Origin of the sequence: Streptomyces agglomeratus, assembly GCF_001746415.1 — a bacterium.
Classification (GTDB): domain Bacteria; phylum Actinomycetota; class Actinomycetes; order Streptomycetales; family Streptomycetaceae; genus Streptomyces; species Streptomyces agglomeratus.
In genome coordinates this window covers 54,789-111,503 of the sequence record NZ_MEHJ01000002.1, presented here as the reverse complement: position 1 = coordinate 111,503, position 56,715 = coordinate 54,789, and the positions used below count along the sequence as shown (strand labels likewise).

Annotated in this window: 49 protein-coding genes and 14 pseudogenes (1 of these 63 cut by a window edge); 34 read left to right on the top strand and 29 right to left on the bottom strand. The window is 68.4% G+C overall.

Annotated features, from left to right (window positions below; all coding sequences use genetic code 11):
* Positions 1-90 carry the 3' portion of a divalent-cation tolerance protein CutA gene (gene cutA, locus AS594_RS37195; protein ID WP_069931069.1) on the top strand. The gene continues 228 nt to the left of window position 1, outside the view, so the window shows 90 of its 318 coding nt (coding positions 229-318); the start codon falls outside the window, past its left edge; the stop codon is at positions 88-90.
* Here the strand turns inward: cutA and AS594_RS37190 are convergent.
* Positions 87-1,361 carry a helix-turn-helix domain-containing protein gene (locus tag AS594_RS37190; RefSeq protein ID WP_141747239.1) on the bottom strand — a complete coding sequence of 425 codons (1,275 nt, stop codon included), beginning with the start codon at positions 1,359-1,361 and terminating at the stop codon, positions 87-89. The two genes, cutA and AS594_RS37190, sit on opposite strands and share 4 nt — an antisense overlap.
* Before the next feature lie 242 nt (positions 1,362-1,603).
* Between AS594_RS37190 and AS594_RS37185 the strand changes: the two genes are divergently transcribed.
* The 6 genes from AS594_RS37185 to AS594_RS37170 all read left to right on the top strand — a co-directional run bounded on the left by AS594_RS37185 (position 1,604) and on the right by AS594_RS37170 (position 5,118).
* Positions 1,604-1,831 carry a hypothetical protein gene (locus AS594_RS37185; RefSeq protein WP_069931067.1) on the top strand — a complete coding sequence of 76 codons (228 nt, stop codon included), beginning with the start codon at positions 1,604-1,606 and terminating at the stop codon, positions 1,829-1,831.
* Entirely contained in the window at positions 1,792-1,941 is a 150-nt protein-coding gene (locus AS594_RS45130; RefSeq protein WP_167368138.1) for a hypothetical protein, read from the top strand. The genes AS594_RS37185 and AS594_RS45130 overlap by 40 nt, the downstream gene beginning before the upstream one ends.
* Before the next feature lie 113 nt (positions 1,942-2,054).
* Positions 2,055-2,186, top strand: coding sequence for a hypothetical protein (locus AS594_RS47390; RefSeq protein ID WP_256097117.1), 132 nt, complete (start codon positions 2,055-2,057; stop codon positions 2,184-2,186).
* Positions 2,187-2,205: 19 nt separating this feature from the next.
* Positions 2,206-3,390 carry a cupin domain-containing protein gene (locus tag AS594_RS37180; protein ID WP_069931066.1) on the top strand — a complete coding sequence of 395 codons (1,185 nt, stop codon included), beginning with the start codon at positions 2,206-2,208 and terminating at the stop codon, positions 3,388-3,390.
* A complete protein-coding gene (locus AS594_RS37175) occupies positions 3,387-4,280 on the top strand; it encodes an aldo/keto reductase (protein ID WP_069931065.1) in 894 nt (297 codons plus the stop codon). Before AS594_RS37180 ends, AS594_RS37175 begins: the two co-directional genes overlap by 4 nt.
* Positions 4,261-5,118, top strand: coding sequence for a hypothetical protein (locus tag AS594_RS37170; protein ID WP_069931064.1), 858 nt, complete (start codon positions 4,261-4,263; stop codon positions 5,116-5,118). The genes AS594_RS37175 and AS594_RS37170 overlap by 20 nt, the downstream gene beginning before the upstream one ends.
* Before the next feature lie 161 nt (positions 5,119-5,279).
* On the opposite strand, the gene AS594_RS44160 is transcribed toward AS594_RS37170, so the two are convergent.
* Positions 5,280-5,432, bottom strand: a complete 153-nt coding sequence (locus tag AS594_RS44160; protein ID WP_206281767.1) for a hypothetical protein — start codon at positions 5,430-5,432, stop codon at positions 5,280-5,282.
* An 8-nt stretch (positions 5,433-5,440) separates the two neighbouring features.
* On the opposite strand from AS594_RS44160, the pseudogene AS594_RS46890 reads away from it, so the two are divergent.
* Positions 5,441-5,794, top strand: a pseudogene (locus tag AS594_RS46890) (SPDY domain-containing protein); the annotation flags it as partial.
* On the opposite strand, the gene AS594_RS37165 reads toward AS594_RS46890, so the two are convergent.
* The 3 genes from AS594_RS37165 to AS594_RS37155 are packed head-to-tail and all read right to left on the bottom strand — an operon-like array spanning position 5,777 to position 8,231.
* Positions 5,777-6,367 (bottom strand): transposase, encoded by a 591-nt coding sequence (locus AS594_RS37165; protein WP_069931063.1) that lies wholly within the window; start codon positions 6,365-6,367, stop codon positions 5,777-5,779. The pseudogene AS594_RS46890 and the gene AS594_RS37165 sit on opposite strands and share 18 nt — an antisense overlap.
* A complete protein-coding gene (locus AS594_RS37160) occupies positions 6,364-6,690 on the bottom strand; it encodes a winged helix-turn-helix domain-containing protein (RefSeq protein ID WP_107358150.1) in 327 nt (108 codons plus the stop codon). The genes AS594_RS37165 and AS594_RS37160 overlap by 4 nt, the downstream gene beginning before the upstream one ends.
* A gap of 53 nt (positions 6,691-6,743) precedes the next feature.
* Entirely contained in the window at positions 6,744-8,231 is a 1,488-nt protein-coding gene (locus tag AS594_RS37155) for an ISL3 family transposase (protein ID WP_240509406.1), read from the bottom strand.
* On the opposite strand from AS594_RS37155, the gene AS594_RS46885 reads away from it, so the two are divergent.
* Positions 8,223-8,375 (top strand): hypothetical protein, encoded by a 153-nt coding sequence (locus tag AS594_RS46885; RefSeq protein WP_240509413.1) that lies wholly within the window; start codon positions 8,223-8,225, stop codon positions 8,373-8,375. The two genes, AS594_RS37155 and AS594_RS46885, sit on opposite strands and share 9 nt — an antisense overlap.
* On the opposite strand, the gene AS594_RS48195 is transcribed toward AS594_RS46885, so the two are convergent.
* Positions 8,354-8,611, bottom strand: coding sequence for a helix-turn-helix domain-containing protein (locus tag AS594_RS48195; RefSeq protein WP_176741129.1), 258 nt, complete (start codon positions 8,609-8,611; stop codon positions 8,354-8,356). The two genes, AS594_RS46885 and AS594_RS48195, sit on opposite strands and share 22 nt — an antisense overlap.
* 395 nt (positions 8,612-9,006) lie before the next feature.
* Between AS594_RS48195 and AS594_RS37150 the strand changes: the two genes are divergently transcribed.
* From AS594_RS37150 to AS594_RS46880, 5 genes are all read left to right on the top strand, one after another.
* Positions 9,007-10,338: a phospholipase D-like domain-containing protein gene (locus tag AS594_RS37150; protein WP_069934049.1), complete on the top strand. Its 1,332-nt coding sequence runs from the start codon at positions 9,007-9,009 to the stop codon at positions 10,336-10,338.
* Between the two features lie 191 nt (positions 10,339-10,529).
* A complete protein-coding gene (locus tag AS594_RS37145) occupies positions 10,530-11,483 on the top strand; it encodes an IS481 family transposase (RefSeq protein WP_069936308.1) in 954 nt (317 codons plus the stop codon).
* 154 nt (positions 11,484-11,637) lie between these two features.
* A complete protein-coding gene (locus tag AS594_RS37140; RefSeq protein WP_069931060.1) occupies positions 11,638-12,108 on the top strand; it encodes a DUF4328 domain-containing protein in 471 nt (156 codons plus the stop codon).
* Positions 12,098-12,235, top strand: coding sequence for a hypothetical protein (locus tag AS594_RS45120; protein WP_167368142.1), 138 nt, complete (start codon positions 12,098-12,100; stop codon positions 12,233-12,235). Before AS594_RS37140 ends, AS594_RS45120 begins: the two co-directional genes overlap by 11 nt.
* Positions 12,236-12,429: 194 nt before the next feature.
* Positions 12,430-12,594, top strand: a complete 165-nt coding sequence (locus tag AS594_RS46880) for a hypothetical protein (protein ID WP_240509343.1) — start codon at positions 12,430-12,432, stop codon at positions 12,592-12,594.
* 73 nt (positions 12,595-12,667) lie between these two features.
* Here the strand turns inward: AS594_RS46880 and AS594_RS47700 are convergent, their stop codons facing one another.
* Positions 12,668-13,114: a Ku protein gene (locus tag AS594_RS47700; protein ID WP_338120236.1), complete on the bottom strand. Its 447-nt coding sequence runs from the start codon at positions 13,112-13,114 to the stop codon at positions 12,668-12,670.
* Positions 13,115-13,887: 773 nt separating this feature from the next.
* Here AS594_RS47700 and AS594_RS37125 point away from each other — a divergent pair.
* Positions 13,888-14,451 carry a GNAT family N-acetyltransferase gene (locus tag AS594_RS37125; RefSeq protein WP_070343817.1) on the top strand — a complete coding sequence of 188 codons (564 nt, stop codon included), beginning with the start codon at positions 13,888-13,890 and terminating at the stop codon, positions 14,449-14,451.
* 180 nt (positions 14,452-14,631) lie between these two features.
* Here the strand turns inward: AS594_RS37125 and AS594_RS37120 are convergent.
* Positions 14,632-15,033, bottom strand: a pseudogene (locus tag AS594_RS37120) (IS110 family transposase); the annotation flags it as partial.
* Positions 15,034-15,280: 247 nt separating this feature from the next.
* Positions 15,281-16,358, bottom strand: a pseudogene (locus tag AS594_RS48190) (IS630 family transposase).
* A 97-nt stretch (positions 16,359-16,455) separates the two neighbouring features.
* Between AS594_RS48190 and AS594_RS37105 the strand changes: the two are divergent.
* Together AS594_RS37105 and AS594_RS37100 are read left to right on the top strand one after the other, a co-directional pair.
* Positions 16,456-16,863, top strand: coding sequence for a DUF6300 family protein (locus AS594_RS37105; protein ID WP_069931054.1), 408 nt, complete (start codon positions 16,456-16,458; stop codon positions 16,861-16,863).
* 297 nt (positions 16,864-17,160) lie between these two features.
* Positions 17,161-18,288 (top strand): hypothetical protein, encoded by a 1,128-nt coding sequence (locus tag AS594_RS37100; protein WP_069931053.1) that lies wholly within the window; start codon positions 17,161-17,163, stop codon positions 18,286-18,288.
* A 656-nt stretch (positions 18,289-18,944) separates the two neighbouring features.
* Here the strand turns inward: AS594_RS37100 and AS594_RS45115 are convergent.
* On the bottom strand, positions 18,945-19,154 hold the full coding sequence (locus AS594_RS45115) for a hypothetical protein (RefSeq protein WP_069934044.1): 210 nt from the start codon (positions 19,152-19,154) through the stop codon (positions 18,945-18,947).
* 60 nt (positions 19,155-19,214) lie between these two features.
* Here AS594_RS45115 and AS594_RS46875 point away from each other — a divergent pair.
* Positions 19,215-19,332, top strand: a pseudogene (locus AS594_RS46875) (IS5/IS1182 family transposase); the annotation flags it as partial.
* A gap of 84 nt (positions 19,333-19,416) precedes the next feature.
* Here AS594_RS46875 and AS594_RS37085 read toward each other — a convergent pair.
* Positions 19,417-20,451 carry a helix-turn-helix domain-containing protein gene (locus AS594_RS37085; RefSeq protein ID WP_069931767.1) on the bottom strand — a complete coding sequence of 345 codons (1,035 nt, stop codon included), beginning with the start codon at positions 20,449-20,451 and terminating at the stop codon, positions 19,417-19,419.
* A gap of 107 nt (positions 20,452-20,558) precedes the next feature.
* Between AS594_RS37085 and AS594_RS37080 the strand changes: the two genes are divergently transcribed.
* The 4 genes from AS594_RS37080 (at position 20,559) to AS594_RS37065 (ending at position 23,654) form a co-directional block, all read left to right on the top strand.
* Positions 20,559-21,455, top strand: a complete 897-nt coding sequence (locus tag AS594_RS37080) for an alpha/beta hydrolase (protein WP_069934084.1) — start codon at positions 20,559-20,561, stop codon at positions 21,453-21,455.
* A 223-nt stretch (positions 21,456-21,678) separates the two neighbouring features.
* Complete coding sequence (locus AS594_RS37075; protein ID WP_069934083.1) at positions 21,679-22,770, top strand: serine hydrolase domain-containing protein; 1,092 nt, start codon at positions 21,679-21,681, stop codon at positions 22,768-22,770.
* 169 nt (positions 22,771-22,939) lie between these two features.
* Positions 22,940-23,131, top strand: a complete 192-nt coding sequence (locus AS594_RS42005) for a hypothetical protein (protein ID WP_069931051.1) — start codon at positions 22,940-22,942, stop codon at positions 23,129-23,131.
* Positions 23,132-23,201: 70 nt separating this feature from the next.
* Positions 23,202-23,654 (top strand): cupin domain-containing protein, encoded by a 453-nt coding sequence (locus AS594_RS37065; RefSeq protein WP_069931050.1) that lies wholly within the window; start codon positions 23,202-23,204, stop codon positions 23,652-23,654.
* A 56-nt stretch (positions 23,655-23,710) separates the two neighbouring features.
* On the opposite strand, the pseudogene AS594_RS46870 reads toward AS594_RS37065, so the two are convergent.
* Positions 23,711-23,915 (bottom strand): annotated as a pseudogene (locus AS594_RS46870) (hypothetical protein); the annotation flags it as partial.
* Between the two features lie 341 nt (positions 23,916-24,256).
* On the opposite strand from AS594_RS46870, the gene AS594_RS44155 reads away from it, so the two are divergent.
* Positions 24,257-24,694: a hypothetical protein gene (locus tag AS594_RS44155; RefSeq protein ID WP_141746927.1), complete on the top strand. Its 438-nt coding sequence runs from the start codon at positions 24,257-24,259 to the stop codon at positions 24,692-24,694.
* 707 nt (positions 24,695-25,401) lie between these two features.
* Here the strand turns inward: AS594_RS44155 and AS594_RS37055 are convergent.
* The 6 genes and pseudogenes from AS594_RS37055 to AS594_RS37030 form a co-directional block, all read right to left on the bottom strand.
* Positions 25,402-25,800 carry a hypothetical protein gene (locus tag AS594_RS37055; protein WP_069931048.1) on the bottom strand — a complete coding sequence of 133 codons (399 nt, stop codon included), beginning with the start codon at positions 25,798-25,800 and terminating at the stop codon, positions 25,402-25,404.
* Positions 25,797-26,645: an IS5 family transposase gene (locus tag AS594_RS37050; RefSeq protein ID WP_069925183.1), complete on the bottom strand. Its 849-nt coding sequence runs from the start codon at positions 26,643-26,645 to the stop codon at positions 25,797-25,799. The genes AS594_RS37055 and AS594_RS37050 overlap by 4 nt, the downstream gene beginning before the upstream one ends.
* Positions 26,646-26,962: 317 nt before the next feature.
* Positions 26,963-27,760, bottom strand: coding sequence for a hypothetical protein (locus AS594_RS37045; protein WP_069931047.1), 798 nt, complete (start codon positions 27,758-27,760; stop codon positions 26,963-26,965).
* A 147-nt stretch (positions 27,761-27,907) separates the two neighbouring features.
* The gene (locus tag AS594_RS37040) at positions 27,908-28,129 is read right to left on the bottom strand and encodes a hypothetical protein (protein WP_069931046.1); all 222 of its coding nucleotides are present in this window, start codon (positions 28,127-28,129) and stop codon (positions 27,908-27,910) included.
* A gap of 377 nt (positions 28,130-28,506) precedes the next feature.
* Positions 28,507-28,596 (bottom strand): annotated as a pseudogene (locus AS594_RS48185) (IS5/IS1182 family transposase); the annotation flags it as partial.
* Positions 28,597-28,928: 332 nt separating this feature from the next.
* On the bottom strand, positions 28,929-32,021 hold the full coding sequence (locus tag AS594_RS37030; RefSeq protein ID WP_141746926.1) for an AfsR/SARP family transcriptional regulator: 3,093 nt from the start codon (positions 32,019-32,021) through the stop codon (positions 28,929-28,931).
* 26 nt (positions 32,022-32,047) lie between these two features.
* On the opposite strand from AS594_RS37030, the gene AS594_RS37025 reads away from it, so the two are divergent.
* Positions 32,048-32,524 carry an RICIN domain-containing protein gene (locus tag AS594_RS37025; RefSeq protein WP_069931043.1) on the top strand — a complete coding sequence of 159 codons (477 nt, stop codon included), beginning with the start codon at positions 32,048-32,050 and terminating at the stop codon, positions 32,522-32,524.
* 321 nt (positions 32,525-32,845) lie between these two features.
* On the opposite strand, the gene AS594_RS43495 is transcribed toward AS594_RS37025, so the two are convergent.
* From AS594_RS43495 to AS594_RS37015, 3 genes are all read right to left on the bottom strand, one after another.
* The gene (locus AS594_RS43495; RefSeq protein WP_010059700.1) at positions 32,846-33,001 is read right to left on the bottom strand and encodes a hypothetical protein; all 156 of its coding nucleotides are present in this window, start codon (positions 32,999-33,001) and stop codon (positions 32,846-32,848) included.
* A gap of 183 nt (positions 33,002-33,184) precedes the next feature.
* Positions 33,185-33,931, bottom strand: a complete 747-nt coding sequence (locus AS594_RS37020) for an IS5/IS1182 family transposase (protein ID WP_069931042.1) — start codon at positions 33,929-33,931, stop codon at positions 33,185-33,187.
* Between the two features lie 113 nt (positions 33,932-34,044).
* On the bottom strand, positions 34,045-34,539 hold the full coding sequence (locus tag AS594_RS37015; RefSeq protein WP_240509342.1) for a hypothetical protein: 495 nt from the start codon (positions 34,537-34,539) through the stop codon (positions 34,045-34,047).
* Positions 34,540-34,755: 216 nt separating this feature from the next.
* Here AS594_RS37015 and AS594_RS37010 point away from each other — a divergent pair, with 216 nt between their 5' ends.
* Positions 34,756-38,190, top strand: coding sequence for a DNA polymerase III subunit alpha (locus AS594_RS37010; RefSeq protein WP_176741127.1), 3,435 nt, complete (start codon positions 34,756-34,758; stop codon positions 38,188-38,190).
* Positions 38,191-38,369: 179 nt separating this feature from the next.
* On the opposite strand, the gene AS594_RS47385 is transcribed toward AS594_RS37010, so the two are convergent.
* Complete coding sequence (locus AS594_RS47385) at positions 38,370-38,684, bottom strand: DUF4158 domain-containing protein (protein WP_256097115.1); 315 nt, start codon at positions 38,682-38,684, stop codon at positions 38,370-38,372.
* A gap of 408 nt (positions 38,685-39,092) precedes the next feature.
* On the opposite strand from AS594_RS47385, the pseudogene AS594_RS37005 reads away from it, so the two are divergent.
* A pseudogene (locus tag AS594_RS37005) lies at positions 39,093-40,645 on the top strand (ISL3 family transposase).
* A 281-nt stretch (positions 40,646-40,926) separates the two neighbouring features.
* Here AS594_RS37005 and AS594_RS37000 read toward each other — a convergent pair.
* Positions 40,927-41,589, bottom strand: a complete 663-nt coding sequence (locus AS594_RS37000) for a hypothetical protein (protein WP_141746925.1) — start codon at positions 41,587-41,589, stop codon at positions 40,927-40,929.
* A gap of 310 nt (positions 41,590-41,899) precedes the next feature.
* Here AS594_RS37000 and AS594_RS36995 point away from each other — a divergent pair, with 310 nt between their 5' ends.
* The gene (locus tag AS594_RS36995) at positions 41,900-42,265 is read left to right on the top strand and encodes a hypothetical protein (RefSeq protein WP_069931745.1); all 366 of its coding nucleotides are present in this window, start codon (positions 41,900-41,902) and stop codon (positions 42,263-42,265) included.
* Positions 42,262-42,927 (top strand): nucleotidyl transferase AbiEii/AbiGii toxin family protein, encoded by a 666-nt coding sequence (locus AS594_RS36990; RefSeq protein WP_069931744.1) that lies wholly within the window; start codon positions 42,262-42,264, stop codon positions 42,925-42,927. The genes AS594_RS36995 and AS594_RS36990 overlap by 4 nt, the downstream gene beginning before the upstream one ends.
* Positions 42,928-42,987: 60 nt before the next feature.
* On the opposite strand, the pseudogene AS594_RS41995 reads toward AS594_RS36990, so the two are convergent.
* Positions 42,988-43,122 (bottom strand): annotated as a pseudogene (locus AS594_RS41995) (IS5/IS1182 family transposase); the annotation flags it as partial.
* A 177-nt stretch (positions 43,123-43,299) separates the two neighbouring features.
* On the opposite strand from AS594_RS41995, the gene AS594_RS36985 reads away from it, so the two are divergent.
* Positions 43,300-45,783 carry a DUF6185 family protein gene (locus AS594_RS36985; RefSeq protein WP_338120235.1) on the top strand — a complete coding sequence of 828 codons (2,484 nt, stop codon included), beginning with the start codon at positions 43,300-43,302 and terminating at the stop codon, positions 45,781-45,783.
* Between the two features lie 226 nt (positions 45,784-46,009).
* On the opposite strand, the pseudogene AS594_RS46865 reads toward AS594_RS36985, so the two are convergent.
* Positions 46,010-46,123, bottom strand: a pseudogene (locus AS594_RS46865) (fic family toxin-antitoxin system, toxin component); the annotation flags it as partial.
* A 3-nt stretch (positions 46,124-46,126) separates the two neighbouring features.
* Here AS594_RS46865 and AS594_RS36980 point away from each other — a divergent pair.
* From AS594_RS36980 to AS594_RS36965, 5 genes and pseudogenes are all read left to right on the top strand, one after another.
* Positions 46,127-46,331, top strand: a pseudogene (locus AS594_RS36980) (fic family toxin-antitoxin system, toxin component); the annotation flags it as partial.
* A gap of 162 nt (positions 46,332-46,493) precedes the next feature.
* On the top strand, positions 46,494-46,763 hold the full coding sequence (locus tag AS594_RS36975) for a hypothetical protein (protein ID WP_069931742.1): 270 nt from the start codon (positions 46,494-46,496) through the stop codon (positions 46,761-46,763).
* A 400-nt stretch (positions 46,764-47,163) separates the two neighbouring features.
* Positions 47,164-47,262 (top strand): annotated as a pseudogene (locus AS594_RS45590) (IS5/IS1182 family transposase); the annotation flags it as partial.
* 138 nt (positions 47,263-47,400) lie between these two features.
* Positions 47,401-48,604, top strand: a pseudogene (locus tag AS594_RS36970) (IS256 family transposase).
* Positions 48,605-49,196: 592 nt separating this feature from the next.
* Positions 49,197-49,647: pseudogene (locus tag AS594_RS36965) on the top strand (PucR family transcriptional regulator); the annotation flags it as partial.
* Between the two features lie 421 nt (positions 49,648-50,068).
* On the opposite strand, the gene AS594_RS36960 reads toward AS594_RS36965, so the two are convergent.
* From AS594_RS36960 to AS594_RS45585, 4 genes and pseudogenes are all read right to left on the bottom strand, one after another.
* Positions 50,069-53,446, bottom strand: a complete 3,378-nt coding sequence (locus AS594_RS36960; protein WP_069931741.1) for a pyruvate carboxylase — start codon at positions 53,444-53,446, stop codon at positions 50,069-50,071.
* Positions 53,447-53,983: 537 nt separating this feature from the next.
* Positions 53,984-54,827, bottom strand: a pseudogene (locus tag AS594_RS36955) (DNA-3-methyladenine glycosylase family protein).
* A complete protein-coding gene (locus AS594_RS41980) occupies positions 54,712-55,812 on the bottom strand; it encodes a DDE-type integrase/transposase/recombinase (RefSeq protein ID WP_079148907.1) in 1,101 nt (366 codons plus the stop codon). The pseudogene AS594_RS36955 and the gene AS594_RS41980 overlap by 116 nt, the downstream one beginning before the upstream one ends.
* A gap of 206 nt (positions 55,813-56,018) precedes the next feature.
* Entirely contained in the window at positions 56,019-56,402 is a 384-nt protein-coding gene (locus tag AS594_RS45585; RefSeq protein ID WP_069936076.1) for a transposase, read from the bottom strand.
* Between the last annotated feature and the right edge of the window lie 313 nt (positions 56,403-56,715).

The window sequence follows — 56,715 nt, the reverse complement described above, 5'->3', positions numbered from 1 at the left end:
CACCCCTACGACTCGCCGGAAGTCATCGCATTCACCATCGACGCTGGCCGCGCCGAGTACCTGGACTGGATCACCCGGGCCACCCGCTAGCCCTTCGCACGCTCCAGCAGCGCACCGACCGGGGCGAGAGACCGGTGGGGCTCCAGCCGCTTGACCATCACCCGGGCTCGTGCCATCGGTCTGATCGACGCGAGTCCCTCGGAGAGGTCGAACACCCGGGCCGTGATCGCGGTCGAGTGCTCGATCTCTCCTGCGTCCAGGTACGCCGACGCCAGCCATGACAGGTACAGGGCCTTGTCCCGGGCCCGGGTGTCGTCGTACCGGGCCAAAGCGTCCTCCAACGCCGGGATGGCCCGTAACGGTCGGTGCAGCTCCGCCCAGCAGCGTCCCGTCATGATCGCGATCTCGTCGGCGTCCACCCAGTACGCCCAGTCAGGGCCTGGCTCATCACCGTGTTCGTGGATGGCCTCTGCGGCAACACCCAGTGCATAGTCCGCCTCTGGGCCGTTCCCAGAGGTCGCGTGCTGCCACGCCAGCCGATCCGCCAGCAGCGCCCGTACCACGGGCGCCGTCCCCGAGCCGAGTGCCTCGTACGCGGCCGTGGCGAATCTGATCCCGGAGCCACCGCCCACCGTCCACTCCAGATACGCCATGAACGCCAGCGAGTTGCCTTCCAGCGCGGTGTTCTCTGCGGCCCGCGACGCGGCTAACGCCGTCATGTAGTGCCCGCGGGCCCCCTCGTAGTTCCCCGCGTCGTACGCCGCCCAGCCCGCAAGCTGAGCCTGTTCGGCGATGATTCCGCGCAGGCCCCGGCCTGTCGCCTCGCTGTAGACCCCTTCGTCCGCCAGACGGGTCGTGCCCTCCAGCTCCCGGACGTACATCCGGTAGGTGTCTCCGCCGCCCACAAAGTCGTCCAAGCGCCGGAGCCGAGCGGTGCGCTGGCTCAACTGCCGTGGGACGTCAGCCCCGATCCTCCGCCCCGACGAGAGCAGCGATGAAGGCTGAATGAGGGCGATCCCAGCAGCGGTCGAAGCCGTCATGAATCCGCGGCGGTCGAACACATCGTTCTCCTGGTCGGTCTGGTCCTTCTGCTCCTGACGGCGAAGTCGCCGCGCGAGGGTAACGGCCCGTCGCAACTCCTCCTTCGGCACGCCGAACTCCGCAGACAGCAGCGCCCGCGAAGCCGGGTCCGGAAGACGCTCGTGGGTCTCCCACCGCGACACCGCACCCTGCTCCAGCGGGTACCCCCGTCGCGCGGAGAGATCAGCCGCCAGTTCCTCCTGTGTACGCCCGCCGGCCATCCGCAGGCGCCGCAGCAGCGGCCCGATCGGTTCCACGCCGTCGTCCTCGTTCGTGGTCATCATCGCCATCCCTCGGCCGTCACGGAGCCCGGATCCCAGCCTGGCCATAAAACCTGGCCATGTCCCCGCAATGGCTATGCCTTCTGGCCCATCCGTCCAAAAGCCGACGGCAGTTGACTGGTCACAGCCGCCCGGAAAGGCGGCCTCCCCCTCGCGGCGGGCCGAAGGTCCGACCCCACGTCGCACCTGCGGCCCGCTGCATCCCCGGGGTGCAGTGCTCGCCCAGACCGAGGAGAGGTGCCGTGTCCCCCAAGAGACGCCTTCGCCAGCGCCAGAACATTCCGGGCTGGGTCAGTGAAGGCACCCGCATCCACGATCCGCTCAAACGCCGTACCGGCATCGTGCAGTTCATTGGCGAGTTCGAGGACCCGAAGACCCGGGTGGTCATCCAGAACGCGGTTTTCGCCCGGCCCGAGGGCGGTGGGGTGGAGTGGGTCGTCGAGGACCCATCCAGGCTGGAGCGCAGCTGAACGAGCGCGCTCCGTGGGGCTGGCGCCAACAACTCGCCGTCCTCGTCTACGTCGCCGCCGTCAGCGTCCTGGTGGTCGCCCTGGCCCTGGCGGGGGACCCCGGCCGCTGACCCACAGATCTCCGCCTCGCACTGTCTGAGCACGTCCCGGGGCGGATGCACCATCCGCAAGATCTCCCGCCGGGACCCCGGCGGGACCCGTCAAGGTCAGGAAGGAGTACGTGATGAACGAGAACGCTCCCACCGAGCAGAACAGCGGTCTGCTGATCGGTGTCCGCCGCATCACTGTGGCCCGCTCGCGTGCCGAGGAAGCCTCGGACAACACCGGCGGCAAGTCGGACATGAACGACACCTGATCGACCGAGGAGACCCACGGTGATTGATTCCGCATCGTGGGCGCAGCGTCTGGGCGGGGACACGTTCCTCGCCCAGACGTGTTTCCGCGCCCACAAAGTGATCCGCTCCAACGGCAACACCAGCCCGTCGCCGCTGACCTGGCACGACCTCAACGAGATCACCGCCGCGCACCGGCTCGAACCGCCCCGCATGCGGCTCTCCCGCTCTGGTGAAGCCGTCCCCGCCACGGCCTACTCCATCCTCCGCACGAACCGTCGCGGGGTGTCCTGGTACCAGCCCCAACCTGCCGAGTTCCACGCCCGGCTCGCCGAAGGCGCCTCACTCGTCATCGACGCGATCGACCAGATCCACCCGCCCGTCCGGGAAGCCGCCGCCGGCCTCGAACGGTTCTTTCGCACCCCCGTCCAGGTCAACGCCTACGCCTCGTGGACCGCCGAGGAAGGGTTCGGCACCCACTGGGACGACCACGATGTGGTGGTGCTCCAGCTCGAAGGCTCAAAGCGCTGGAAGATCTACGGGCCCACCCGTCAGACCCCTGCCTGGCGTGACGTCGAAGCTCCCGAGGCCCCGACAGGTGAGCCGATCGCGGACATCGTTCTGACGACCGGTGACATGCTCTATCTGCCGCGCGGCTGGTGGCACGCCGTGAGCGCCGACCAGGGCAGCGCCTCGCTTCACCTCACCTTCGGACTCGCCACACAGACCGGGGCTGAATTCCTCGGCTGGCTGTGCGACGACCTACGGGCCAGCACGACCGTCCGCGCCGACGTCCCCCGCTTCGGCACCTCCGAGGAACGGGCGGACTACCTGGACGCCGTACGGAAGGAGGTACTGGCTGCCCTGGGGGACCCGAGGGTTCTCGATCGCTGGGAGAGGTCGCTGGACACCACCCACCCGGGGCTTCCGCGCTTGTCCCTGCCGCACCTCACCGCCGTTCCGCCCCAGCCGGGGATCACTGTCCAGCTCACCGCTCCCCGCGCGCGCATCGACCAGGACGACGACGCGGTGACGTTGTCCGGCGCCGGGAACGAATGGACCTTCGCCCTACCCGTCGCCCCGGCGCTCCGCCTCCTGGCCGACGGGATGCCGATCACGCTCGGAGCGCTGGCAGTCGAATCCGGCCTCAGCATCGGGCAGGCGGCAGAAGTCATCACTGCCTTGGTCATGGGTCAGGCCGTCGCTGTCGTCGGGGGCTCCAGGTGACCGCTTCCCTCGGACTGGGGACGTACCGGGTGCGCGCCGTTGAGCAGGCTGCGCGCACCGCGTGTACCGACGGGTTGGTGTGGATCGATAGCGCCCCCAACTATGCGGACGCCCACCGGCTGCTCGGCCCTGTCATCTCCGACCACCCGCGCGCCATGGTCGCGACGAAGACGGGTTTCTTCACCAGGGCGGAGGGAGAAGCAGCGACACAAGCCGGGCTCCTCACCCCCCAGCAGGTGGCCGCTGGCCACAGCCTCCACCCTGCCTTCACCCGCTGGCAGACGGAACGCTCCCTGGCCGTACTCGGCCGGGCCGACATCGTGTTCGTCCACAATCCCGAGCACTCCCACCACGACCGCGCAGACCTGCACGAGCGGCTGCGTGACGTGTTCGCCGTCCTGGAAGAGTTCGCCACGGCGGGCAGGATCGGCGGATACGGCGTGGCCACCTGGTCGGGATTCCAGCACGGGGCCTTCACCGCCCCCGAACTCTTGGGCCTGGCGAAGGAAGCCTCCGGAACGGGTGAACATCATCTCCGGGCCGTCCAGCAGCCGGTCAGCCTCGTCATGGCTCGGCCGATCACTCTCGCCCTCGACGGTCGGGGCCCCCTGGTTCAGGCTCGTGCGGCGGGCCTGCTCACCTTCGGCTCGTCGCCCCTGCACGGTGGCGAGCTGGCCACCCTCGCCACACCCGAACTCGCCGAGTTCATTCGCCGTGGGGCCTCGCCGGCCGCCGCGTGCCTCCTCGCTGCGGCATCGTGCCCGAGCTTGGACGTGGTACTCCTGTCCGCTAGCACTGCACAGCACTGGAACGCCGCCAAGGACGCCATCGCCTCCCCGCTCGACCCGGGCCAGCTCAGGAAGGTTACCGATGTACTCGCCCAAGGATGAGACCACCAGGGTGCGCATGGAGGGTGCCCTGGCGCACGCAGCCGCCAGGCTCTCCACCACGACGACCGGAACACCGGCCTGGGGATGGCTGGGCCGCACCATTGGCAGCCGCACCGACGGCGGCAACTGGCTCCGCGTCCACTGCGGCGAGGCCGCCAAGACCCCTGCCGCCCAGAACGAGGGCATCGCGCTCGCTGAAGAACGGGTGTCGGACAAGGTGTCCCGCCCCCACCTCCACGAGCTGTTCCGCTGGGAGGACGGGGAGTACGTCTTCGAGGCCGAGCTGATCGACTACATCGCCCAGCCCGTCATCTCCCCGGAAACCCCCGACCTCACCGAGGACCCGGGCCTGCCGGATTCCTGGTGGGAGACGCTGCGGGAGAGCCTGGACGCCCTCAGCACCGCCGAGCCGCCCCGCGAAACCATCCGGCAGTCCTGGGCGGACCGGGTGTTCCCCGAGTTCCTCGGCATCCCCGCGCCAGCCATCACCGAACGCGTCACCGGCCACGCCGATCTCCAGTGGGCCAACCTCACGCATCACCCCCTCGTCATTCTGGACTGGGAACGCTGGGGCGCCGTCCCCATCGGATACGACCCCGCCATGCTCTACGTCAACAGCCTCCGCGTCCCCGCCGTCGCCGACCGCATCCGCGCCGAGTTCGCCCACGTCCTCGACACCCCCGCCGGCGAGATCGGCGAGCAAATCGCCCTTGCAGAGATGCTCCAGGCGGTCGGCCGCGGTTGGTACACCGAGCTGGCTCCGCTGTTGCGCAAACGTGCGGAAGAACTGACCCGGGTCCGACCCCCAGCCACGGCCCCCGCCGATGCGACTGCCTGACCCTGTACCTCCCCCTCCGGGCCCCGGGCGCGCGCCTCCTCCCGGCCGGTCATCCGGATCGCCCTCACAACGTCTCGACGCAAGTCAGAGCCGTACTCGTGTGGCTAGGCGGCGCGAGCCACTGGTCGCAATGTTGTCGACGACCGCCGTCGGCAAGCAGATCAGTCTCTCGCTTCGCGGACGTCCTTTCCCATCTCGGCGAACGACTTGAAGTCCTGCATGTGCTGTTGCGACTGCTTGCCGAAGGCACCGGGCATCAGGACCCCTACCAGCCGCATCAGCACGCCGCTGAACGGGTACTCGCTCTCGCTCACCCAGAGCGTCGGCCACCGGGCACGGTTGGCTCCGTGACGCCGACCAACCCCACGAGGCGGCGATGCACCCCACCTTCACCGCCCGCCTCAGCCTCAGCGAGGTGCCGTCCCTGTTCAGACGCCGACCCCAGCGCCCTGGCCGCCGAGGCGGAGGAGCAGGGAGCGATGGGCTGGCAGGCATGGGCTGAGCCTGCCATGAGGGCTCCGTATCTGTGGGCTGCCTCGTTCAGCGCAGCGTGCCGCACCGTCTCGTCGCCGCGTTCGCCTCCTCGCTCAGCTTTACGACGCCTGTAGCGTCCGGGTGCCCTGCAACCATTTTTCAGGCATTAGAAATTGGCAGCCAGTTACTGATCTTTTCGTAAGTTCGGTGGGTGTGGTGGGCGGATGGTCAGGCCGGTATGGGCGAGGAATGACCATGGCAGTCGGGGGTTGGCGTTGATGCGGTGGATGCCTCGCTCGGTGGCGTCGGCGACATCGGCGAGGTGGTCGCCGGCGAGGTTGGCGAGTTCACGCTTCTTGAGCGAGGACCACAGCAGCTCCACCGGGTTCAACTCGGGAGCGTAGGCGGGTAATCGTTCCAGGGTGAGCCAGTCCTGTTCGGCGACCCAAGCCCGCATGGCCCGGCTCCAGTGGGCGGACAGGCCGTCCCAGACCAGCACCACCCGCTCCCCGCGGTAGAACACCTTCATCTGCTCCAGGACCTCGATGAGGGCGGCGGTGTCGTAGCTGCCGGGCTTGAGGTGGAAACACAGGCGGGCCCCGCGATCGGGGTCGGTGGAGTGGTAGCCCAAAGCCCCGGCCATCGACGCGCGCTTCCAGTTCAGGCGGTGCCGCAGGAGCGGAGTCCGCCCTCGGGGCGAGTAGGTTCGGCGGATCTGAGGGAGTAGGGAGACGCCTGATTCGTCGAGGAAGACGATCCAGGCATGTGTGTTCACGGCCCCTTTGTGATGCGCGGCCACTCGTGCGCGATCCAGCGGGCGATCTCCGACTCGTCCCGCTCGACCGCCCGCCGCTCGGGCCGTTGCAGGCTCCATCCGAGCCGGCCGGTCAGCAGCCGCCACACCGATGCCCTCGACAGAACCACCCCCGTTGCCCGGGTGACGACCGCGCCGACTCGTTCCAGGGTCCACAGGTCGGCCTCGAAACCATGCGCCTGGGCACCTTGCTCCAACGCGGCCCGGACCTTCTCGACCTGGGTGTCGTCCAGCTTGGGTGGGCGTCCGGTGGCTGCCCGTCGCCGCAAGGTGACCGTGGCCACGACATACGGCTCTGATCAACATTTCGGGGAGGCGTCGCGGAGCGTGACCGTGGTCATGGGGTGAGAAGGATCCGGCGGCGGAGGAGATCGAAGTTCGCACGGCCAAATCCTTGCCGTTTGAGGAATTTGACCCGGTTAACGTGACCCTCGACCATGCCGCTGGAGTAGGGCAGGGTCAGCCCGGCGGTGACGGCGTCGAAGTCCTTGCGAAGGTTGCTCGCGAAGTTCTTCAGCGGTGCGAGGGCGACGGTTTCCGTGGTCTCGATCCAGGCAGGCAGACGGTGGCCCTCAAGGTTCTTCATCATCTTGGCGAAGTCCCGTACGCGTTCGTGGACGGTGGCCAGTTCGGGGCAACGGTTCAGGATGCGCTTGAGGTGGAGTTGCTGGCCGGAGGTGAGGGTGTCGGGGTGGCGGGTGAGCCAGCCGGTGACCTGGCGGACGGTGGGCGCCTCCGACCTCTTGGGCGCCGGGGCAGCCTGGTCCCGCAGCGGCTGGAGCCAGCGGCGGACGCTGCGGCTGCTTCCCTTGTAGCCGCGCTGCTGGATCTCCCTGAACAGGCGTCCGCTGTCGGTGCAGCCCTCGCTCCAGCGCATGTTGAGGTACTCGGCCCAGGGCTGGAGCATGCGCAAACTCTGCTGTGGCGGCACGAGCAGTTCATCCACGGTGACCGCGTGCGCGTACTTACGGACCGTCTTGCGGTCCATCCGCAGCTTCGCGGAGATCACCTGGATGGTGACGCCCTTGTCGTACATCTCGTGCACGGCCGCATGGTTACGCCGGATGTTCGCCGCGCGCTTGCCCTCCAGCAGCGGTGACCCTGCAGGGGACTCGACGACCTGGTCGTCTTCTTCGGCGGGCGCGAGCAGACAGGAGCGGTGGGCGACGACGCACTTCTCGACGGCCTCGCAGAGGTTCTTCCACAAGTGAAAGCGGTCTGCGATCTGCTGGGCGTCAGGGGCGGCGGTGCGGACCGCCTCGGCATACGCGCTGGCCCGGTCACGGCACACGATCTCCGCGCCGGGGTGCTGCTCGAGCCAGGTGGCGAAGGTTTCCGCAGTCCGATCGGGCAGCACGTCGACCGGGCGGCCGGTCTCGATGTCGATCAGGACAGTGCCGTAGACGTGACCGCGTTTGAGCGCGAAGTCGTCGACGCCCAGGACCCGCGGGCTCTTCTCCGGCGCCTCGGCGGGCAAGGACCGTAAGAGGTTGAGCAGGGTATTCGGGCTCACCGAGACACACAGCATCCGGGTGAGGCGGGCGCCGGCCCGCCCGGCGAGGAAGCGAGCGATCGCCTCCAACATCGCCCGCTGCAGAACACTGCGACGTCCGTACCGGAAGGTCAGACCGTCGACCTGCTCCGCGAAACTTCGGCGGCCGCACGGGGCCATGTCGCATCGGAAGCGACGGACCGTCAGGCGTATCGCCACCGGCCGGCCGCCCACCGCCGCGTCCGCTATCCGCCTCTCGTACCGGTCGTGCACTCGGGCCGAGCCCGTGCCGCAGTCAGGACAGACAGCAGAGCCTCCGCTGGCATGAGCCACGATTTCCACACCCGTCCCCACATCGACGACATCCTCGATGACGACGCCGGACAGCCGCGGGAAGAGCTTGACGAGTACCTGATCACATCGCATACCCAGTCAAAGATCGAGGTGACGGTCAGTCACGCCTCCCCGAAATGTTGATCAGAGCCGCACTTCAAGGCCATTGACAGCAAGGCCGAAGCACCGCCTTGCTCCCACACCCGCCGCCAACGCCGCACACTCTCGGCACACACCCCCACCGCCCTCGCGATCTCCGCGTTCGAGACGCCGCCCTCGAACAACTCGACTGCCCGAACACGACGCGCCTCCGCCAACTGAGGCCGCGACAGAGCAGGAAGGGAGGAGCCCGCAACCGAAGGGGAAGGTTGATATGCCACCCCGACAGCCTCCCACCCACACGGCCACCACACCCACCGAACTTACGAAAAGATCAGTAGGAGGCCACCCAGTCGTGCAGCGCCTGCAGCCCTCGCACGGGGTGTCGGTGAGGGACTCATACGTCTTGTCACCCACCCGCCCCCCCAGAAGAGAGCCTCGACCTGGATGACGACCGAGTCGGCCCGGTTGGCCTGGGTCACGGTGGGCCAGTCTGCATAGCGTTCAGCCCGTGGCTGTGCTCCGTTGAATTAGCAAGCCGGTTACCCACAGTTTGCCAATTGGCCGGCCAGGATTGCGGAGGCGGTGGCTTGGCTTGCTCAGCGCCTCGTACACCACTGGGGCTTCTCAGGGTCGGTGGCGGTCCATGAGCCGTGCCTGGGTAGGGTCACCGTTCATGACCAAGATCAAATTCGCCCGGATGGCGACCACGACAGCAGCCACCCTCGCCCTCCTCGGCGCCACAGCCCCGGCGCCCGCGCTCGCGGACGGCGGCACGCCCGCCCCTGCGGTGACGACCGGCGCCCTGTTCAACGATCCCACCAGCCCCGACCCCGCACGGACCGACGCGATACCCACGCACCTCGCCCGGCTCATCGACGGCGCGGTTCCCGGGTCCGACATCATGATCTCCACGTACGTGTTCGGTTCCAAATGGGTGGTGGAGCGGCTGAACGCGGCGCACCTGCGCGGGGTGAACGTTCAGGTGATCCTTGACAGCGAGACCCGCAGGCACTGGGAGGGCGGTCCGATGTACGACCTGCTCGCCGCCGGGCTCGCGAAGAAGCCAGCCGGCTCGGGTGACTCCTGGGTGCGGCTGTGCGCCGACAAGCAGGCGTGCCTGGCGAAGGACCCGACCCCGGCGGACGGCTGGCCCAGCGTCAACCACAATAAGTTCTACCTGTTCTCCCGGACCAAGGGCAGCGCCACCGCCACCGTGCCGGTGGACAACGTGGTCGTGCAGTCCTCCGCGAACATGACCACCTGGGACCGGAAGAAGTCCTGGAACGACGCCCTGACGGTGGCCGACAACCAGGCCCTGTACGGCGCCTACGCCGCCTACTTCAAACGTCAGGCCGAGGCCCAGGCGGACCCTTCCAAGCAAGTTTCCGACGTACTGATGGACACCCAGGCGGGCCGGGCCAAAGCCTACTTCTTCCCCCGGGCGACCACTGACGTCATCGTCAACATCCTCAGCACGGTGGACGACCCGGTAGACGGGAAGCCGGCCTGCTACGGCAACGACGCCGGCTACGGCACCACCGACGGCCGCACGGTGATCCGCGTCGCGATGCACGGGATCACCCGTCCCGAAGTCGCACAGAAACTGTGGGACCTGGACGACGCGGGCTGCTACGTGGACATCGTGTACCGCGACCTCGACGCGTCGGGGACCACGGTCGAGCAGATCCTCAACAAGCCCACCCGCTACGGCGGTATCGACCTGCACAAGCTGGACGACGCCGCAGGCGGCACGCACACCGCCACCCACACCAAGTATTTGCTCGTCGAGGGCACCTACAAGGGCAGGAACAACCAGAAGATCGTCTTCACCGGCAGCCACCCCTTCACCAAGTCGGGCCTGATCGGCAACGATGAAGCCCTCCTGAAGTGGGACGACTCCACCGACCCTGAACACCACACCGCCTCTGTGCACGACGCCTACCGGGAGAACTTCCGCGCCCAGCGCGCCGTCGCCGACGCGCAGAACACGCCACCGCAGCCGTAGTTGTGACGACGGGCCTACGGCGTCACGGAACGCGGTGACCAAGCGAAGGCCAGAGCGCCCCGGAAGCCTAGGTGTTCTGCCCCGGGAGGTTGTGGACGGGTGAGCCATGTCTCGGCTGAGGGATCTTGAAATGGGTGAGGGCCTTCCGGTTCGGTGTGGATTGCGACGTCTACACCTACAGAAAGGCCCTCGTGCCCCACCGTAATGCACCCCTGACCGAGACCGGACGGCTGCGTCTTGCCCGTTGCGTGGTCGAGGACGGCTGGCCCCTGCGCCGGGCCGCCGAACGCTTCCAGGTCTCGCCCACCACGGCCCAGCGCTGGGCCGACCGCTACCGCACACACGGCGAGGCCGGCATGAGGGATCTGTCCTCCCGCCCGCACACGAGCCCGCGCCGCACCCCGACCCGCACCGAACGGCGGATCATCAAGGTCCGCATCCTGCGCCGCTGGGGACCGGCCCGCATCGCAGGCCTGCTGCACCTGGTGCCCTCGACCGTGCACCGCGTCCTGACCCGCTACGGCCTGGCCCGCCTCACCCACCTGGACCGGGCCACCGGCCGCGTCATACGCCGCTACGAACGCGAGCGGCCCGGCGAACTGGTCCACGTCGACATCAAGAAACTCGGCAACATCCCCAACGGCGGCGGCCACAAGGTTCTCGGCAGACAAGAAGGCCGCAGCAAACGGCGCGGGGCCGGCTACAGCTATATCCACACGGCCGTCGACGACCACTCCCGCCTGGCCGACAGCGAGATCCTCACCGACGAGAGGAAGGAGACCGCCACAGCCTTCTGGACCCGTGCCCACGCGTTCTTCACCCAAGCCGGAATCACCGTGGAGCGGGTCCTGACCGACAACGGCTACTGCTACCGCTCACGAGACTGGCGCAACGTCCTCGCCGAGGCCGGGATCACCCACAAGCGCACCCGCCCCTACCGGCCCCAGACGAACGGCAAGGTCGAACGCCTGAACCGGACCCTGCTCGACGAATGGGCCTACGCCCGCCCCTACCGCTCCGAGCAGGAACGACGCGACGTCTTCCCCGAGTGGCTGCACACCTACAATCACCACCGCGGACACACCGCGCTGAAGGGCCAACCCCCCGCCAGCCGCGTCCCCAACCTCACAGGGCAATACACCTAGGGCGTGTCTGGCACTTTCCGTCGCGGGTCCGGCCGGGTCGTGTCCAAAGGGGCGTCACCCCTTTGGACGCCCCGTCGGAACGCACCTCCTATGCCGGCCATTACTGCCGCCGTGACGAACCAAGGCGGCGTCACCGTATCCCGGGGGGACATTCATGGACTCGTACAACGTGCCGGTCGGACCGGCCGCTGGGCGGGCGCCCCGCTACAGATTCCGCAAGCCGAACGGACCGGCGCTCGTCGTCCAGTCGCTGATCGCCACCTCTGCCATCACCGACGTCTACATCATCGCGACCGGCGGCAAAGACTCGCCCTGGCTGGCCGAGGACATGGTCCCGCTTCCGGCCGTGCTCCAGGTGTCGTGCTGGATCTCGTTTCTCGTCTGGTTCCACCGCGTCCGCCGCAACGCCGAGGTCCTCGCCCCAGGCAGCCACAAGTACACCCGGGGCTTCGCCGTCGGCGCCTGGATCATCCCGCTCGCCATGTGGTGGCTGCCGCGCCGCATCACCCTCGACATCCACCGGGCCGGCGGGCCCGCCCCGCGACGCCCGTCTGATCAACGCCTGGTGGTCCGTCTGGCTCCTCAACGGCCCGCTCTCGGTCGCCTTCCACCTCTTGGTCCTTGACCAGACGAACTACCGTAACCCGGTCGACGAGAGCCTCAACATCCTGTGCGCGATCCTCGCGATCGCGGTCATCCGCCGGGTGACCGCCCAGCCGGCCGGCCCCCTGCCGTACCTCAACATGACCTGAGCCCTCACGCGCGGGCATCGCCTTCTGGCATCGGGACGGAAAGGAACTGCCAAAACGCGCAGCTCACGGCCGGCCATGGCTCAGGGGCCTGGGCTGGGCTCTGTCCATCGTCGGACCATGTTTTTCATCAACGCCGAGGCTCTCATGAACGGCAACGCCGTCGAGTGCGACGGCAGCCCGATGAGACCCGGCCAGTGGTGCATGAGGCTGGCGGCAAATCCTTCAGCTACGACGAGGAGAAGAAGAACGAAGCCCGTGGAGCACTCGTCGGCTACGCCGGGGTGGGCCTCGGCACCCTCGGTATCGTCGTCTCCATCAGCGATGGGATCACCACGAGGCGAGAGAACCGAAAATGCTAGCTGTCAGTGTGGAGCGTGTTTCAGGGCCGTCTGAGCCGCGCCCGCCGGGATCCTCGGTTCCGCACTGGCAGCATTACACCGGGCGACTCGGCGTCCTGGCGGCGGGGCGCGGGAGCATCCTGACCTTGCGGTCACGGGCGGGCAGGGGGCGCAGGTTGGCCGGTGGCTCCGAGGTAGCAGGGGCGGTCCAGGGCCACCGGGTCGACGGCGTCGCCGGGGGCGAAGCCCAGACTTCAATGCTCTTGGCGGCGGGCACCGGGAGGTCGGCCAGGTCCTCGTCGGTGAGCACGACCATCCGGTCGTCCGGCGCCTCGTACCCGCGGGCCACTGCCTCGAACGGGACTTCGGCGCCCTCCATCTCGCAGTACCGCCGCTGCCGGATGCGGCCTCCGTCTTCGCGTGCACCTGCCTGAGTGGCACGGAATGTTGTTCGGTGGCGGCGTGCACAGTCACCGGCATGGAAACTAAGTTGTGGCGACGGTCTGTGGCTGACCGTTGACCGGTCAGCGCTGTGGCTTATGGGCCAACGGAGCGAGGCCTGGTGCGGGGGGTAGGGGAAGGCCGTGCTGGCTGCGCCAGCTGTAGTAGTAGGCCTCTCTGATCATCCGCTCTGCGGCAGCTGACGAGTAGCAGCTGACCAAGACCATCGCCTGCTACGGCCGAGTCGAACTTCTCTGCCTCGACGAGCTCGGCTGTGCGCCACGAGGCGCTGATGGATCTCGCGGGAGGAGGAGCCCGCCGCTGGTCATCGCAGTGACCGGTTGAAGCTGGAGGCAGGCGGATCCCGGGTTGGGGGTGAGGCCGGAAGCAGCCTCGACAACGTAGGGGCGGACCGACACCACCAGACGGTTCGTGCCCGCAAGCGAAGACGGAATGGGTGCAAGGAAACTGAACCAGTGGTTGACGTCCCGTGAGTCGTCAGCGGCCTGCCGAATCTGGTGGATGGGCCGCTTTGCAGTGCTGGAGAGCGCCGTAGCCGATGGACTCTCCTCTCCCGTCGCCTCTATCCGATGGGCGTGGGGAGGCCCGGACCAAGACTGCGATGTGCGGTCCGTGGCGATGCTGCCGGGATATAGCTGGGCGCCGAAGCCGTCACAGAGATCCTCAGTGAACGTGGGAAGCGATCTGGTATTTCCCTTCCCGTCCGGCAGCCGGCCGGGAGGCGGGCAGGCGCAATGCCCGCTGTTGATTCCAGATCGGGCCGGGGCTGTCGTGGGCGTCGTCTCGTACGCGCCCCGCGCAAGGGACGACACGGGACAGCTCCTGTGGCTCCACTGCCGCGAGGATGAGTCGATGGCCGATGCGTTGATCCGCCACGCGGTCACCGTGCTTTCTGCCCGGCGGGTCGAGGCGTTCCAGTTCGCTTCGGCCCTGTCACTCGGCCTGGAGGCTCTCCCGGTCGGCCACCGCGCCGCCACGGTCCGGGCGCTGGAACAAGCCGGTTTCACCGGTAAGCGACTCTGGCGGTACATGCGCGCTGATCTGCCCGCCCCCACACTGCCGCGCCTGCCACACGTTCACATCGGCCACGACCCCAGCGACAGGAGCGGGCGGCGACTGGAGGCCCGCCACGACGGCAGCACTGTCGCCGAGGCGGTGATCGGTCTCCCTTTCCAGGGGGTCGGCGTCTTGTGGTGGATCGAGGTGGCCGCCGACGCGCGGGGACGCGGTCTCGGCCGGGCCATGCTGGGCTCCGCTCTCGACGCACTGACCGGCCTCGGCGCGGAAGCGATCCTGTACGTCGATGACGACGCGCCCCCCGGCCACGAGCGGGACCGTTCCGCCGCCAACCGCCTCTACGAGCGCGCCGGGTTCACTGAAATCGACCGGCTCTACTCCTACACCGTTCCGTCCTGACCGCCGGCCCGGTCCACAAACGCCACCTCAGCCCCGGCCGCTCTCGGCCCGCATGCCGCGCCCCGGCGAGCGGCGATCGGTTGCCTGCAGACCCCTTGACGCTGATCAGCAAGCGGGCGGATCGTGGGCCTCCGCATCACGCTCCACCCCGAAAGGGGGGCTTACTGACTTCGGCTTGTCGCGAACGGCCTGGGCCTGGCCGCTGTCGCCTGCGATCGGCCGCAGCTGGTCGCGGTCGATGCGGACCATGTCCGCCAGCGCGTGCGCGTCACCGCGGTCGCTCTTCGCCCCGGAGGTTGCGTACCGCTCCTTGAACCGGGCCGCCTGCCTGGGGTTGACCGCGTAGACCAGGTAGCCGGCCGCGATCAGCGCCTGCACCCACGGTCCGCGGTCGGTCTCGATCCCGACCACCATCTGCCCGGGTTCGAGGTCCTCGCCGCCGTGCCGGGCCACGATGGCGTGCAGTTTCGCTATGCCCTCAACTCCCTCCGGCAGGCGGGCGGTTGCGAGCTTGCGGCCCTTCTCGTCCTGCACCTCGACATCGTGGTGATCCTCGGCCCAGTCGTCACCGATGAACAACACCAGCACCCGCCCCTTCGCCCTCGTCCAGTCATGATGCGCAGCCCGCGGAAGGCACGGCTCGCGCCCTAATGGATCCAGTGCTCACGCCCAACCACCCGGCGGGCACGCCATCCCATCAGAAGTCAGGCCTCCCGGCCGACCAGCAGGGGCACGGTCTGACAACAGAGCTCAAACGGCTCCGGTGAGAATAGTGCTCACCTGCTGGCGGCTACGGACCGTAGTCTCCCTCACGGCCCGTCGAGTCCCATTAGGGTGAGGCTGGTGTCTCGAGGGTCAGGCCGGTGCCGGCTATGAAGCCGTCGAGGGTATGGGGACGGTATTGCAGGCGTTTGAGGCGGTTGCGGACGAGGGCTTCGAGCTGGTCAAGGGCCATGACGGCGAGGTTGGTGAGGCTGCGCTTGACGTGGGCCCACATACCTTCGACGGGGTTCAGGTCGGGTGAGTAGGCGGGCAGCAGGAACACGGTCAGCCACTCACGCTCGGCCACGAGTTCTCGCATCCTGCGGGAGACGTGGGTGTTCAGGCGGTCCCAGACCAGCACGATCGGTGCCCGGACGAGCTGGTGGACTCCGTCGACCAGCGCGAGGAAGTCCCGCTCGCCCATGCTGCGACGTGCGCCTTTGCCGGCGGGGTGGGTGCGCAGGCGGTGGCACAGCCGGGTCCGGGAGCCTGGCCGCATTGCGATCAGGCCGGCCACCGACAGCCGTCCCGAGCGTCGTCCGCTGACGGTCACGACCGGGGTGCGGCCTCGTCGGCCCCAGGTCCGTCCACGGGGCGGCCTGCGGGTGAACCCGGCTTCGTCCTCAAAGCAGACGTAGCCCCCGCAGGCCGCCCGGGCCCTTTTACCTCCGCCCAGGTCACCTCCCGCCACACGCTCACGGCCCTCTCGTCGCGCTCGGCGACCCGCCGGGCGGGGACCTGCGGGCTGAAACCGAGCCGGTGCATCAACCGGGTGGCGCCCGAGACGCTGTACGAAACGTGGAACTTCCGGCCGATCAGCGTGGCCACCCTCGACGCGTCCACACCTGGTCCTCCACCCAGCCATGCGCAGCCGGACCCTGCTCCAGATACACGGCCAGCTTCTCCAGACACCGCGGGGACAAACGGCACCGCGACCCGCTCGGACCGCGGGAAGCCAGAGCCTCGACACCACCGTCCCGCCACAACTGATGCCATTGATAAGCCGACTTCACGCTCACCCGCAGCCGCCGTGCGACCTCCGACAGATTGATCTCCTGCTCGAACAGTTCAGCCGCCTGCAGCCGTACCGACTCCCGACGCCGACGTCCCGTAGGAGTCAGTCCGCCCCCATCCGCATATCTCACACACCACGGATACAGCCACCCACCCCCACTTATCAGGGACTTCGCAACAGTTCACCCCAAGAGCTGACGTCAGTATATGTCGTACACCTGGCGCTAGGTGGTGCGCCCCGACGGCTCTTTCGGTCGCGTCGGTAACCTCAACGGCAGCCTCGACCACGTCAGCGACGAAGAACTCGCCCGGCTGTATCCCGACCGGGACGAAGACGAACAGCCGGCCCGGCCCTGCTCCCGCTGCGAAGGCGAACTCCTGCTGCACTGGCACGGCCCGCTGATCACCGGCGTCTGGATGGAACTCTGCCCGGCCTGCGACACCCGCCGTCCAGCCGCCCGCGCCTTCCTCCAGTGGCACCGCGACCCGGACCGCGATCCGAAGGCACTGCCGAAGCTCTTCGAGGACTGGGAAACCGAGACCATGCACGCCCACGGCTGGGCCCGCGCCCCGCAGCCCGAAGCCCCGCCCAGCCCACAAGCCCACCTGAGCCTCGTACCCCGAGGGGAAGGCTGAGCAGGGGCTAGACGCTCGCCGAAGGGCCGTCATATGCGTCCAAGAGGTTGGTCGTCAGGAGCCGACTCGCTGACACTTGCGAGCCAGTGCATCAGCAGCCACTGCAATTGCCGACCGGCTGGTTCCAGCGGCAGCGCTCACGCGACGTCTTTCCGAGGGGGATCACGTGTGAGTCACCCCACCCTGGCCGGAGTTCGGCGTGCCCACCGTCCGCCAGAACCGCGCATTGCCCCGCCGCCGGACCTGCGTCTCTGCTACGACTTGGCCGGAGCGGAAGCGATCGAGGGGTCAAGGAGCATGTCGGAGTACCAGCACTACCAGTTCCTGGTGGAGGCGCCGCTGACCGACAGTCAGCTCGCGGAGATCCGCGCGCTGACGACGCGCGCCCGCCTCACCCGGCACCGCTTCGTGAACACCTACGGCTGGGGTGACTTCCGGGGTGACCCGCAGGCACTGGTGGAGACGCACTACGACGCCCACCTCTACTTCGCGAACTGGGGCACCCGGCAGGTGATCCTGCGCTGGCCCACCACCGCCCTGCCAGCCGGGGCCACCGAGCCCTACTGCACCGGCGACTCGGCGACCAGCCGCGAGAGCGGCGACCATGTCCTGATCACCCTGCAGTCCGATCCCGAGGACGCGGTGGAGGACTTCATCGACCTCTTCGATCCCGAGGACGACGGGGACAGGGACCAGCAGTGGCTGCCCTCCATCGCCCGCGCCCGTCAGCAGGTCGCCGAGGGCGACATGCGCCTCCTCTACCTCGCCTGGCTGCTGTGCCTACAACACGGCGAACTCGACGGTGACGACGTCGAGCCCCCGGTGCCGCCGGGCCTGGCCGACCTGCCCGAGCCTCTCGCCGACCTGGCCACGTTCCTGCGCATCGACCAAGACCTCGTCGCGGCCGCAGCAAGGTGCTCACCGCAGCCCGAACCAGGACCCTCGCTCCCCACCTACCGCGCCTGGATCGCCACCCTCGACGTCGGCGAAAAGGACACCGTCCTCGCCCACCTGCTCCACGACGGCGATGCCCACATGCTTTCCGGGCTACGCCGCCGATTCCTGGACGCCCAGCCGACTCCCTACCGTGCCCCGGCACGCCGAACAGGCTCTGAAATCCTTGCCGCAGCCACCGCCCAGACGGCGCTGCGGATCGCCGACGAGGAACGGCGGGAGGCCGAGGAGCGGGAACGAGCGGCTCGAGAGGAACGCCAGGCCCAGGACCGGCGACTGGTCGACCTCCGGCACGATCCCGAGGCCGCTTGGAAGCGCGCAACAGAGCTGCTCGCCGGACGGGGGACCCGCCCTTACGCAGAGGTCGTCCGCATCATGGGCGACCTGGCCGCCCTGGCTGGCCGGGAAGGCACCACCAGCACATTCACCGAACGGTACGCCCGGTTCATCACCATGCACCGGACGAAGTAGGCCTTGATACGCGACCTCAGGGCCCGAGGGCCGGTCTGCGCGGCCCTGATCGCCCTCACTCCGCCGACGCGTTGAGCACACTCGGGATTTGCCCGGCCGGTGCGGCGAGCGCGAGGGACCGAGCCGGTATTACAGGAGCCGTAACACCAGCCTCGGCCCCGGGCCAGGCGCGGGCCGATTCGGAGATCAGACCGCTGCCAGCCGGCTCGGCCCGTGGGCCACGCGCAGTGTGATCACGGCGTGTCCCACGACGAGGTCGGCGAACAGCTCCTTGTCCGTGGCCGCCCCTCCCCCTCGACGAAGGTGACCCCTGGAGGCGTTGGGCGGCCTCGGGCAGACGGTCGCCGGCCCACGCCGCGGTGCCAGCGAACCGGTTTTACTCCGCTGGAGCCGCGGCAGGCGAGCCGACGCCGCGCTACTCCTTTGGTGACGTGGCCGCGCCGGAGTCCTGACTGCTGCCTGCGGCGCACCCGGCGGAGCAGAATCGGGCGGGCACGTTTGCGAGCGGCGATAGGAAAAGCGCCCCGCCGCAGGAGACACAGGAGCCGCTGGCCAGCTTGTGGATGTGAGCCGCCGCAGACTGGGCCACCTTCTCCAGGCGGAGGAACTCGCGGTCCATCGCGTGCCGGACGGCCACGGCAATTTCGCCGAAGCCGTCACGGCGCATCCGGGTCGAGCACGGCATCGGTCATCTGAAGAACTGGCGAGCCCTCGCCCGACACCACGGCCGACGCGAGCACATGAGCGACATCATCCGAGCCGTCGCCGGGCTCCTCTCCCACCAACAAGCCGCCATCCTCGGAAGTAATCCGCACATGTGAACCCTGCAGCGAATCCGCAGCCTTCGACGCGCCACCGCCAACCATGCACGAGCTCGTTAGGGCAGCACCCTTGAACCCACAACGCGTATACGTGCAGCACCAGAGCTGAACTGGGCAATCTCGGTGGACTCGACGATTGTGCGCGCTCACCAGCACGCCGCCGGGCCCGGGAAACGGTGCCCCGGCCGGCGAACCGGACGACCACGCCATCGGTCGGTCCCGTTTTGTGCCGAGGTGTCAGAGAGGCAGATGACGGCGCCGAGCGCACCACCGTGTGCGGGCACCTCGGGTGACGGGGCGGATTTGCTCAGTCGTCGAGTAGCCGCCATGCGGTGAGAGCGAGCCTGACCCGCAGTAGTCCGGTGGGTTCAGTGAGTTCTATGCCCAGGGTCTTTGCGACCTGTTCGAGTCGGCGGGCGACGCTGCTGTGGTGCAGGTGGAGGAGGTCGGCGGCCCGGCGTAGGGAGCCGGTGGCGCAGTAGGTGTGCAGAGTCTCCATGTCTTCCGGGTTGCCGGAGATCCGGGCAATGGCGGCCACGTCGGCGTTGTCGCGCGAGGCGTCCTTGGGTATCTCGGCCAGGAGCGCCAGCGCGCCCAGGTCGGCGTAGCGGACGACCGGTTCGCGCGGGCCGGTGAAGCGGAGGGCGGTGCGGGCCTGCCGCCAGGAGCGGTCGGGGCTTTGCGCGGCGCCGATGCCCGCACGTACGCCCGCCGGAAACCTGGCCGGGTCGATGGCGGCGGCCAGGATGACGCCCACGTCGGCGAGAGGTGCCGCCTTCACCGGGCCGGCCGGGCACAACAGGCCGCCGAGCCGGCCGAGCGGGAGCCGAGACCGTACGGCGACGACGCGGACCGGAAGGTCGGCGGCGAAACCCAGCAGCCGTAGCGCCCGGGCTCTGGCCGCCTCGTCGCTGTCGGCGCTGATCGCCAGTTCGACCAGGGCGGGGTCGGCCATGGTGGTGCGGGCCGGGCCGTACTGCTCGGCGATGGCCGCGGCGGCGATAGCGAGCCGGTCGAGGAGCAATTCGTCGAGGGGATTCGGCGGGCTGGGGCGTTCCAGCCACACCGTGCCGATCTCCTCCTCATCCAGAGTGATCGGCACCGTTGTGGACGCGGGTACCGGCGGGGTGGATGTCTGACTGCCGTCGGGCGAGACGCGGGTCACCCGCCCCGTCCCGTGGAGCCGAATCCCTGCCACGCACTCGGCCAGGCCCGCCGAGGCCCGGGCGAGCGCCGGGAGGTCCACCCGTCGGCGCATCAGCGTGTCGTAGAACGCGACGATGCGCATCGCGCCGTCGACGTACGGATCCAGTCCCGACAGCCGAACGGCCAGTGCTTCCATGGCAGAAGGATAGAAGGACCAGGGCGCGCCGATTGGTGCGTGTTGGCGGTGGGATGCGCGACGGATGGCGGGTGACCCACCGGGTGACGACCGTGAGGATGGTCATCATGGATCCCGAACTCGAAGCATTCATCCCGTTTCTCCCGCAACTCGACATGAACGACCCGGTCACCTCGCGCAAGAACTTCTCCGAGCGTGCCGCCGCGGCGCCGGCACCGGACACCTCGAACATGGAGGTCGAGGACCGCACGGTGTCCGCCGACCCGGACGTGGCGGTGCGGGTCTACCGCCCGCACCAGGCGCAAGGCGCCATCGTCTGGCTGCACGGCGGCGGCGGAGTCTTCGGTGACCTGGACACCGAGCATCCCTGGGCCGCCCGGATCGCGGGCCTCTCCGGGGCGGCGGTGATCTCGGTGGGCTACCGCCTGGCGCCCGAACACCGCTTCCCGGCCGCCCTCGACGACGCCTATGCCGTACTGACCTGGACGGCCGAGCACGCGGACGAACTCGGCATCGACCCGGCGCGGATCGCGGTCGGAGGACACAGCGCCGGGGCGAACATCGCGGCCGCGGTGGCTTTGCGGGCGCGCGACGAGCAGGGACCGGCGATCCACTTCCAACTGCTCAACCAGCCGGGACTGGACGACCGGCAGGAGACGTGGTCGGCGCGGAACTTCACCGACACGCCCTGGTTCAACCGCGACAAGCTCGCCGCAGCATGGCGGCACTACCTGGGCTCCCGGCCCGCCACACCGTACGCCGCCCCGGCTCGGGCCGCCGATCTCTCCGGCCTACCACCGGCCTACATCGCCACTGCCGAGTTCTGCCCGAACCGCGACGAGGGCATCGCATACGCGCTGCGCCTGATGCAGGCGGGCGTGTCGGTCGAGCTCCACCAGTGGCCCGGCACCTTCCACGGCTCGCAGGCGCTCCTGTCCGCCGAGGTCTCGCAACGGCAGAACGCCGAACTCGGCGCCGCCCTGCGGCGCGCTCTGGCCAAGTGAACCGGGGATACCGAAAGGCATGGGGAGAGCCCCCGTTGCACTCATCGATCACGAAAGGACCGGTGTCTTGAAGATCCGACTGGCGATATGTGGAAGCGTGGCCGCGCTGAGCGTCTGTGCGGGCACGGTGGCGGCAGCTCCCGCGCCCGACGGGACAAGGGCCGCGCCGGTCGCCGGCACGAGCCCGGCGACCGGCCTCGATCCCGTAGAGCTGAAGTCCGCCATGGACGGTGTCCACCGCGCCGGCGTGCCGGGGGTGTACGCCGAGGTACGCGATGCCGGCCGGACATGGCGCGGCGCCTCCGGGGTCGCCGATGTCAGGACCGGCCGTCCCGTCACGCCCGACATGCGCCAGCGCGTCGGCAGCATCACCAAGACCTTCACCGCCGCCGCAGTCATGCAGCAGGTCGAGCAGGGCCGCATCCAGCTCGACGCACCGATCGGCGGCTACCTGCCGCAGCTGGTGCCGGGGGAGCGCGGCAAGAAGATCACGGTGCGCATGCTGCTCAACAACACCAGCGGCCTGCCCGACTACATCCGCTACGCGTTCCCTTCTCTGCAGGACATGTCGCCCAAGAGCCTGGACGACAACCGGTTCAGGCAATTCCGCCCGGCCGAGCTGATCAAGATGGGGGTCGACGCGCCTCCCGCCGGGGAGCCCGGAGCCACTCCGGGCGTGTACTCCAACACCAATTACCTGCTCCTCGGCCAGCTCCTGGAGCAGGTGACCGGTATCACGGCCGAGAAGTACATCACCCGGAATGTCATCGAGCGCGCCGGGCTCCGGCACACCGGGTTTCCGGCGGGGCCGCGTATCGAGGGACCGCATTCGCGGATGTACGAGTCTCTGTGGGGCCTGAACGACCCGCCGCGCGACTACAGCGTCTACAACATGTCCTGGACGGGAACGGGGGCCGCTCTCGTATCGACCATGGAGGATCTCAACCGCTTCTACGGCAAGCTGCTCGACGGCAAGATCGTCAACCAGGCGTCGCTGGCGCAGATGCAGCGCACGGTCCCGGTCGTCGCCCTGGACGGATCGATGATCGAATACGGCCTCGGTCTGCACAAGGTCGCCGTCCGGGATTGCGGCACCTTCTGGGGCCACGACGGCACGGTGTGGGGGGCCGGAACGATGTCCCTGACCCGGGCCGACGGCGAGCGCCAGATGTCCGTCGCGCTCAACCTTCAGAGGTGGAACAAGCCGGACTCCTCGGGGAAGCCGCAACACCACCCCATCGACGCCGCGCTGAAGTCGCTGTACCGGCAAGCGATGTGCGGTGACGCAAACGCCCAGGCCGAGAACGCCTCATAGGCGCCGGCATTAGTCCCATGGCCGGATTGCCCCACGCTCGCTGACAAGGGCGCTGGATGAAGGCCGCCGCGATGGGGCGGCGCTACCTGGGCTCCGCGCCGGCCTCGCCGTACGCCGCCCCGGCTCGGACCGCGGGCCTGTCCCGCCTGCCACCCCCTACATCACCACCATGGAGCTCTGCCCGAACCACGACGAGGACATCACCTACGCGCCGGGCCCGCCGCAGGCGGGCGTGCCGACCGAGCCGCACCAGTGGCCCGGCACCTTCCACGGCTCGCAGGCGCTCCTGTACGCCGAGGTATCGCAGCGCCAGATCGCCGAACTCGGCGCAGCCCTGCGCCGCGCGCCGGCCGACGAATGAGGTAGCCGCGCCGGCCCCTCCATGCCACAACCCATCAGAGGAAAGACCACCGTAGGAAGGACATCTCGGTATGACTGTCACCCCGATCGATCTCTTCGCTTCCTTTATCCGCCTTCACCAAGACGGCCAGGTGCACGCAGAACAGCCAGTGTTCGACCCCGGGTGGGACGGCTGGCAGCTGATGGCCTTCCACGTGGAGACCGACGCCGACGTCCACGCCGACTACTGGGAAGTCCACCCCGACGCGGAAGAACTCGTCTCCTGCCTCACCGGCGGAATACGGCTCTACCTCCGTCCGGAACAGCCGGAAGAAGAAGAGGAAGAGATCAGGCTTGCGGCCGGAAAGGCGGTCATCGTGCCGCGCGGGCGGTGGCACCGCATCGAACTGGACGCGCCCGGCGACATCGTGTCCATCACCCTGCCGCGTTGCAGCCGCCTGGAAAAGCGGACCGAGTCCGACGCCAGGGCCTCAGCCCCGGACCCTGTAGGCGCCCTTGACCGGCCGCCGGTGTCCGAACACTGATCGACCGGGGCAGCGAGAATCTTCTCCCAGGTTCCGTCGACGGCCCATCGGATTCAGCCGTTGTGAGCGGTGCGGAACAAGCCGAGTTCAGCAGGCAAGTCCCGCCATGGAGAGCAGATGCGGTATCTCCCCACTATGGCCTCCAGCGTGCGGGCGATGGTCGGCCCACCGCTTGCCGCGGAGCTGGTCGTGCGGCCCGCGGGGAAGGGCGGCTACTCCGAGGTCAGCCCGCCTGCGGCAGTTCCGGCGAACGTGCCCCAGTCGGCAGGTGAGCAGGAGCCCGACTGACTCCCCGGTACCGCGGGCGGCCGGATCTTCACCGGGGTCCGGCCCGCCCATGGAGAGTGCCCTCGTCATCTGCGGCGAGCGCAGCCACCTACGTCGGCCCGGACCGCAGGGCTGGCCCCCGCAGCAGACGCGGCGATCCCCAGCACCAGGCGCCCGCAGGCAGGCGATGCGCACGCTCATTCCGGGGCACCCGAGATCATCATCTGCTGCTCAAACTGGGCGGCATCCGCTGCCGCTGCTGTCGTGTGGTCGGCGAAGCAGAACGATTGCCTGGTGGTCGGCCGGGGCTGACGTCGGGGCGTCTGGCAGGGCGCTTGCCAGGACGTTCAGCAGGGCGTTCTCCAAGGCGTCTTGGGGGGTGTTTCACAGAGCGCCTCGTCTGGTGGCGCTACGGGCATTCCTCGTGGGAGACCCTCGAAGCGGCTCTGGACACCCCGGACGACTACCGGGCCTTCTCCGCCCGGGACGAGGAACGCCGCCTTGAGCGGCGCGCCCAGGAGGAGCGCGAGCGGGAAGAGGCCACGCGGCGGCAGAAGGCCGCCGCGTGGGCGTGTCCGACCTGCGGCCGTGACGTGTACCCGAACGACGACTGGCAGTCCGCAGCGCCGGGCAGCGACTGCTCCGTGTGCACCCACGCCAAGGAGCGTGAGCGCCAGGAGGCCGAGGAACGGGCGGCTGAAGAGGCTCAGATGAAGGCGGAAGCGGAGGCGTGGCGCAAGGAGAACGGAATGTTCGGCTTCCTCCGCCGCTGACACACCGGAGCCCGGCCGGGCAGGGGGTGGGAGAAGCGCATGCGCTGCCGGCCGGTATGGGGGTGGGGGCCCTGAGGGGTGGCAGGGCCCCCACGCAACGCGGACGGGTATGCACTCACGCGTCGGCACAACAACGACCACCAGGGCGTCACGGTCACTGCCTGTCCTGGGAGGTCCTGCCTGCGAGGGGCGTGGGGGCCCGGAGCCGATCCGAAATCTGCGCTATGTGCGCGCTTCGAGCGGCTCCACACCGCGTGCGGATCTTGGGTCACGGTCTGGTCGGGTGAAGTGCGGCGGGCGGTGCCGTTTCGGTCAGGTCAGGGCCGCTGGGGTGGGGCAGGCTGACGAGCAGGTGCCTCTGGCGCGGCGCCGTCAGGCCAGCGTGGTGCGGGGCGTCCATCCAAACCCTCGTTCCCGCACCACGCTGTACTGGCCGGCCTCAGTGGGTTCGGTTAACGACCGTGCCTTGGGGGCACCCGAGTGATGAGTGGAACTGGGCATGGCCTCCCTGGGCCCGATCGCAGTGTCGGTCGGGCCCCGAGTCGTGCGGTGAGTCGTACCTCATCCGCCCCGCCCCAGCGCCATCACGCTCGCCCAACGCCCGTCTGTTGAGCGTCGTGAGGCTCGGGTTGTTAGTGGGCGGTTCGTAAGACGATGTCCGTTTCTGGCTGAGGTGGGAGCAAGGCCGCTGGTGGAGGTTCTGTCGGCTATTGCTTCCTGGCGAAGTTGCCGGTGTCGGCCTCGGTGAGGATCCCGAGTTTGACCAGTCGTTTCAGCTTGGCGCGGGTGCCTTCGACGTTCTTCGGCAGCAGTTCGTGGCCAAGGGCTTCGCAGACGTCCTTGGCCCGTAGCGGCCCGGCTGCGTGGTTGAAGGCGTCGAGGATGCGGGGGTAGTCCGGGTGCTCGGGCAGATCCGGCGGGCCGGCCGGGAGCCGGTCGGCGAGGCCGATGACGGTCTTGCGGGTGATCGCGAGGTGCTCCAGGTGCGTCTCGGCCTCCCGCAACCGGGTCTGCAGGTCGTCCATCTGTGCGCGGAGGTCGTCGGCCAGGGCCTGGGCGGCGTCTTCCTGGAGGTCCAGGGCGTCGAGCAGGGGCCGGATGTTCACGCTGCCGCCGCCTGCGCCGTGCGCCAGGTGGGGGTGTTCGCGCCGGTGAGGCGTCGGGTCATGACGTGGGTCATCGCCCAGTAGACGCGGGAGGCGGAGGAGGAGGGGCGGTGCTCGTAGTCGCGGACCAGGCGCCGGTGCAGTATCAGGATCCCGTAGGTCTGCTCGACTCTCCACCGCTTCGGCTGCGGCACGAACCCCTTGTCCTGTGGGTTGCGTCGGACGATCTCGACGTCGATTCCCAGGCCGGCGCCGTGCATGACGACCTGGTTCTTGAAGCCCTGGTCGACCAGGGCTTTGCGGACGGTTTTGCCGGCGTGCTCGGCGACCTGGTCCAGCAGGACGATGCCCGCGGCGTTGTCGTGGGTGTTCGCGGCGAGGACGACGACCGCGATGACCAGGCCGAGGACGTCCACGGCCAGTCCGCGTTTGCGTCCGGGCACCCGCTTGGCCGGATCATGGCCGGTCGTGGCGGCGGGGACCCCGGCGGCCGCATGGACACTCTGGGTGTCCAGGACCACCAGGGACGGGTCCTCTAATCGGCGGGCTCGTTCACGGACCTGGCAGCGCAGGAGTTCATGGATGACCTGGTCGGTTCCGTCGTCCCGCCAGGCGGCGAAGTAGTAGTAGGTCGCGCTCTTGGGCGGCAGGTCGTGCGGGAGGTAGGCCCACTGGCAGCCGGTCCGCCCCTGGTAGAGGATCGCGTTCACGATCTCCCGCATGTCGTAGGCGCCCTGGTGGCCGCTGACCGAGCGGTGCCGGTCCTTCCACGCGGTGATCACCGGCTCGATCAACGACCACTGCTCGTCCGATAAGTCACTCGGATACCGCTTGCGTTCACTCACCCGATCACATCACCAGATCAACAACCGCGGACCGGCAGATTCCGCCCTGCCACCACACCATTAGGCGACAGCAGATCCACTTAAAGACTCACGAACCGCTCACTTAGAAGGGCCGCTGTGGGGGAACCCGGTTTGTGGTGAGTGAGACTGGTTCGGAGCAGAGCCACCTCCAGGGGCCGGCCGCAGCAGCGGCCGGCCCCGAGCCATGTACCCCGCGGCGTGCCGGGCGCTGAACCCCGGTTGGCGCTGCTCCGCCTATGCCCCAGCGAGCCGGGACGGTTTCCCGGTCCGCGACAGCCTAAACACACGTCTGTTTCTCAGGCGGTCCTGCGGGTGGTGAGCAGGGCGTACTGGCGGGCGTCGTAGGCGTTGCCTCGTTGGCGTTCGGCTGCGCCGCGGTGTTCGTCGGACAGGGACGGCTCGGCGGTCACCAGCTGGTCGTAGGCGGCGGCTTGGGCGTCGTGGTTGGCGGCTGTGGAGGTGAGCACCCCGGCCAGGCGAAGGAGACCGTCTTCGTCCTTCGCGTCCTTGAGCTCGTGGTACTGGCCATCGAGCGTCCTGGCTTGCTCGCGCAGCTCCACAAGCCGGGCGTGCAGGTGTGTGCCCCGCTTCCTCTGCGCGGCTTCGTAGGCGTCGGAGCCGGGGTGACGGGTGGCATCAAGCCCCGCGGTGACAGCCTCCGGCTCATTGGCCCACACCCGCTCGTACTGGCCGTCGAGCCAGCGCGCGGTGTCCATGGAATGCTCCGTTGATCCCGCCGACCGGGCCTGACGACCGAGAGTCGCCCACGCCTGTACTCGGGGAGCCCACTTCTCGTGCGCCGACTGCCGGGTCATCTGGGCGGCCTGGGCGATCTGCTCCCAGGTGCTCCCGCACTCCCGCTCCGCGATCACGGCGGCCTCGATCAGGTGGTCGAGCTTCCTGCGGAGCTCCAGCGCTCCGCTCAGGAAGTCGCCGGGCGACGTCTTGGACGCCGTCGGCATCAGGGCCAGGGCGTCACGGCTGAGAAGGCAGGCATGACGCGCGAAGACGATGCGCGCCTCATCCCGCGGCGAGAGGATCTCCGGGCCTTCCCCTGGCGCGGTCACAGGGCGGTCAACGTCCGTATCCGTCATGGCGTCAGGTATTCCTGACAGGTGGTCACCGTCAGACATTCCCCGACATTCCTTCACGCCGCCCAGCCCCAACTTCCAGTTGGCAGGCGCTGCCAGTCGCCGCCCGCCTTGCAACGCAAGCTCTGAACGGCATGCTTGTCGGCGCGCCTATGACCTGCCCTCGGTTAGCCCGCTGGCGATGTTCTCGATGTAGCGCAGGCTCCATTCGACTCCGGCCTGCCACCCCGTTCCCTCGCTGGCGTACCGGCCCTCCGCGTCTACCCGGATCCGGCCGGCCGGCCTGCGCAGGTCGAGTTGGAGTCCCTGCCGGTGGGCCGTTTCCAGGGCCTGGCGCATCTCGTCGGGGATCTCGATGGGGTAGTCGCTCACCGGCCCACCTTGCACGATCACCCCCGGCGATGGCCATACCGCGAGGTCACCAAGCTGGACGTCGTCGCTGAAGCTCTGGTCAGCCGGTGATCACCCGTGGCAGGCTCGTGCCCTCCAGGTGAGGGGAGCAACCTGATGAAGGGGTACGCGCAGACGCCAGGCGAACTGTGCCCGGACTGCAGTGCGACCGGAGAGGAGCTCGCCGCCTGAGCTCTCCGTACCAGAGGAACGCGGAGAACCCTGCTCAGTGGTCATGAAGAGCAGGCCCCCTACGTAGCATGCCGGAACAGTAATGGACCGGTGTGAAGCCTCCTGACACGAAGTCCCAAGAACCGACGGTGCCACCGCCGAGAACAGGGCAAGGGGGAGACCCGAGGCTTCTCCACCACCCACCGGCGCGGCAGAAGCACGAACCCCTGAGCATCCTCGGGCCTGCTCACCGTCTTGATCGTCAGGCGGAGGGTTTTGAACCGAAGCGCGTGCATGGCCGCAGTCGCGTGGGGGGCGACGCCCCCGCCTTCCAGGCGCCGCAGCATGTCGAGCCGGGCGGCGGTACCGAGAGGTTCGTCGTACATCTTCGCGTATTCCTGTGCGCGTACGGTCGCGAGGCCATCCATAGGGCCTCCGGCGTCGGGTGCGACTGGGTCTGGGGCGTGGTCGCTCCCAGGTCAGCCGTTGGCGACCCGTGGATCGACGCCGAGTGGCCGGTGTCCGACCAGGTGGTCGGAACTGGACTGACCAGACGTGCTGGCTGCCGAGCTCGCCGGCGTTCTCGCGCACAAGGGGTACGGCAGATCGATCAACGGTTGGAACTTTGGTCTGCGATGCCGCTGGCGGGAGGCGGGTCGGTGGGCAGGTGGTCTGCCGTTCGGATGTGGTGGTGCATCGTGGCGGCGTCGGCGTCTAGTCCTCGGTCGGTGTAGATCGCGGCGGCTTCTTGCCAGCAGGCGATGGCCTCGTTCACGCGTCCGAGGTGGTTCAGTGATGTGGCGAGGACGGCGAGGGGCCAGGCGAGTGTCTCGTCGTGGCTGCCGAGGGACGCGCGGCCGAGTGCGATCGCGCGTCGGCAATGAGTGATCGCCGTGTCGTGGTCGCCGAGGCCCTGCCAGCCCCTGGCGATGGCTGAGAGTGCGCATGCCTCTCCGTCGGTATCGCCGAGCTGGTGGCGCAGCGACGCGCTGCGTGTGCCGTGGTCGATGGCTTGCTGGTGATTGCCGAGATCAGCGTGGAGTTGGGCGATGTTGCCTTCCGCGACCGCTTCCCACCGTCCGGTGTCGAATCCTCGGCTGAGCTGGCGCACCTCTTCGAAGTGGTGCAGTGCTTCGGCGAACCGGGTTTGTCGGCGCAGTAGTTGGCCGAGTTCGGTGCGGGCGGCGATCTGGATGTGGATGTTGCCGGCGTCCTGGGCGAGTGTGGAGGCGCGGGTGAGGTCTGGCTCTGCGTCGGGATGTTGTAGGTGCGCCAGTGCTTCTCCGCGAGCGAGCAGGACGTTGGCTTCGTGCTCGGTCTGGCCGGACCGCTGCGCCGCGTGCAAGCCTGCGGTGGCGGTGTCGATGCGTTCCTCCCAGCCGCCCATGAGCACGAGGAAGCCGAGAGCGTCGACGAGGTGCAGGGCGTACTGGTCCATGGTGCGGTCGACGGCGTGGTGCAGGGCGGCGACCAGGTTGGCCCGTTCGGCGGTGAACCATGCCCAGGCGTGGTCACGGTCGGCTATGGGGTGGGGGTGGGCGGGCTTGGCGGGGTTTGCCACCAGGCGCGTGCAGGTTGGGTAGAGCTGGCGGTCGGCGATGTGAGCGGTGTGGCTGTACCACGTGAGCACTGCGTCGAGGGCGTGGCGGCGCTCGCCCTCGGTGTCGTGTTCACAGGCCAACTCGTCCGCGTAGGCGCGCAGTAGGTCGTGGAAGCGGTATCGGTCGCGTGCGACCGGCTCGATGAGGTGCGCGTCGGCCAGCGCGTCGAGCAGCTTTCGTGCCTCGCGTGGTGGCAGGCGTGCGAGGGCCGCTGCGGCGGGTGTCGAGATGTCTGGACCGGGGTGCAGGCCGAGGCGCCGGAACAGGCACGCCTGAGGCGCAGTCAGTTGTTCGTAGGACCACTCGAGTACATTGCGGACCGCGGCGTAAGGATCTTGGCCCCAGCTCAGTGCGTCGAGTTTGGAGTCCTCGTCGGCGAGCTCGGCGACAATGTCGGCGACCGAGACGTGCTCGTACGCGGCCGCGCGCCCGGCGGCGATCCGCAGCGCCAGCGGCAGCCGCGCGCACAGCCGGATGAGGTTTTCTACCGCAGCTGGTTCTGCTTGGGCTCGGGTGGGGCCGATGATGCCGACGACCAGGCTCAAGGCCTCGGCTGGGGAGAGCACGTCGAGGGTGAGTCGGTGCGCGGCTTCGGTGACTACTAGGCCAGTCAGGCTGTCGCGGCTGGTCACCAGCACCATGCACCCGGGCGCACCCGGCAGCAGCGGCCGGACTTGCTCGGCGCTGTTGGCGTTGTCCAGCACGATCAGCATTCGTCGCCCCGCCGCCAGCGTACGGAACAGTCCCGAGCGGGCGCCGGTCCCGGCGGGCACCGCCGCCGGATGTACGCCGAGCGCGACCAGGAAGTCGTCGAGTACCTCGTCCGGGCCCGCGGGCTTGCCGGGACCGTAACCGCGCAAGTTGGTGTGCAGTGTGCCGTCCGGGAACCGGTCCTGGACGCGGTGAGCCCAGTTCACCGCGAGCGTCGTTTTGCCTACTCCGCCTGATCCGTCGAGTGCGGAGATCACCACGGCCTGCCCGCTGGCAGGCGGTAACAGGGCGTCGAGCGCGGACAGGTGATCGGCGCGGCCGGTGAAGTCGCGGATCGTCTGTGGCAGTTGCCGAGGCACCGGTGACGCGACGGCCCAGGGCGACCTAGGGGCAGGCACGGCGCCGACGGCCGGGGCGCGATTGTCCCGGCGGGGTGGGGGTTCACCACGCAGGATCTGCTCGTGCAGCCGCTGTATATCGGCTCCGGGGCCGACTCCGAGGTCTTCGGCGAGGCAGGTCCTGAGGCGGTGGAAAACGTGCAGCGCGTCCGCGCGCCGGCCACAGTGGTCCAGCGCCGCCATCAGCTGCGCGTGCAGCCCTTCGCGCAGTGGATGGTCGTGCACGAGATCCGCGAGATCTTCGACGACCTCGTGGTGCTCGCCGAGTTCCAGCCGCCACCTGGCACACAGCTCCAGCGCGCTGAGCCGCTGCTCGTCCAACCGTGCGGCGGATCTGGTCAACGCCGCGCTGCCCAGCCCGTCGAGTGTGGGCCCACGCCACAGGCTCAACGCCGGCTGGATCACCCGGACTGCCCGATCCAGCCTTCCCTCAGCAGCGTGACGGCGGCTGTCGGCGACCCCGGCGGCGAATCGGAGCGAGTCGAGCCGCTTTTCACCGATGCAGATCCGGTAGCCGGATTCCTCGGTGAGGATGAGCCGCTGGTCGCTGTCGCCCAAACGTTCCCGCAGTGCCGAGACAGAGTTCTGCAGCTGCTTGATGGCGGTGGCGGGTGGCTCGTCATCCCAGGTCATCTCGACGAGCCTGGACAGCGGCACCACCGAGTTCGGTGCCAACAACAACGCAGCCAACACCCGCTGACGACGCGCTCCAGGCAGAAGCACCCGCTCACAGCCCGTCCAGACCTCAAGCGCGCCGAGTACTCGAAAATCCATCCTCCCGGCCACTCCCCTTGCCGACAGTAATTGGATCAAAGCATAGCGTTCACAGAAATGACCGCCTGGCGGCCGATGGTGACGTGGTGATGACGCCATGGGGATGGCATGCGCGACGGTGACGTCGTCCCAACCCATCCCCACAAACCGGTCGCCGAAGGCCTCCGTGCAGCGGCGAACAGGGGGAATGACCGGGCGCCGCCACAGGCGGCGCGCCAACCATCTGAACTCGAGGGGATCAATCAATGCAACTCAAGGGAAACTTCAGTCGACTCGCCGGTGCAGGCGCGGCGATCGCATTCGGCTCGACGCTGCTGGTCGGCGCCCCGACCTCGGCGCAGGCGGCGGCCCCGGTGTACTACCAGGTGATTAACGCCAACAGCCGCAACTCCTGCCTTCAGGTGGTGGACGTCCCGACAGGCAAGGGAAACCTCGTCCTCGGCAACTGTGACCGCAGCGCAAAGCAGGTCTGGACGATCACAGGAGGCATCTTCAGGAACCCGGTATCAGGCCACTGCCTCGACGGAAACGGCGCGGACGTCTACACCTTCCCGTGCAACGCCGGCGCGTATCAGAAGTGGAACACCACGTCCGGCAGCCCGAAGTCCATCAGCCACACCTGGAGCGGCAAGTACCTGCACGCGAACGGAACCGTAGGGTCCACGGTCGTCTTCCAACCCACCATCGGCACGGCGTCCCGTTGGGTGATCGACCAGGTGTGAACCGGCTGACCCGGTGAGCACGGCGGGCCGTCCCCACTGGCGGCCCGCCGTCCCGGCACGCTGACGACCTACCACCGCGACCGTGCGGCGTTGCCGAATCGGGTACTGCTTCTGCGAAACGTCGCGCATGATTGCTTAGAGGACACCGGTGACCATAGGCACTTGGGCAGCGGCGTCGAAGGTGGGGAGTCGGCCACGTTGGTCCATAGGGACCACCCTGCGCGAGCACGCCCCAGAAGCTCCTCACGGTGTGGACTTTCCGACGCGGAGGGAGTCATGGACACGTCACTCGTCGCAGAGAGTTGGTGAGGCGCCCTGACTTTAGAAGAAGTGCTTGCGTCCACCGACCGCGCGACCGGTCGCACCCAGGATCCACAGGATGGCGCCAACCAGAATGAGGATGCCACCGATCGTCGTCAGCAGACCCATGCCGACAAGCAGGCCGATGATCAGCAGAATAAGCCCAAGAATGATCATTTTAAACCCCATCGTCAATTCCGGCTCAGGCGCGTGTGCGTATGAGCTTCACAAGGGCCTGAGTTCGTCCCTTGGTGGGTAGATCCCGACCAGCTCCGAATGCCAGGACCTCGGTGTGATAGCCCTTGTGCCCGGCGACACGGTGTTCACGCCCTCCTTCGAAACTTCGTTCAGTGAGCCTTTTCAGCGTTGCCTCTCCAGGGTGAGGACCGCGGCGGCGATGTCCGTCATGCGGTTCGGGCTGCAGCGGCTCCGGCGGAAGATCCGCCAGGACTTCAGGCGGGCGACGCCTCGTTCGACAGGAGCGCGGGCCTGGGCGAGTGCCCGGTTCAGCGTCCGTTCGGTCGGTGACAGTTCGCCGTTGGGTGGGCGGCGGATGGCGGTGGTTACCTGGGAGCCGGCGCCGATGTAGGCGCGGTCGGCGACGATCGGGACACCCTGGCGTTCGCAGATTCGGATGATGCGGTGGGTGCGTGCGGCGGTCAGATCGTGAGCGCGGCCCGGCAAGGCCGGCGAGATCCACAGAAGCTGGCCTTCGGGATCGGTGACGACCTGCACGTTCACGCCGTGGCGCCGGTGCTTGTGGGAGTAATCGGCGCGTCCGTCGCCCAGGCGGTCGCACTCGCTGAGCGTGCCGTCCAGGAGCACGTAGTCCGGGGCGTGCTTGCGCAGGGTCTTGAGCAGGCCCGGCGCCCGGTCGGCGAGGAGCCGCACAACGGCGGTGGTGTAGGCGTGGGCGGTGCCTACGGATATGCCGAACCCGGCGGCGATCTGCGCGAGAGTGTCGTGCTTGCGCAGGTAGGCGAGAGCAACGAGGGCGCGCTTGTGCGGCAGGAGCTTGCAGCGGCGGTCACCCTCACAGGTGACGATCATCGTGACCCACTCGACCAGCGCATGAGGCAGGTCGAGTGCGGCAGGATAGGGAACCAACGGGGCTCCTGGACCGGCAGGTTGAGACTTCGAACACCTCACCCAACGGCACGGGAGCCCTGTCTGTTGCGGGCACCATGGTCATCACCCGATCGGTGGCCACGCTGAAAGGCTCAGTGGAACCAGACGACGAGGCGTACGTTCTCGGCTCCGTGAACTTCGCTGAGGATGCGCATGACGCTCCAGACCCGGACCCAGTCAGTGTCGATCCCTGCGGCTGAGGCGCGGGGTCGTGTGCCTGAGGCGTCGGTCTCCTGCCAGTCCGCGCTGTCCAGCTCGGCCCAGGTCAGCCAGGTGGTCCCGTGCACATTGTGGGGGCCTCCGTAGCCGGCGAACTCACCTCGCAGCCCATCCGAGGCGTCGTCTGGGAAGCCACGATCTTCCGCAAGGGGAAGGAAGCCAAAGGAGTTTCGGATTCCAAAGAGGCAGGCCAGGCCGTCGTAGGCGTTGCCCCTGTTGAGGAGGAAGAGATCGATGCCGACCTCCCATACGGAGTCCTCGTCGGCAGGGCCCCACAGGTGGGCCCCCGGACGGCATTCGATCATTCCGCTCACGTCGGTCGACATGGGGAGATCCTGCCTGCGCACGCCAGTAACCAGCATCTCCATTTCCCGCGCTCGCGCGTGACCCCGGAGCCTCTCGCACGGCCGGCTTTGCGTCGGCTCCGGCCAACTAGAACGCTCAGTGGCCAACTACGACGCTCAGTCACAACGTGCTCTGTCACAGCAGCTCCAGGCGCCGCCGACTGGCTCTGTTCGAATTTAGTTCGATACATTGGTTTCAGGTCATAGTGGCTGAAAAGTGGGGAGGGCTGGAGGTGAGCTGTGGGTACTGGAGTGCACCTCCATGTCGCCAGCGGCTACTCCGCCCGCTACGGCGCCTCCCATCCGCATGCTCTCGTGGCCCGGGCGGCCGAGCATGGCATCGGTACGCTGGCGCTCACCGACCGTGACACCGTCACCGGTGTGGTGAGGTTCGCGAAGGCTGCCATGGCCGCCGGTGTGCGCCCCGTCTTCGGGGTCGACCTGGCTGTCGCCGCCCACGCACCGACGACTGTTGGCCCCCGGCGCCGGACCCCAGTACGCGGTGGGGCTCACGTGGCGCAGGCGCCGCTTCGGGCAACGTTTCTCGCGCAGAGCGCTGCCGGGTGGGGGAGGTTGTGCCGGTTGGTGTCCGCCGCGCACGCCGACAGCTTTGCGGCCGGTGGGCCGCCTTCGGCGTCCTGGGAAGCGATCACCAGGTTCGGGGGAGAGGGGCTGACGGTCCTTCTCGGCCCCGCCTCGGAGCCGGTGAGGGCGCTGTCCGCCGGTCGGCCCGACGTCGCCGAGCGGCTGCTGGCTCCTTGGCGCGAGGTCGTCGGGGACGCGCTGCGGCTGGAGGTCGTGTGCTGGGGTCTGTCTGGTCTCGGTCCGGGATCGGTGCGCCTGGCCGCGCACACCCTCGCCCTCGCAGACCGGGTCGGTGTGACGGCGGTGCTGTCGAATGCGGTCCGTTACGCCGACCCTGCGCAGCACCGGATCGCGGACGTGCTGGACGCGGCCCGCCTGCTGAGGCCGATCGACCGACGCCGGCTGGACTGCGGCGAGCGCTGGCTCAAGGGCCCCACCGACATGATCACGATCGCCCAGCGGGTGACCGCGGCCGCCAGCCTGCCTCCGCGGCGGGCGCAGCGGCTGATCGCGGAGACGGTCGCGACGGCCGACGCATGCGTCGTGGACCCCGCACGCGACCTCGGGCTCGGAGTGCCGCACTTTCCCGAGGCCACTGTGGTGGGCGCGCAGTCCGGTCCAGGAGGGGGGATGCGGCTGCTGCGCCAGCGGTGCGAGGCCGGGATGGTCGCCCGCGGCCTGGACCTGGACGAGCGTGCGATGCACCAACTCGACTACGAGCTCGGCATCATCGGCCGCCTCGGGTTCGAGGCGTACTTCCTCGCCGTTGCTCAAGTCGTCGCTGACATCCGGGACATGGGCATTCGAGTCGCCGCCCGGGGCTCTGGCGCCGGTTCCATGGTCAACCACTCACTTTTCGTCGCTTCGGCCAACCCGCTCGAACACTCGCTGCTCTTCGAGAGGTTCCTCAGCGAGCGGCGCGCCTCCCTGCCGGACATCGACATCGATGTCGAGTCCGCCCGCCGGCTGGAGGTCTACGACCGCATCATCGAGCGCTTCGGGAAAGAGCGGGTCGCCGTCACCGGCATGCCCGAGACCTACCGTGCCCGCCACGCCCTGCGCGACACCGGCCTGGCCCTCGGTGTTGCCCCGCAGGTCGTCGACCGGATCGCGAAGTCGTTCCCGCACCTGCCCGCCTGCGACATCCGCGGCGCACTCGCCGAACTCCCCGAGCTGAAGCCGCTCGCCGCCGAGGCGGCCTCCTACGGGCCGCTGTGGGAGCTGGCGGAAGGACTGGACAGGCTGCCGCGCGGGATCGCGATGCACCCGTGCGGTGTCATCCTCTCCAACTCCACGCTGCTCGACCGGCTGCCGGTGCAGCCGACACCGGGCGGCCAGTACCCGATGGTCCAGGCGGACAAGGAGGACGTGGAGGACCTCGGCCTGCTCAAGCTCGATGTCCTCGGAGTGCGGATGCAGTCCGCGATGGCGCACGCCGTCGCAGAGATCCGGCGGACGGACGGGCGCCAGATCGACCTCGACGTCCCCCTCGACGACGTCTTCGCGTTCAAACTGATCCAGGACAGCGACACCGTCGGCATGTTCCAGCTCGAAAGCCCCGGCCAGCAGGACCTCGTCGGCCGGCTCCAGCCCCGAGGCCCCCAGGACGTCATCGCCGACATCTCCCTCTTCCGCCCCGGCCCGGTCAAAGGCGGCATGCCCGCCCTCTACATCGCCGCCCGCCACGGCGCCGCCCCCGCCTACCCCCACCCCGACCTCGAACCCGTCCTGCGCGACACCTACGGAGTGACCATCTGGCACGAACAGATCATCGACATCTTCTCCGTCATGACGGGATGCGACCGCGCCCTGGGAGAGATCGCCCGCCGCGCCCTCGCCGACGAGCAGCGCCTTGCCAAGATCGAAGACTGGTTCCGGACCAAGGCCGGCGCCCGCGGCTACAGCACGAAAGTCCTCGACGAGGTCTGGTCAGTCGTTTCCTCGTTCGGCGCGTACGGATTCTGCCGAGCACACGCCGTCGCCTTCGCCGTGCCAGCGCTCCAGTCCGCCTGGCTCAAAGCCCACCACCCCGCAGCCCTGTACGCAGGACTGCTGGAACACGACCCCGGCATGTGGCCGCCCTGTGTGATCGTCTCCGACGCCCGGCGCCACAACGTGCCCGTCCTGCCCGTTGACATCAATCACTCCAAGCCCGCCTACACGGTCGAGAAGACACCCACCGGCTGGGGCGTACGCATCTCACTCGCCACCGTGCGGGGCATCTCAGAAGACGAGGTCGCCCGGATCGCCGCCGGCCAGCCCTACACCTCCCTCCAAGACCTCTACGCCCGCGCCCACCCCAAGCTCCCCGTCATCGAGCGTCTCATCCAGATCGGCGCCCTCGACGGGTTGAAGGGGGAGGCGACCCGACGCGACCTCCTCCTCCAGGCCGCCGAAATCCACCGCCACGCCCGCACCCGCCCCGGCACCGAACAACTCCCCCTCGACGCGACCCTCGTGGCCGCCGGACCGGCCGGCCTGAAGGAAATGACCGCCCGCGAACAACTGGACGCCGAACTCGGCGTGCTGAAGATCGACGTGAGCCGCCACCTGATGGAAGACCACCACCGGCTCCTGCGCGAAATCGGCGCCACCGACGCAGCCCACCTGCGCGCCATGCACCCCGGCCAGCGCGTCCTCGTCGCCGGCGTCCGCGCCTCCACCCAAACCCCGCCAATCGCCTCCGGCCGCCGGATCGTCTTCCTCACCCTCGAAGACGGCTCCGGCCTGGTCGACGCCGCCTTCTTCGAAGACTCCCACGAAGCATGCGCCCACACGATCTTCCACAACGGCCTCCTGCTGATCCGGGGCACCGTAGAGGCCCGCGGACCTCGACGCACCGTCGTCGGCGAAATGGCCTGGAACCTCGACGAACTCGCCACCGCCCGCCGCACCCACGGCCCCCAGGCCGTCCTTGACATCCTCGGCCGCACCCCAGCACCCACCCCCGCCCAACCTCAGCCGTCCCGCACCCTCCCCGACGGCACCGCCGGCGCCCGCCTCCACCCCTACGCCGACCTCCAGCCCGCCGGCACTCGCTCCGCCGACCTCACCCGCCTCGGCCATACCAGCCCCGGTTCTCCAGGCTGAGGTATGTCTCATGAGACACCTGCGGAGGTAAGGGCGCTGGTGAGGAGCTTGCGGGAACAGTGCCACCGGTCCCTCGGCGTGCGTCCACGCCCGCCCGCACAGGAAGCTGTAGAACTCCCTGCCTCACTTCCCGACGGTGAAGTCCCGGTACTTGAACCGATTCTCGCTTGTGGACCTCGTCAGCGTGCTCGTACACGTCGAGTCCGCTCGGCGTACCGCTTCACGCACGAGGCGTCCACGATGCCGAGCTGTCCGGCCAGGTACTCCACGGCTTCCCAGGGCACCACGAGCGGGTCCTCGTCCATGAATCGGCCGACGTAGCGGTCCGTGCAGATTTGCACTGCCATGCCCAGCCGGTGTGTGTCCGTACGAGTGGGTTCGGCCTCCGGGTTCAGGCGAACACGCTGGGTGGGTGCCGAGCGGGCGCCGCCCCTGAGTGCCTTCCCTGGAACGTGCTGACACCGTAGTAGCCATGAGAGCAGCAGGAACGACACCAGAACCGGAAACCTTCAGTGCGCAACTGAAGCAGAGACTGCAGCCCTGGGGTAATAAACCGGATCGCAGGGAGTCGGCTTCTTGGCGCAACGCAGAGGATTGGCGGGGGCCCCGCCGGGCGATGCTAGACCGTCCGCCAGCTCATCGCCGCGCGTGGACTGCAAGTCGTGCGCACGCTTTCGGCGCAGCCGCCCCACCATGCCTTGGCTCCGCCGACGGACCGGACACGGGTCAGGGTCAGCAGGATCCACACGCCGAGGTAGACCTGGATCACCGGGGTCGGGAGACGTCGACGCGACAGCCACACCTGCGCCGTAAAACGGTAAAACCGGGCGCGCGGCCGTGAACGGGGCGGGTGTGTCAACTTAACGGCTCTGGCTCACATTCGGTGGTGACGGTGAGTCGTGATGGTCGTTGACATTCGCGTGAAGGATGTCAACGAGCTTGTGCAGACGGTGTTTTCGGGCCTGGCCCCGCTGGTCATCGAGGACGTGGCCGACGAGGGCGAGCGGATCGCGGTGCGGGCACGGACTCCCCAGGACACCGCGGCCTGTCCGGCGTGCGGGGCGTCGTCCGGGCGGGTGCACGGCTATCACTGGCGGATCGTGGCCGATGCGCCGGTCGATGACCGACGGGTGGTGGTCCGGGTGCGGGTACGGCGTCTGGTGTGTCCCACGCGCGGCTGCCGCCACACCTTCCGCGAGCAGGTGCCCGGGGTGCTGGAGCGTTACCAGCGCCGCACGACCCGTCTGGCCAGGCAAGTCAAGGCCGTGGTCAAGGAGTTAGCGGGCCGGGCTGGGGCACGCTTGCTGGCGATACTTGCGATGGGGCTGTCGCGTCACACGGCTCTGCGCGCCCTGTTGCGGATCCCGCTGCCCGCCGGGCGGGTGCCCCGCGTGATCGGCGTCGACGACTTCGCTCTGCGCCGGCGGCACCGCTATGCGACCGTGGTGATCGACGCCGAGACCCATGAGCGGATCGACGTACTGCCCGACCGCACGGCCGACACGCTGGAGGCGTGGCTGCGCGAGCACCCTGGCGTCGAGGTCGTATGCCGTGACGGCTCGGCGACCTATGCGAGGCCATCCGCCGCGCTCTGCCCGACGCGGTGCAGGTTGGTGATCGCTGGCATCTGTGGCACAACCTGTGCGAAGCCGTTTTGAGCGAGGTCAAGGCGCACAGCACCTGCTGGGCCACTGTGCTGGATGCGCCTATCTATGACGGACCCCGCGCCCAGACCACCCTGGAACGCTGGCACCAGGTCCACGGTCTGCTCGACCAGGGCGTGGGCCTGCTCGAATGCGCCCGCCGCCTGGAACTGGCCCTGAACACCGTCAAACGTTACGCCCGCGCCGACCGGCCCGAGCGCATACTCCGCGTCCCCAAGTACCGCGCCAGCCTGGTCGACCCCTACCGCGAGCACCTGCGCAAGCGCCGGGCCGAGGACCCTGGAGTCCCCGTCAAGCACCTCTTCGAAGAGATCAAAGGCCTTGGCTTCACGGGCTGCCTGAACCTCCTGCACAAGTACATCAACCAAGGCCGTGCGGACGCCGACCGCAGCCATATCTCCCCGCGGCGGCTCGCCCGGATGCTGCTGACCAGGCCCGACAACCTCAAGGCCGAGCAACACCAGCTCCTGTCCAAGCTCACCGCCGCCTGCCCTGAGATGACCCAACTGGCCACAGGTATCCGAGACTTCGCCCCGCTCCTTGTCCCTCACGCCGACAATGCCGACGCACTCTCGCGCTGGATCGTCCAGGTCCGCGGCGCCGACCTGCCCCACCTGCATGCCTTCGCCCGAGGTTTGGAACGAGACCGTGACGCCGTGAACGCCGCCCTCACGCTTCCGTACAGCAACGGCCCCACCGAGGGTGTCAACACCAAGACCAAGCGGATCGCGCGCCAGATGCACGGACGAGCAGGCTTCACCCTGCTTCGCCACCGCATCCTCCTCGGATAGCAGCACCCTCTGTCACCACCGAATGTGAGACAGGCGTTAAATTGACACACCCGCAAGCCTCAGTAGCAGGGTGGTGGGTGGCTGTCATGGGTTTGCGTATTCCTGTGTGCGTGGTTTCTGTCCTCGGGTGTGCTGGCGGGTATGGGCGCGGATGGTCGGCTGGCGCGAGGCGTTCCAGATTCCACACTGGACGTGGTGGGGCCCTGGCGCGGGGAGTAACGCCGTGCTCGGCCGGCTCGACTGGCCCGCCCAGGTGGAGAGCGGACTGTCAGACGGCAGGCTCAGGGTCTGGCGTACCAGCCGTTCTCGCCGCTGCCTTCGGACGGGTCGTACGACTGGTGGAGTCCAAGTAGCGCGGCGACCAGCCGGGGGTCCCAGCTCCCGTCGAGGACCTGGTACTCGTCCGCGACCCCCCGGAAGACGAGGCGCGCCCGGCGTGAGCTGTCGCGCCAGATCACCCTGCGCGGCTTGCCGAAGGCGTCGTCGCCCTCGCCGAGCAGGGACAGGATCAGCCACACCAGGCTCACGGGCAGGCCGACGGGCCACCACAGCGCCCACCAGAACAAGCGCCCACGGTAGCCGCGCACGCAGTGTCCGGTCACCGACTCGACGGTCCAACGCGCGCGGGCACCGCGCAGGGCGCGTCCGTGCCGGTAGGTGATCCGGCCCAGCCGAGCGCCGTACGGGTCGTCGACCCGGTACACGGCAGGGCGTCCACTCACGTGCGAGCCTGTCTCCTCCGTCGACACCCGGGCAATCGCGCCGGGGCCCTCACCGACGACGTCGAAGGTACGGGCGCAGGGGTGCGCGGCGCCTGCCTGGCCGTCGGGCACGCGGCAGAGCAGCCCGATAGCGTCATGCCCTGCGTGTCCCTCGCCGTGGCGGACCACGACCGGAAAGGACGTCCCGTACCGCACGTTGAACGTCATCCGCCCCTGGCCCACGCTCTGTCCTTCCCCCGCCTCGCCGCGCAGCGACGCTTCCCGCCCTCATGATCTTACTCGCCGTGCAAAGACACCCGGAGGGAAACCCTGGGGCCACAAAGAGCCACTTCACGCGACCCGGCGGGCACTCCCCAGGGCCTGCACCGGTTCTGTGTCCCCAAAGGGGCCGTCACATGGATGGGGACACGCCAACGGACGACGTGGGGCGCTTGATGTCGTCCCTCCCGGGCGGAGCGCGAACCGCCCATCGGGTGTGCTGCGCGCTCCTGTGTGGTTCCGGAGACGGGCGGGACGGGGGATAATCGGGACCATGGTCATGCTCTCCTCCACAGGCGCGGCGCCCTCGGCCGCCGAGGTGCTGCACGCCCGGTACGCGGCCCGGCTGCCCACCTCGCTGGACAAGCTCGCAGGCCCGAAGCACGGCCTGGTCGAGCTGCCGCTGCACGTCGCCTGGTCCGGACTGCGCGCCTACGACCTGGACCGCCCACGCCTTCGCATGGGCCTGTACCGCACCGTCCTGGCCGAGGGGCAGCACGAGGACATTGTGACCCTGCTGAACCGCGACCTCCTCCTGGCCCAGTGGCCCGTCCTGCGCACCCTGGTCAGCAGGCACCTGCGGGAGGTCTGGGAGGAAGCCTTCCCCGAGCTGACGACCGCGGGATCAGCCGCCGCGTGAAACTGAGCGACCTGCACCGCCGGCTCCTGGCCGCCGTCATCGACATCGGCTCCCCTTTCCCGCTCGTCCTTACCGGCGGGTACGCCGTCCAGGCGCACGGTCTCGTTGAGCGCCTGAGCCAGGATCTCGACGTCGCCACCGAAAACCCGGCTCCGATGGCTCAGATCATCGTCAGCCTGGAGCAGGGCCTAGTCTCGCGGGGCTGGCAGGTGCGCGTGATCGATGTAGACGCACTGTCGGCCCGCCTGATCGCCACGGACCCGGACACCGGCGAGGAGTGCGAGGTCGATGTCCTCAAAGAACACTTTTGGACACCTCCGGCCCAGACCGAGTACGGGCCGGTCCTCGCCTTCGACTCCGTCATCGGCACCAAGGTCCGCGCCCTGGCCGACCGCGGCGCCGTCCGCGACCTGATCGACGTACACGCAGCCTCCCGCCACCGCACCAGCAATGAGCTGGAACAGCTCGGCAGGCGGCACGGCCGCGACGAGTTTCGCCTGCACGACCTCCGCGACCGACTGACCGGTGCGGAGTGGGCCGACGACGACGAGTTCACGGCGTACGGCCTCACCGCACAAGAGACGGCCGAGCTGCGCGCGTGGGCCCAGCACTGGGCGAGCGACTTGGAGCAGCGCCTGTACGACCATGACGACGAGGCATGACGGTCGGTTCCCGCACAACTGGCGCTCAGGCGTCGCCGCCTCACGCATCTCGTTACGGCCGAACGGCTGGCCCTTGCGCACCGGATCCGCACCCTCGTGCCGGAGCGGGGTGATCAGCTTGCCGAACTGGCGCGGGCTTAACCCGCTGAACGGGGCTGTCCAAGAGGGCTGCCACGCCGTGATCACACCAGACACAGTCAAGATCATCTCACCGCTGACCAGTAGTCAGGGGACAGGACTTAGGTATCGGCCATAAGGGAGAGAACGAATCGTGAGGTTAGTTCTCTCGCAGCGAGGGGGAGGCTGCGGACATGTTGAGGCTGCTTGCGCTGTCGCTGGGGTTGCTGTTAGCAATCGCCTTGACCCCCCGGGATTGCGCTGGCGGTCCCGACGGACCCTTGCCGACCGGACCAACTCGCCGAGGCTACGGTCCGTGCTTCGTTGACTTTCAGGCATCGCGGTTCGGACTTCAGTAAATTATCCAGCAGCCTGGTAGTCACTGTTCCCACGAAGTGGGCCATGGCACCCGCCCTTTCGCTGGCGCCGAACACCGAGGCGTACCGATCGGCCATGCGCTGCCTTCTTGACAGCAATGAAGACAGCATGTGGTGGGTCCGGGGCCAGGAGTGGCGTACCACAGCGCCTGCCGTGACTAGTGACGCAGGACGGCTCCGCGTGGAGTACCGGGCTCACACATGGGCTGACCATCACGGCAGAACTGATGTGGGGCCCTGGAACTTGGACTTCGGTGCGGATAACTGGCGCGTGAGGTTGACTCCCCCTGCGGCTTTGTCCCGGGCTTTGTGGAGTGAGGTCTCCGTCGACCTCGACGGCCAGGCGCCGCAATGGGTGACCCCCCCGCCCGGGGAGATCGACAAAGGCAAGATGCTTCGATGGCGGGATGAGCAGAGTCAGAGCTGGCCGCACTTGGCCTTCGCAGCGCCTTTGCCGCAGCATCGGAACGCGGCCGCAGGTCGCTATCCATGGGTCCTGCTCGAGGGGTTTGCCTGGGACATCGCTGTCGCAGGCTTGATGCTGGTGGCCGCCCGCCGCTTGCAGCGGGCAGCGACTTCGGACCGGTGCCGTAAGGCGGCCTGGGGCTTGCAGGCTGCAGCCTGGATCGCCTTTCTGCTCGCGCTGCAAGGCGTATTGGTCAGGCCCGGATACATGATGGTCCAGGAGTTCGTAGACCACCCTGTGGTGGACCACTACCAGGACCGGGTGGTATGGCTCGTGGTTAGCCTTACGGGGCTGGCGCTGATCGCATTTGGTCGGCCGCGGCGCAGCATCACATGGGCCGCATTCGCCGCCGCGGTGCTGAGCGCATTGCCTGTGCTCTGGCCGCCATGGTTCGGACTGCCTTGGAAATTCCAGAACGCGGACTTCTGGCCGGAGCGTATTGGTTCGCTTTGGCTCGCCGCAGCGGCCGCTGCCTTGGTGTTCTTGTGGTTGCTGGGTGTCGCCGCCGCCCTGCAGCGCATTGCGGCCGCCTCGTGGGGAAGGTCCAATGACCACCGCATGCGGCTACATGGCATTGGTTTTGGGCTGGCAGAAGTGTCCGTCACCGCAGGGATATGGAGTCTGATAGCAGCGTACCGGTTCTGGGAGCGCCTCTCTTGGCTGAGCAGCACTAAGTTCGAGAACCCGCAGGGGGTCACATACGACGAGGGCGTCACCGACGAACTCATTGACTTTCTTGTATGGTTCGGCCTTGATTGGGCTACTTTGGTGTGGACTGCGAACTGGGTGATTAGCGCGGTCGCCTTGCTCTTCGCCCTCCGTGCCAGGGCTCTGGCCACCGGCGCCTCGCCGTTCGCCCCACCGAAGCAGGACCGGCTACTTATCCTACTGTTCTTCCCGGTGGCCGTAGCCCCTGCCTACGGGTGGTACGCGGGTGTTCCGGCCACTGTGTTGAGCCTGCTCCTCAATCTGGCTGCCGTCACCCTGCTGCTGCACCTCGGCGTCCGCCACGCACGCCTAACCCGCGAAGTCGCAGCGAACACCGGACTCAACGAGCTCCTGACGCCTCAGGATCGATCTCATTTTCTTCAGGCCGCCGGCCGCCACCGTGAACTGCATGCGCAGTTGAGGCGGTTGGAGAAAGGACAGCACGATGAAGAGGTGCTCAACCGGGCAAGCATCGAGCGCATGCTGGACCGGCTGCACCGCTGGAGAGTTTCCCCTTTCATCGCTCGCCCTGCCGGATTGCCGAGCCGCGTTCGTCTACCACAGAGCGTGAGCCCTATCGATGTGGTGCTCTGCTGGGGACCACACACTTCCTGGTGGGATAACGCCCGCGAGACCGCCCGCACAGCTGGCTGGCTCGGGGTGCCAGCGACGTGCGTGATGTTCTGGGCATGGTCAATAAAGGATGGCTCCTGGGCCATCGTGATGGAGCAGCGAGTCGGGCTCCTGGCCGCCATGTATCACGCTGGTTCTTGGCAGATTACCTGGATGGCAGGCGGATTCCTGCTTGGCGCCTTGTGGCGCATATTGCCTGGCCGTCAAGGACCGACCAAAGCACTATTCGTCACACTCGCTATTGCTGCCCCCGTCCTCGTGCATTTGGGCTTAGTCGCGATGACCGGCCAAGCAAGAGGGGTGGCCGACCTGGGCTGCGCCCTTCTGCTGCTCGTACTCACTATTACGGGGATCAGAATCGACGTAGTCTCGTTCACCCACGAGCGCCCCTACTGGCGCTCACCCATCGACCTACTGCTGTCGGTCTACCAAATGCGCCACGTATCAGTGCAGGTCGCCTATTTGCTGGCGCAGGTCGCGGTGGTATTGGCGATCTGGAGCCAGGTCACGTCAGGCCCGGACCCCTCCCAGATGCCACACGACAAATCCCCGTAGTAGCGCATAACGGCCTCGCTCCTATGTGGCCTACCCGGCCAGGCCGTCCCCGCCGCCTGATCCCGTGGGGGGCGGAGCCACGACCGCTTCCTCCGCTGGTCCCGCCCCCACGGTCCGCCGTCTCTCGTCTCTGCCGCCTCTCAGCCCGGCCCATAGCTGGCGGCGAGCCCGACGCTAATCCGGGTTCGGCAGATGTCAGTGGCCACAACTACGGTCAGCGGCATCACTCTCCGCGGTGGCGGGCGACAGCGGCGAGCGGAACGCCGAGGTCGTCCGGTGCAGGATCGCGGTGGCCGGCCCGTTGCGCGACTTCGAGTACCCAGGACAGGTCAACGTGCAGGGACTCCTCGAGCAACCCATCTATGGGCCCCTACGCCCGCGCAGCAGCGCTTGTGCACACCCTCGCCCGCTGCCGCTGGCTGGAGCGCTCCAATCTGACCGTCGCCTGCACCGTAGCGGTCATGTACCTCAATGCCAGCGGCATCCCGGTCGACCCCACCCGCGACCAACTCACCGCACTGGCCCGGGAGCTGTACGACCCTCGGTAGCTGCTGGGCGGCCGCAAGCCCGCGGAGCCCACCGTGGCCCGGTCGATGCCGTGCGGCGGCAGCATCAGCGCGACGCCTACGCCGTCCTGGTTGTCGCCGCCGGCGTAACCGCGGCCATCATCGGCGCCGCTGGCACCCTCGCCCGGCCCCAGCCCCTCGTCCTTGGCCGCCACGACCCGTACGGCCGCGTGCGCGATCGGCCGTACGGTCCGGCTGCGCCCGGATGCGGCCCGGGAGGCCGGCGAGCACCTCGCCGCAGCCGAACCCGGGCACCCGTGGATGGGAGCGCGATTCGCCTTGACGTGGGTGTCCTGCGACGTCCTGGACGCGATCCTCGTTCGCCCGGAGCTGGTGGTGGAGATCAGTGCCGACACCGCCATCGACCGCGGAGGTGCCTTGCGACACCCGCTGCGCTTCAGCGGTTGCGCCTGAGGCAGTGATCACGCAGGCGTGCGGGCCGATGAGGAGCAGGCCCGTGCACGCTCTCGCCGGCGTGGTGGGAGGTGGTCGGGGATGGCGGTCATTGTGCGAGGTGGTCCCACCACCAGGCGAAGGTGGGGACGGGCACCGGGGATGGGTCGGGGGCGCTGGGCTTGTCCGTCCGGGGGAAGTCGGCTGCCGAGGAGCCCGGGGTCAGGTAGCGGGCGTGGGTGGCGCCCAGGTGATGCCCTTGATTGCTTTGTCGGGGCTTCGTTGTACTCCGAGGCCCGCAAGATCAACGATCTGGCGGAAGACCTCGCCAGGCAGGCCCGGCAGAACTCCGGCGATGCCGGGCATACCGTTCGGAATCTTTAGACGATGTCCTATGTGGTGCTGGTTCGTTGGACTCGGCATGGGGCGGGGTACGTGGAGTTGGATTGTTCCGGACGGGCTGTGGGAGATCGCCGAGCCGCTGATCCCGCCGTCGAAAGTGCGCCCGCAGGGCGGCGGACGCGGGAGTGTCTAATCAACGGCGGATCTGATGATCAAGGAGATGCGTCTGATGACGGAGACCGCCGTGGAGAACGAGCAGGCCGGGCAGGTGGTTCAGGCACCGTCGAGTGCGGTGTCGGACGAGCAGCTCGTTGCGATGCTCGTTGACCGTGCCCGCAACGAGGGTTTGCAACTGACCGGGGAGGGCGGGCTGTTGCAGCAGCTGACCAAGCGGGTGCTGGAGTCCGCCCTGGAGGGCGAGATCACCGATCACGTCGGCTACGAGAAGCACGATCCGGCCGGGAAGAACAACGGCAACAGCCGCAACGGGACCCGGGCGAAGACCGTGCTGACCGATGTCGGCCCGGTGGAGGTGAGGGTGCCGCGCGATACCGCCGGCAGCTTCGAGCCGCAGATCGTCAAGAAGCGGCAGCGGCGTCTGACCGGCGTCGACGAGATGGTGCTCTCCTTGTCCGCGAAGGGCCTCACTCACGGGGAGATCTCCGCTCATCTCGCCGAGGTCTACGGAGCGGAGGGTCCAAACAGACCATCTCCACCATCACCGACAAGGTCATGGACGGCATGGCCGAATGGCAGAACCGGCCCTCGACCGCGTCTACCCCGTCCTGTTCGTGGACGCCATCAACGTGAAGATCAGGGACGGGAAGGTCGCGAACCGTCCGATCTACGTGGTGATGGCGGTGACCGTGGACGGCACCCGCGACATCCTCGGCATCTGGGCCGGCGACGGCGGCGAGGGCGCCAAGTACTGGCTGCACGTGTTCACCGAGCTGAAGAACCGCGGCCTGGACGACGTGCTCATGCTCGTCTGCGACGGGCTCAAGGGCCTTCCCGAGGCTGTGGAAACCGTCTGGCCTCGCACGATTGTCCAGACGTGCGTGGTTCACCTGCTGCGCAATTCGTTCCGTTACGCCGCCCGCCAGGACTGGGACAAGGTCGCCAAGGCACTCAAGCCCGTCTACACCGCACCCAGCGAGGACGCGGCGACGGAGCGGTTCCTGGAGTTCCAGGAGTCCTGGGGAGGGAAGTATCCGGCGATCGTGAAGCTGTGGTCGGACGCCTGGGCCGAGTTCGTGCCCTTCCTCTCCTTCGACGTCGAGATACGCAAGGTCATCTGCAGCACGAACGCGATCGAGAGCGTCAACGCCCGCATCCGCAGGGCCGTCCGCGCCCGCGGGCACTTCCCCAACGAAGCCGCCGCTCTGAAGTGCATCTACATGGCGCTGATGAGCCTGGACCCGACCGGCAAGGGCCGCAAGCGGTGGACCATGCGCTGGAAGGCGCCCCTGAACGCCTTCCAGATCGCCTTCGAAGGCCGCCTCACCCCGAGCAACAACTGACCTTCAACAACCAAGATCAGCCGTTAAGTTGACACACCCGGCTCACAAAACCGCAGGCCAGCCCCACGCTACGAGCCAGGGAAGACCGTGAAACGAGCCGAAACCCTCACCGAACACGTCCACCTGAAACAGCAGCCAGGTTAAAGATCAAGCTCAGGCCGTGCGGCGACTGGGCGCATGAAGGAGTCTGAGTGAGGACGAGTTCGAGGTCGTGGGGCTGGACCGCCACCGAGACTACGGTGTTGGGTTTCGTCCAGCGCTTGTAAGCCTGGGTGGGGTCGATGGTGAAGCGTTCCGGATGGGTGGTCTGAGGCGCGCCGCTGCTTGTGAGGAGGGATGATCTGGGTGGCTGATAAGCCAGCGCAGGTTGCCCTGACTGGGACGTCGGTCATCGGAGCGTCTCTTCGGGGCGGGTTCCACCAGCGGCCGCACCGCGTCGGCGGCGAGGCGGCGTGGGGTCGGCCTGTCGGGGGAGTGGGCGGCTTCTGGTCTCGGCACCTGCCACAACGCCTGTTACTGACGGGCAGAAACGGCGCAGCCGTTCCCACTCCGCTTCACTCGGATCACCCCGGCCACAGGACGAACGCCCCGGTCCGGCGCGATCGGCCCGTCGGTTCCCCTGACACAGGCCGCCACGTCGCTGCGCTGGGCCGAGGCCGCCGTCACGATGATCGAGCAGGGGCCTTCTGCCGCAAGGGCGGCTCCTGCACTGCGGCGAGCACGTCGAAGCCCTGGTGCTGCTGCCCTCAGGTGAGTTGATCGACGATCTGGCGCGGCGGCGGCTGGCCCATTTGGGCGACAGCGGCGGCCCCGCGCACGCCCACCGTCTCGCCGAGACCCTGCTGGCCTCGCTGGAAACGCGAGGTAGCGCGCCGGAGGTGGCCGCCCGGCTCGGAGTCCACCCGCAGACCGTGCGCTACCGGCTGAGACAGCTCCGTGAGTTGGGGGGCGAGGACCTGGACGACCCGGACCGCCGCTTCGAAATGGAACTGGTGCTGCGCGCCCGGCGGCTGCGCGGTGATCTCGTCCCGCCGCCTGAGTGACCGGGGTTACCCTGACGGGCTGTCGGGCCGGCCCGCCGAAGAACCGCGTCGCGGCCGTACCCGGGCGGTCAGGTCGGAAGTGGATGAGCGGGCGCCGGTGCGCCAAACGAATTTTGCACATGGGCGGGGTGCTGGATCTCGCGTGATGCCCGGCGGTTCCACACGACGGGCAAAGGGCCCCGACACCCACACCTCTCGAGAACGAGGCCAGTGCCCATAGCGCCAGGTCAACGCACGCGTAGCGCGACCTTCGCGTGTCCGTGCCGGTCAGGGACATTTCGAACATTCAGGGGTCAACAAAAGGTCAGCATTGGCACCCGAGGCGCAGCGATGGGGGGCGGACGGCCGGCCAACTGCTGTACGCGGGCGGCCGGCCCAGGGACTCACCCGGGCCGGCCGCGTACACCCGCGCGAGCGGACGTCAGCCGATCTCGATGAGCAGATCGCCCGCCTCGACCTGCTGGATCTTTCCAATCGCCAATCGCGCGACCGTGCCCGCGCACTGGGCAGTGATGGAAGCCTCCATCTTCATCGCCTCGATGGTGGCCACCGTCTGACCCGCCGACACCGTAGAGCCCTCCTCCACCTGGAGCGTCACGACACCGGCGAACGGCGCGGGGACATGCCGGTCGTTGCCGCGGTCGGCCTTTTCAGCGGCCTTGACCTCGGTGGCGACGGACTTGTCCCGCACCGACACCGGGCGCAACTGGCCGTTGAGCGTGGCCAGCACCGTACGGAAGCCCCGCTCGTCGGCCTCGGAGATCGCCTCCAGCTCGATCAGAAGCGTGACACCGGCCCCGAGCGTGACCGTGTGCTCGGTGTCCGGCTCCAGACCGTAGAAGAAGTCCTGCGTGGGCAGAACTGACGTATCGCCATAGGCCTCGCGGTGGGCTTCGAACTCCCTGGTCGGGCCGGGGAACAGCAACCGGTTCAGCGTCGCCCGCCGCTCCCGGCCCAGTCCCTCGCGGTCCTCGTCCGACAAAGTCGGGGTCTCGGCCTGCGCAGGGCGGCCCTTCAGTGCGCGGGTACGGAACGGCTCGGGCCAGCCGCCGGGCGGGTCGCCCAGTTCGCCGCGCAGGAATCCGATCACCGAGTCCGGAACGTCGAACTTGCCGGGGTCGGACTCGAAGTCGGCCGCCTGTACGCCGGCTCCGACCAGGTGCAGGGCGAGGTCTCCCACCACCTTGGAGGAGGGGGTCACCTTGACCAGCCGGCCCAGCATCCGGTCGGCGGCGGCGTAGCAGTCCTCGATCAGTTCGAAGCGGTCGCCGAGGCCGAGCGCGATGGCCTGCTGACGCAGGTTCGACAACTGTCCGCCGGGGATCTCGTGGTGGTAGACGCGCCCGGTCGGCGAGGCGAGCCCCGACTCGAAGGGCGCGTAGACCTTGCGCATGGCCTCCCAGTACGGCTCGAGTCCCCCGACCGCGTCGAGCGAGAGCCCGGTCGCGCGCTCGGTGTGGTCGGTAGCCGCCACGAGCGCCGACAAGGAAGGCTGGCTGGTGGTGCCCGCCATCGAGGCGACGGCGGCGTCGACGGCGTCGACGCCCGCGTCGATCGCGGCGATCAGCGTCGCGAGCTGTCCGCCCGCCGTGTCATGGGTGTGCAGATGGACCGGAAGGTCGAAGCGCTCGCGCAGTGCGGTCACCAGGGTGCGGGCAGCGGGCGGCCGCAGCAGGCCGGCCATGTCCTTGATGGCCAGTACGTGCGCGCCGGCCTCGACGATCTGCTCCGCGAGGCGCAGGTAGTAGTCGAGCGTGTACAACTGTTCGGCCGGGTTCGACAGGTCCGCGGTGTAGCACAGGGCGACCTCGGCCAGCGCGGTGCCGGTGGACCGGACGGCATCGATGGCGGGACGCATCTGCGAGACGTCGTTGAGCGCATCGAAGATCCGGAAGATGTCCATGCCGGTCGCCGCTGCCTCGGCGACGAAGGCCTCGGTCACCTCGACGGGGTAAGGCGTGTAGCCGACGGTGTTGCGCCCACGCAGCAGCATCTGCGTACAGATGTTGGGCACCGCCTCCCGCAGGGCCGCGAGCCGCTCCCACGGGTCCTCGGCGAGGAATCGCAGGGCCACGTCGTAGGTGGCACCGCCCCAGCACTCCAGGCTCAGCAGCTCCGGTGCCGTGCGAGCGACATGCGGGGCGACGGCCAGCAGGTCGCGCGTCCTCACCCGGGTGGCGAGCAGGGACTGATGCGCGTCGCGGAAGGTCGTGTCCGTCACCGCGACGGCCCGCTGCGCACGCAGCTCCGCTGCGAACGCCTCCGGGCCGAGCGCCGCGAGGCGCTGCCGGGAGCCTTCGGCGGATGCGCTGCCCAGTGAGGCGGGAGGGAGCTTGGCGGCCGGGTCGATCACCTGGGGACGCGGGCCGTGAGGACGGTTGACTGTCGTCTCGGCCAGATACGTGAGCATGCGACTTCCGCGGTCGGCCGAGGGGCGCGCCCGGATCAGCTCCGGATGCTCGGCGATAAAGCTCGTCGTGATACGGCCTTCGCGGAAGCCGGGGTGGTCGAGCACGGCGCCCAGGAAGGGCAGGTTGGTGGCGACTCCGCGGATACGGAACTCCGCGATCGCACGCCGTGCGCGACGGGCCGCGTTGTCGAAGTCGTGGCCGTGGCAGGTCAGCTTGACCAGCATCGAGTCGAAGTGGGCAGACACCTCGGCGCCGGTGTGGACGGTGCCGCCGTCGAGCCGTACACCGGGGCCGCCCGGGGAACGGTACGCGGAGATGGTGCCGGTGTCGGGACGGAAACCGTTGGCGGGATCCTCAGTGGTGATACGGCACTGCAGGGCCGTGCCCGTGAGGACGATGTCGTCCTGCGTCAGGCGCAGTTCCGGAAGTGTCTTTCCCGCGGCGATCCGCAGCTGCCCGATCACCAGGTCCCGTCCGGTGACCTGCTCGGTGACCGTGTGCTCCACCTGGATACGCGGGTTCATCTCGATGAAGACGTGGTTGCCGCGCTCGTCGACCAGGAACTCCACGGTCCCCGCGTTGACGTATCCGATGTGCTTGGCGAACGCGACGGCGTCGGCGCAGATACGCGCGCGCAGCTCCGGGTCGAGATTCGGCGCGGGCGCGATCTCGATGACCTTCTGATGGCGGCGCTGCACCGAACAGTCACGCTCGTACAGGTGCACGACATTCCCGTTGGCGTCGGCGAGGATCTGCACTTCGATGTGGCGGGGGTTGATGACGGCCTGCTCCAGGAAGACGGTGGCGTCGCCGAACGCCGACTCCGCCTCACGCATCGCCGCGTCGATCGCCTCCCGCAGCTCGCCGGGCTCGGCGACGCGCCGCATTCCCCGCCCGCCGCCGCCGGCGACCGCCTTGACGAACACCGGGAACCCGATGGAGTCGGCCGCGCCGATCAGCGTCTCCACGTCCGTGGACGGCTCCGACGACTTCAGTACGGGAACCCCGGCCTCGCGGGCGGCCGCCACCGCGCGGGACTTGTTCCCGGTGAGATGCAGTACGGAAGCCGGAGGGCCGACAAAGGTGATCCCGGCCTCGGCGCACGCGGCGGCCAGGTCGGGGTTCTCCGACAGGAAGCCGTATCCGGGGTAGATGGCGTCGGCACCAGCCTTGCGCGCGGCCTTGATCACCTCTTCGACCGAGAGATAGGCCCGCACCGGGTGGCCCTTTTCGCCGATCTGGTAGGCCTCGTCGGCTTTGGCCCGGTGGAGCGAGTTGCGGTCCTCGTAGGGGAAAACGGCCACGGTGGAGATGCCGAGCTCGAACGCCGCGCGGAAGGCGCGGATCGCGATCTCGCCCCGGTTGGCGACCAATACCTTGCGGAACATCAATGTCCCCTGTCGTGTGCGGGCGGGCGGCCTCAAGGTGGCGATGTCATCCCGTGTACCGGGATCGGCATCCGCTGTTCCCGTGGACGGTACCGATCAGTAGCGGTGGCGTCGATCTCCGACCGGCAGGAGCTACGTCACGCCGGTCGGAGATCGACGCCACACCGAGCTTCCGGCCGAGGGCACGGCCGCGCAATTCAAAGCCATGACTACCTTCCCCCAGCGGGACAGGCTGCCCGTCCTGTTCGCGGGCCTGCGTTCGCCGCCGACGGCGTCACCACGGACGAGAACCCCAGCTGCTTCGCCACTCCGAACCTGGCGTCGGGCTACGGGGCTGCCGACTGGTCGAAGAAACCCCGCTGCCCCTCCAAGCACTCAGCCTCACCCGAAACACCATGGTCCTCACAGACGCGCATGGCACCTGCGCCTGAGCGCGCACCCCTCGCCACGACCAAACCGGGGCCGCCGTCACCCTGTCTGCCGACCCCCGCTCTAACCATGAACACGCAGCTGCACGCTCATGGAGCCGGGTGCCTTTCACAGGCGCGCGATGTGTCCAAGGGGCGCTCGGGGTTCGCGCCGGGAGGGAATGCCTCCGCTGAGCATGATGAGTCGGGCGGCCCGATGGCGTTGCCCGGCATAGGGCGCCAGAAGTTCCAGCATGTCTGCGTCGCCCAGGCCGCGGCGGCCGGTGAGGGCGTAACCGACGTGTCCGGGCAGGTGCAGGTCGCCAAGGGTGAGGGCGTCAGGTGCGCCGTTGGAGCGCTGTAGCACCTCTGCGGCGGTCCACGGTCCGATCCCGGGCACCAACTGAATGCGCCGCATGGCGTCGGGCAGGTCCATGCCGGCGGCCTCTTCCAGCCGTGATGCGCAGCGGCAGGTCCGCACGATTGCCGACGCGCGTTTGTCTTCCTACGCACGCCCGATGCCACTCCCAGGAGGGGATCCTCGCCCACTCCTTCGGTGTGGGTGGGACGCGCATGCCGTCCGGTGCGGGCCGGGCGGAATCTCGCCGTAGCGGAGCAGCAGCCGGCGCCAGGCCGCGAACGCCTCCCGAGTGGAACCTTCTGCTCCAGCACACTGGCGACCAGCGTCTCAATCACCAGCCCGGTCCGTGCCAACCGCAATCCAGGATGACCGTGCGCGGCTCGGGCGACGACGCGATGACGAGGAACGAAGAGCCCGGGATCGTCCTTCGCCCCCAGCAGCGTGGGCACATCTCCAGCGCCCAGCCGGCGCCCGGCCCCCACGCCTCTCCCACCACCTCACCGCCCGACCGGCCAATCCGCAGGCACACCGTCCCCTGCGGTGTGCGGAAGACGCGCCACAACGCGCCGTCGGCCCAGCGGAAGGCAGGGTCGCGGCCGCCGCGCTGCAGCACCGAGAGAGTCAGGCGCAGATCGTACGGGCCGGACGGATCGCAGCGGCGCTCGGGCATGGGCCCATGCTAGGACCGGCCGCTGGCAAACCGGAACATCTGTGATGTCTGGGGCACCATTGATCGGCGCCCCGGAAGATTTCAAGTCCAGTGAGACGTTTGTGATGCTATGAGATCTGTGGTGTAGGTTCCCTGCGTTTGGCGGGGTCGTTGATCCACGCTTGCCGGGGTATTTCGGGTGGTGTGGGGCGGCGGCCGAAGCGTTCGGGGTGGCTGGTGTAGGCCGCGGCGAGGGTGACGGCGCGCTGGTCGCGGACCTCTTCGGCGGTGCCGAAGTGGACACTCGCAGGTGTGTGCCAGCCGATACCCGAGTGCCGGTGCTCATGGTTGCAGTACGACGTGAACGCCTCGAACCACTCGCGTGCGTGCGCCAGGGAATCGAACCGTTCGGGTAGTCGGACATGTACTTGGTGGTCTTGAACTGGGCCTCGCTGTAGGGGTTGTCGTTGGAGACCTTCGGCCGGGAATGGCTGCGCGTGACACCGAGGTCGATCAGCAACTGGGAGACCTTCTTGGACGTCATGGAGGTGCCCCGGTCGGCGTGGACGGTCTCGGGCACGATGCCGTTGCGGTCGATGGTCTCGCGGATCAACTCCTCGGCACGCTCGGCTGATTCGGCACGCTCCACGGTGTGCCCGACGATGTAGCGGCTGAAGATGTCGATGACGACGTAGGCGTGGTACCAGATGCCCTTGGCCGGTCCGGCGAGCTTGGTGATGTCCCAGGTGAAGACCTGCGAAGGGGCGATGGCCACCAGTTCGGGCACCGCCCTGGCCGGGTGGGTGGCCTGACGACGCCGCTCGCCGGACTGCCCGTGCTCGCGCAGGACCCGGTACATCGTGGAGACCGAGCAGTGATAGCGGCCGGCATCCAGCTCACGGGCCCAGATCTGCGCCGGCGGCAGCTCCGCGTACTCGGCACTGTTCATCAACTCCAGTACCGCTGCACGTTCTTGGTCCGTCAGGGCCGAGGGCTGTGCCTGGACGTGGGAGCGGGCTGCGCGGGGTGCCGGGGGCTTGAGCCGACGGTAATGGGTGGCCCTGGAGCGGCCGGTCAGCCGGCACGCGGCCGTGATGCCCAGCCGGTCCCCGACGCCGGTGAACGCGGTGTCGAGGACCGGGTCGGCGGCGTGCCTCAGTCCGCGCTCTCGGAGATCATTTCCAAGAGCGCAGAGGCTTTTCCCATCACCTCGAGTGCGGCTTTGTTCCGGGCCAGGTCCTTTTGCAGCCGCCCCACCTGCTGGCGCAGCTTCTCGTTCTCCACCTCCGCAGCGGACTTCCTCGTGCGGGCCGGGCTGGTCCGGCGGTCGACCAGGCTTTCCAGGGCCCCGGCATCCCGGGCAGCCCGCCACTCCTTGACGTGCGAGTGGTAGAGCCGTTCCCGGCGCAAGACCGCGCCCTTCTCGTTCCTGGGCGCGGCGTCATACTCGGCGACGATCCGAAGCTTGTACTCCGAGGTGAACGTACGACGCTTCGGCCTCGGTGCCGGGTCGGACCCGACGGGCTCAGTGCTTGGCATACGGGGCGGTTCTCCTGTCGTGCCCTCTCAGGCTAAGCCCGCAGAACGGGGCATCTCACCCAAGGCTGACAGAGAGGGTCTCGCCGAGTTGGCAGAGGCGACGTTCACTCTTCACTACGCCTCGGGCGAGGAAGATCTTGCCATACGCTCTCATCGGGCTAGGGATGCGGCTGACAGCGTGGTGGACACCATCGGGCGCTTGGTCCGCTCCTGAGACCCCCCTCTGGACGAGCGCCGATGAGATGGGCGGTGTGGGCAGAGGTGAAGCCCACCCACCTTTGAGTCTCTTCCTGTCACGGATGGCCGGCTCGGC

Excerpts from the sequence above, each read along its gene's own strand:
- AS594_RS37025 (WP_069931043.1), top strand. The coding sequence starts at position 32,048 with ATGCAACTCAAGGGAAACTTCAGTCGACTCGCCGGTGCAGGCGCGGCG.
- AS594_RS42005 (WP_069931051.1), top strand. The coding sequence starts at position 22,940 with ATGGAGCTCTGCCCGAACCACGACGAGGACATCACCTACGCGCCGGGC.
- AS594_RS36995 (WP_069931745.1), top strand. The coding sequence starts at position 41,900 with ATGGTCATGCTCTCCTCCACAGGCGCGGCGCCCTCGGCCGCCGAGGTG.
- AS594_RS37075 (WP_069934083.1), top strand. The coding sequence starts at position 21,679 with ATGGACGGTGTCCACCGCGCCGGCGTGCCGGGGGTGTACGCCGAGGTA.
- AS594_RS37080 (WP_069934084.1), top strand. The coding sequence starts at position 20,559 with ATGGATCCCGAACTCGAAGCATTCATCCCGTTTCTCCCGCAACTCGAC.
- AS594_RS37045 (WP_069931047.1), bottom strand. The coding sequence starts at position 27,760 with ATGACGGATACGGACGTTGACCGCCCTGTGACCGCGCCAGGGGAAGGC.
- AS594_RS37150 (WP_069934049.1), top strand. The coding sequence starts at position 9,007 with ATGACCAAGATCAAATTCGCCCGGATGGCGACCACGACAGCAGCCACC.
- AS594_RS47390 (WP_256097117.1), top strand. The coding sequence starts at position 2,055 with ATGAACGAGAACGCTCCCACCGAGCAGAACAGCGGTCTGCTGATCGGT.
- AS594_RS37015 (WP_240509342.1), bottom strand. The coding sequence starts at position 34,539 with ATGGAGATGCTGGTTACTGGCGTGCGCAGGCAGGATCTCCCCATGTCG.
- AS594_RS37190 (WP_141747239.1), bottom strand. The coding sequence starts at position 1,361 with ATGACCACGAACGAGGACGACGGCGTGGAACCGATCGGGCCGCTGCTG.
- AS594_RS41980 (WP_079148907.1), bottom strand. The coding sequence starts at position 55,812 with ATGAACAGTGCCGAGTACGCGGAGCTGCCGCCGGCGCAGATCTGGGCC.
- AS594_RS37100 (WP_069931053.1), top strand. The coding sequence starts at position 17,161 with ATGTCGGAGTACCAGCACTACCAGTTCCTGGTGGAGGCGCCGCTGACC.
- AS594_RS37125 (WP_070343817.1), top strand. The coding sequence starts at position 13,888 with ATGGCCGATGCGTTGATCCGCCACGCGGTCACCGTGCTTTCTGCCCGG.
- AS594_RS37140 (WP_069931060.1), top strand. The coding sequence starts at position 11,638 with ATGGACTCGTACAACGTGCCGGTCGGACCGGCCGCTGGGCGGGCGCCC.
- AS594_RS45115 (WP_069934044.1), bottom strand. The coding sequence starts at position 19,154 with ATGGTTGGCGGTGGCGCGTCGAAGGCTGCGGATTCGCTGCAGGGTTCA.
- AS594_RS36960 (WP_069931741.1), bottom strand. The coding sequence starts at position 53,446 with ATGTTCCGCAAGGTATTGGTCGCCAACCGGGGCGAGATCGCGATCCGC.
- AS594_RS37085 (WP_069931767.1), bottom strand. The coding sequence starts at position 20,451 with ATGGAAGCACTGGCCGTTCGGCTGTCGGGACTGGATCCGTACGTCGAC.
- AS594_RS45585 (WP_069936076.1), bottom strand. The coding sequence starts at position 56,402 with ATGCCAAGCACTGAGCCCGTCGGGTCCGACCCGGCACCGAGGCCGAAG.
- AS594_RS46885 (WP_240509413.1), top strand. The coding sequence starts at position 8,223 with ATGAGCCACGATTTCCACACCCGTCCCCACATCGACGACATCCTCGAT.
- AS594_RS43495 (WP_010059700.1), bottom strand. The coding sequence starts at position 33,001 with ATGATCATTCTTGGGCTTATTCTGCTGATCATCGGCCTGCTTGTCGGC.
- AS594_RS37065 (WP_069931050.1), top strand. The coding sequence starts at position 23,202 with ATGACTGTCACCCCGATCGATCTCTTCGCTTCCTTTATCCGCCTTCAC.
- AS594_RS37170 (WP_069931064.1), top strand. The coding sequence starts at position 4,261 with ATGTACTCGCCCAAGGATGAGACCACCAGGGTGCGCATGGAGGGTGCC.